Here is a 57,671-nt window from a genome sequence, read left to right on the forward strand (position 1 = left end):
ATGTGGTTCAATGGGAGTAGAAGAAATAAACATCAATACTAAGACTAAGACATTAATAAACTTTAAAAATATAAACACTAAAAGTAATTTTCGTAATTCGGCTGCATGTATTTATGATGATTCAAGGGGTAATTATTGGATTGGAACTAAAGGAGACGGATTATATCAATACAATATCAATACAGGTAAATCTTTAAGGTATGGTATTGCTGAAGGCCTACCAAATGAAGTTATATATGGTATCTTAGAAGATAATAACAAAAATATTTGGGTAAGCTCAAATAAAGGAATCAGTAAAATCAATACTATAAATAAAACCGTTAAAAACTTTGATGAATCTGATGGTTTACAAGGAAACGAATTTAATTATGGTGCAACTTTAAAAGATAAGAAGAATCATTTAATGTTTGGAGGCACCAATGGTATTAGTTATTTTAACCCAACAGATATAAAAGAAAATTCCTATTTACCTCCTATTAATATATCTAATTTAAAAGTAAACGGAAAATCTTTCTTAAAAATTACCGATTCTATTAATAAGGTTACTCTAAAACACAACCAAAACGATTTTAGCATAAATTTCACAGCATTAAGCTTTTTGCAACCAAGTAAAAATAATTACGCTTATAAGCTAGAGGGTTATGATGATTGGAATTATATAGGAAATAATAAAAAGGCAATTTATACAAACCTTAATGAAGGTCAATATATATTCAAAGTCAAGGCTTCAAATAATAATGGGCTTTGGAACGAAGAAGGAACTTCATTAAAAATAACTATTCTACCCGCCCCATGGAAAACATGGTGGGCATATTTATCATATAGCCTAATCCTTTTTCTTATTATTTATTATATTAGAAAATTATCATTAGTAAGAATTAGAGAAAAAAACGAATTAAAACAAGAGAAATTTGAAAAGGAAAGACTCGAACAAGTTAACCAATTAAAACTAAAACTCTTTACAAATATTTCTCATGATTTTCGTACACCACTAACCTTAATAACTGGTCCTGTAGCACAGTTATTAAAAATTAATAGCAAAGATACTTTTGTTAAGAGGAATTTAGAAACCATACAAAGAAATACAAATATTTTACTACAACTTATTAATGAATTACTAGACTTTAGAAAAAATGAATCTGGAAAATTAGAACTACGTGCCTCAAAAAATAATATTGTGGCTTTCACTAACAATATAAAATTATCCTTTGAAGAACTAGCTATTCAAAGGAATATTGAATATGTTTTTATTAGTAAAAAAGATAATATCTCTGTTTGGTTTGATAAAATAAAACTAAAAAAAATACTTTTCAACTTACTTTCCAACGCATTTAAATTCACAAAAGAAAATAGTAAAATAATATTAAAAATCTCAAAAGAAAAGGAAAATGAAGATTTTAAAAATGGGGCTATTAAATTAGAAATTACAAATTTTGGTAAAATAATACCAAAAAAACATTTAAGCTTTATTTTCGATAGGTTTTACCAACTAGAACAAAATGAAGTTCAATCGGGAACAGGAATTGGCTTATCAATTGTCAAAAGCTTAGTAGAACTACATAAAGGAAAAATAGAGGTTACAAGCAACAATATTGAAGGTACTTGTTTTTCAATTTTATTGCCACTAGGGGAAGAACATTTAACTGAAAAAGAATGCTTTGAAGAAGAATTTGATGATGTTGAACAAAAATACTTTAATCAACCAGCCTTTATTTTTAAAGAATTAGAATCTAATAAAGTTAAGGCAAAAAAAAATCAAGAAAAACATAATGAAAAAATACCCTCATTATTAATTGTAGAAGATAATACAGAAGTAAGGTATTTTATAAAAAGTCTTTTTGTTGAAAAATATAATGTTTTTGAAGCTGAAAATGGTTTAGAAGCTATTCATATCTCAAAAAAGAAACCAGTTGCTCTTATTATTAGTGATGTTATGATGCCTGTAATGAATGGTTTTGAGCTCTGTAAAACAATTAAAAGCACGGTAATAACTGCGCATATTCCTGTAGTGTTATTAACTGCAAAGACATTGCCCGTACATAAAAGTAAAGGCTATAGCATTGGAGCAGATGCATATATTACAAAACCTTTTGATGCAGAAGTTTTAAAAACTAGGGTGCATAATTTAATAAAGTCTAAAGAAAAACTACTTAGTAAGTTAAAAAAAGAAATTATTCTTGAACCTAAAAAACTTGAAATTAATTCTGAAGATGATGTTTTTTTAAAAAAAGCAATTAACATTGTTGAAAAAAATATTTCAAATGACGAGTTTTCTGTAAACGATTTAGCTAGTGAAATGAATATGAGTCGCTCTGTATTATACAGAAAACTTAGAAAGTTAGTAAATCAATCCATACTAGAGTTTATTAGAACAATAAAACTAAAAAGAGCAGCACAACTTATTATTCAAACAGAGTTAAATATTTCTGAAATTACTCATGAACTTGGTTTTAGTGATTTAAGAAATTTTAGAAAATCCTTTAAAAAACAATTTGGAAAATTACCTTCAGATTATAAGAACAAATATCATTCTACTTCTAAAGATAATGAAAATTCAACATAATAGAAAATAAAACTCCCTAAGAGTTTTTATTTATTTTATAGAATACAATATTAAAAATATCCTTAAAAAACACTTAAACACATCAAATGAAATGAAAAATAATAAATTAAACCAATTAACCTTACTTCTAACTATAAAACAAAAAAGCGTTTCATTACTTATAATATTACTTTTTTCTAGCATATTGTCTTTTAGTCAAAAACTTCTAGACTGGGAAAACCCAGAAGTTTTTCAAATCAATAGAGAATATCCACACGCTACATTTTATAGACATTTGAAAGAGAAAAATGCTCTTACTGGAAAAAAATATGAAAAATCTCCTTTTTATCAATCCTTAAATGGTATATGGAAATTCAATTGGGTAAAGAAGCCTTCTGAACGTCCACAATATTTCTACCAAAACAGTTATGATGTATCAAATTGGGATGATATTACTGTTCCCGCAAATTGGGAAATAGAAGGCTATGGCATACCTATTTACACTAATATTACTTACCCTTTTCCTACAAACCCTCCCTATATAGATCATGATTATAATCCTGTTGGTAGTTATAAAAAAGATTTTTTTATTTCTTCAAATTGGGATAAAAAGGACATATATGTCCATTTTGGAGGCGTTCGAAGTGCAATGTATATTTGGGTAAACGGCAAGCTAGTTGGATACAATGAAGGTAGTAAGACTCCTGCAGAATATAACATCTCAAAATACATTAACAAAGGTAAAAACTCAATCTCAGTAGAAGTTTATCGTTGGTCTGATGCTAGTTATATGGAAGATCAAGACTTTTGGAGATTAAGCGGTATTGAAAGAGATGTGTATTTATTTGCTATGCCCAAAGTAGCACTTTACGACTTTAAATGTATTTCAAATTTAGATAAAGATTACAAGAATGGACTATTTTCATGTGATTTAAAACTTAGAAATTCAACAGGAATACCAGCAAAGAATTACACCGCAAAAATTAAACTTTTTGATAATGAGAATGAGTGTTTTTCTTTGGCTAAGAAAGAGGTTATCCTCTCTGGTGATAAAACAAAAATATCTTTTTCAAACGTAATAAAAAACGTTAAAAAATGGTCGGCAGAGACACCAAACCTTTACACTCTTTTAATTACCTTATTAGACTCAAAAGGAAACATAGTAGAAACCATAAGCCATAAAATAGGATTTAGAAAAATTGAAATAAAAAATAGTCAATTTTTAATCAATGGCATTCCTGTTTACCTAAAAGGTGTTAATCTGCATGATCATGATGAAGAAACAGGTCATGTTATTAAAGAGAAACTTACTTTGAAAGATCTTACCTTAATGAAACAATTTAATATAAATGCCATCAGATGTAGCCATTACCCAAAAGACGAACATTTTTATAGAATGTGTGATAAATACGGATTTTATGTTATTGATGAAGCAAATATTGAAACTCATGGTATGGGAGCCACAAATCAAGGTTTAGACAAAGATCTAGAAAAGCAAGCCATTCATCCAGCTTATCTACCTAAATGGAAAGCCATGCATTTAGATAGAACAATAAGAATGTACGAAAAAAATAAAAACTATGCCTGTATTGTTACTTGGTCTTTAGGAAATGAAGCTGGTAATGGTATGAATTTTTTTACTACTTATAATTGGCTTAAGTCTTCAGATAAAACTAGACCAATACAATATGAAGGAGCAAAAAAATATAGTAATACAGATATCTATGCTCCAATGTATGAACGGATACCATCTATGATAAAATATGCTGAAAACAATCCTAAGCTCCCATATATTCAATGTGAATATGCTCATGCAATGGGTAATAGTGTTGGCAATCTTCAAGACTATTGGAATGTAATTGAAAAGTATGATGTGCTTCAAGGTGGTTTTATTTGGGATTGGGCAGATCAGGGCTTAAAAACTAAAAATGCAAAAGGAGAAGTTTTTTATGCTTATGGAGGTGATCTAGGAGGTCAAGGCCTTCAAAATGACAAAAATTTTTGTTTAAATGGTTTAGTAAACCCAGACAGAACACCTCACCCTGCACTTTGGGAAGTAAAAAAAGTGTACCAATACATAAAGTTTAAAGATTTTAATAAGAAAAATAAAGTACTCTCTATCTACAATGGTTATGATTTTATTAATTTAAATAAATTTGAAATTAATTGGAAATTATTAGAAAATGGAATCATTGTAAAAAAAGGGAGTTTAAAGAATTTAAACTTGCCTGCTAGAACACTAGGTAATTATCTAATTAACTTGCCTAAAATTCCTAAAAACAAAGAGTATTACCTTCATCTTGAAGCAAAACTTAAACAAGATTATGGGTTATTAAAGACTAGTCACAAAGTTGCTACAGGAGAATTTCAACTAACAAATTATCCCCTTAATAAATTTGAAAAAAACAAGACTGGAACTATTATTATTAATAGTACTTCCAATTCAACAACTATAAATGGTGAAGATTTTAAAATTAGTTTTGACTTAATAACTGGGCAGCTTTATAATATTAATTATGGTAATGGTAACATACTTCAATCACCTATTACTCCAAATTTTTGGCGTGCTAGTACAGATAATGATTATGGTTTTAATATGCCTAAAAAAATGGAAGTTTGGAAAAAGGCTACACAAAATCAAAAACTTATTTCTTTCAAAATTTTTAATAATGTAAAAGGAAAACAAAAAATAATTTCAAAAGGAAAGATTAAAAATAAATATGTAAAAATAGAAGCTGTTTTCCAACTTACAGCTGTTAATGGTAAAATTACAGTAACTTACACAATTAATCCCGAAGGTGAAATATTAGTTACAAACCTTCTTACAACAGACAATAATGAACCAAACATACCTCGTTTAGGTAACAACTTGGTATTAAATAATCAGTATAAAAATGTCTCTTGGTATGGACGAGGGCCTTTCGAAAACTACCAAGATAGAAACACTGCTTCTTTAGTTGGAATCTATCAAGCAAAAGTTGAAGACTTATATTTTCCTTATATTAGACCACAAGAAAACGGATATAAAACAGACGTTAGAGAGATTGCTTTCACTAACTCTAAAGGCAATGGAATAAAAATATTTTCAAACAGAAATTTATTGGGTTTTAGTGCTCATCATCAACTAAACAGTGACTTTGATGAAGGAAGAAAAAAAATTCAGAAACACACATACCAAATTCCAAAAAGAAAACTAGTGAATATTAACATAGACTACAAACAAATGGGAGTTGGTGGCGATAATAGTTGGGGTGCAGAACCTCTTAAAAAATATCAAATAAAACCTTTAAAAAAAATAAAGTATGGTTTTATTATTAAACCCTATAAAAAATTAACCTCTCGGAAAAGTAAACTGGCTCAATCACAAATATTGTGAGTGAATACAAATAAAGTTTTGATCTTTGCAAAAAAAAACAGAGATTGGAATTATCCCTAGACCTTTTAAAATTCATCTTACTGTCCAGTCAAATATAGTAAGTCCAGAATGACATCTACGCACCAAAAAAACACATAGTTAAATGATTATCAATAAATAATATATCGAACTCCTTTAGATTCGTATTTTAAAAAAAAGATTAAATTTATCCACTAAATAAAAGCTAAAAGAAAATAAAAGTGTACATATTTAGTACACCAAAACAGCTACAAACCAAGTAATACAGGTAAATATTGCATATTGTATTGGAAATTAACGATAAAAAACACAGGAATAAAAAACCTCACACGAACTAAAATCTAAAATTATTAGAGCTCTATTACTTCATAGTTTTTATTTTGAGCTTAGACGTTGTATTTTGTTCTTAAAATAAAAAAGAAAGAAGAAAACTGTTTTTACTCTTTCTTCTACTTTCTTTCTAATAATAGAAAAGGCCTTTCTCATTTGAGCTTCAACAGTTTTAACAGAAATGTTAAGCATTTCAGCTATTTCTGTATATTTATATCCTTGAAACTTACTCATATTAAAAATCTCTTTACATCTAGGAGGCAACTCTTCAATAGCAATTCTAATACTTTCTAATTTTTTCTCTTTAATATCAGAATCTTCAGAAATTAAATCTAATCGTTTTTTATAAGCTAAGTCGTCTAGTATTTGGTACTTACGCTTCTGTTTCCTATAATTATCTATAAAAGTAAAATAGGCGGTTTTAAATAAATATCCAGGTATAGATTGTTTTAAATCAAAAGTGTCTCTTACATTCCATAGTTTAATAAACGAATCTTGTACTAAATCTTTTGTTATTTGAGGATCATTTGTAAAACTATTTACATAGTTGGTAAGTTTATCATAATAAGTATTGAACAAGAACTTAAAAGCTTGTTCATCTCCACTTTTAAATGCTTTTTTAATAAGTTTATTATTCTCTCTATTTTTCTTCATAAAATATAACTTGCGTAAAACTAGAAAAAAAAATTAGATATTTAAGAAATTAATGTAAGGGTATTTTTAAAAATAAGCGTAATGGTTATAATAAGGTTAAAAAATGATTGAAAAAAAAATTGAAATATTAATTATAAAGTACTGTACAAATCAGATAGAAACTGATGAAATACAGCAGTTAGTTGTTTGGGTAACGGAAGGCAACAATAAGTTGTTGTTTCAAGAATATGTGGCTATTAATTTCTCTATAGAAGAAATAAAGAACACAACCTATGTTAGTAAAGATAAGGTGTGGAATACTCTAGAACAACATATAAACAAAACTAAAAAGAAAAAGAATTATTGGAAATATGCTGCAGCTGCTTCAATATTAATACTAATATCTTTATCTATATTTTTTGGAACTCAAAATAATATGAATACTGTTTCACCAAAAATTACAAATGATATTGCGGTTGGTACAGATAAAGCAATACTTACCTTAGAGGATGGAAAAACTATTCCGTTAGAAAAAGGGAAAAATTTTGAATTAAAGAATTTAAAAAGTAATGGTAAAAGTTTAGTTTATTCTAAAAGCTCAAAACAAACTAAAGAGATAGCGTATAACTATATTACAATACCTCGTGGAGGTCAATTTCAAGTTGAATTGTCTGATGGAACTAAAGTTTGGCTAAATTCAGAGTCTAAAATAAAATATCCAAAATCTTTTGTTAAAGAAAAAGATAGAACAGTAGAACTTGTTTACGGAGAAGCATATTTTGACGTTTCGTCTAGTAAAAACCATAACGGATCTAAATTTAAAGTACGCAATAACAATCAACTAATTGAAGTCTTAGGAACAGAATTTAATGTTAAAGCTTATAAAGACGAAAATACATCTTATACTACTTTAGTAGAAGGAAAAATAGAGGTTTCTAATAAAATAAATAAAAGTATTTTAAAACCTGGGCAGCAATCTATTATAAATGTTAATAACCCAACTATAGAAATTAAAACTGTTGATGTTTATAATGTAATTTCTTGGAAAAACGGAATTTTTAGTTTTGAAAAAAAAACGCTTAAAGAAATTATGACAGTATTAAGCAAATGGTATGATATCGATTTTGTTTTTGAAAACAAAGCGCTAGAAAAAGTTAAATTCAACGGTATTTTTAGAAAAAAACAAAATATAGAAGAAATTCTAGTAGCAATTAAAAACACAAAATTTGTAAAATCTTATGAAATAAAAAAAGATAAAATAATACTAAAATAGAAAAAAGGGTATGAAGTTTAGACTTGCAGGAATAAGGCTTCATAACCCCTTTTATAAATCTTAATTAATTAATAATGTTTAACTAACTAAAATGTAAATTTATGGAAATTAAATTAACTAATTCCTTTTTGTTTTCAAAAAGGTTTTACACAAATCTTATGAGAATATTTATACTCTTATTTTGCACAACACTATTTAGTTTTAGCAACGGTAATTTATTATCGCAAAACGCTAAAATAAATATAGACAAAGAAAAAATAGTAACGATTGATGAGGTTTTTAACCTCATTAAAAGTCAAACAGAATATAATTTTATCTATCAAGAAGATTTGTTTAAAAATTCCCCTAAAATACTTATTAAAGGAGGAGTCATAAAAGCAAACAAGTTATTAAACATTGTGTTGTCAAAAGGTAACTTTGCCGCTTTTTTTGATTCTAAAAACACTATTATAATTAGAGAAAAAGAAATTAAAAAATCTTTTGCACAAAGTACGTTATTAATAAAAGGAGTTGTAAAAGATGTTACTGGAGAACCTGTTCCAGGAGTTACAGTTATTTATAAAGAATACCCAAACCAAGGTACCGCAACAGATTTTAATGGTAAATATCAAATCTTAATACAAAAAGATAAAACAGCTACACTACAATTTTCAAGTATTGGTTTCTTTACCCAAGAAATTGTTGTAGAAAATAGAACTACTGTAGATGTTGTGTTAAAAGAAGCTGTAACATCTTTAGACCAAATTGTAGTTGTTGGATATGGTACTGTAAAACGTAAAGACTTAACAGGTAGTGTTACAACAATTAAACAGCGTGAATTAGTAACCTCTCCAGCTGTAGTTTCTTTTGACCAGTTATTAGGAGGTAAAGCAACAGGTGTTTTAGCTACCCAAATAGGTGGTAAACCTGGAGTTGGTGCTATTGTTAATATTAGAGGTGTAAGTTCTTTTAGAGGAGATAATCAACCATTGTATATTATAGATGGTGTTCCAATTATCATTAGAGATAATGTAGGAGAAAGTTTTGGACTTGGAAATGTTGAACGATCAAACCCTTTACTAGCATTAAATCCTAGCGATATTGAAAGTGTTGATATTCTTAAAGATGCTTCTGCAGCTGCTATTTATGGTTCTAGAGCTGCCAATGGGGTAATTATTGTTACAACAAAACGAGGTAAAAAGAATCAAGAGGCTCAAGTAAACTTTTCTTATAATGTTTCAGTAAATACACCTGTTAAAAGATATGAGTTAATGAATGCAGCACAATACCGCAAGTATATGGAAACTGTAGCTCAAAATACGCTTTATGCAGATAAGAATATACCTGGTTTCGCTTCCTTAAACACAAACTTTGCAAATCAAATTCTTAATAATAAAAGAGTTAGTTTCTGGGGAACACCAGATCCTTCAGGAGCTGGATACTTTGGGACTTCAGATACAGATTGGATAGATTTGTTTGAACAAAAAAGTCCGTTAACTCAAAACTACAACATAGGTATAACTGGGGGTTCTGAAAAAAGTTCTTATGCCGTTTCTGCCTATGCAAAAACGCAAGATGGATTATTTATTAATAATAAATTAAACAGTTATGGTTTAAGAATGAACTTAGATTTAGATGCCAAAAAGTGGCTAACTCTTGGTACCTCTCTTAGTTATAATTATAATAAAGATGAAAGTTCATTTGCAGGTAGTTACGAAAATATAATTTTTAACCCTACCATTGGAGTAGATGATAAAATTCAGGGACCTTTTGGAACTCCTGCTAACCCTTTTGGGTATTCGCAAATTACTAGACTTTCCAAATCTTATAATGCAATTGCTAATGTATTTGCAAAGATAAAAATAGCTAATGGTATTGAGTTTAAATCTGATCTTGCTGTTAATGTTTCTAATGACAATTTATTACAACGCACATTGGTTGAAGCATTTGGTCCTTCTCAAGCAACTAGACAAATTATTAACACAGAAATAACCAATACAACACTTACCAATACAGTAACATATAATAAAGTATTTAAAGAAAAGCATAACTTAAATGCAGTAGTAGGTAATGCTTGGGATGTTAGAATTTTAAAACAAAGTAGTATTGCTTTTAGGGGATATAATGATGATATTACAGCCCAAATACCTGGTCAAACTTTAGATACTCGTAATACAAATGAAGGTTTTCAACAATCCGTATTAAATTCATTTTTTGGGCGTTTTAATTATAATTATGATTCTAAGTATTATGCTACTTTTACAGGGCGTTTTGATGGTTCAGATAAATTTGGACCTAATAACAGATGGGGACTTTTCCCTTCTGCAGCTTTAGCTTGGAGAATTTCGGGTGAAGATTTCTTGAAAGATTCAGAACTAATAGACGATTTAAAATTACGTGCAAGTATAGGACGTGTAGGTAACAATGCTTTACAAAGTTTTGAATATGAGTTGTTATACGGTAGAGATCGTGATTTTTATATTGGAAGCACCTATAACGGTGTACCTGGTTTGCTACCAACAGGAATTGCCAATAAAGATGTGCGTTGGGAAATTACTGATCAAATTGATTTAGGGTTGACGTTTTCAATGTTAAAAAATAGATTAAACGGTACTATTGCATATTATAAAAAAACAACAAAAGATTTATTATCTTTTGGAAGAATACCGCTACAAACTGGTGCAAGCTTGCAACTTCAAAATATTGGATCTATTGAAAATAAAGGTTGGGAATTTGAATTAAATGGAGATGTAATAAAAACCAAAGACTTTAATTGGAATTCTTCTTTTAATATTTCATTTAATAAAAATAAATTGCTTTCTTTTAATGAAGCTACGCTATTTAGTTATGGAAATCCAGCGGCTTTTAGAGAAGGAGAGCCTATGGGTGTCATATGGGGATTAAAAACGAATGGTATAATCTCAACCCAAGCACAGGCAGATAAATTAAATGCTGCTGCTGCTGCAAAAGGACAAACTTACCTACCTCGTGGTGGTACAGCACACATTGGTCAATATCTTTACCATGATGCAGATAAAAGTGGATTTATTTCAACAGATGATAGAATAGCTTTAGGCAATAGCCAACCAGATTACTTTGGAGGATGGTCAAATTCTGTGACTTATAAAGGTTTTAATTTATATTTCGATTTTCAATTTGTGCAAGGACATGAAATGGTAGACAGATTTAGTGAACGCAAAGCTCAACACAATAATTATGATAGTAACAATATTGTAGGTGCTTTAGATAATACTTGGTCTCCAACTAATTTAGAAGGAACAGAGCAATTAGCTGTTTTTGGTTATCATGATTTTTTCTTTAATCCAGCCTATTCACATACTACATTTGATGCTTCATACGTCCGCTTTAAAACATTGCGCTTAACATATGACTTGCCTTCAATAGCTCTTGAGAAAGTTGGTGTTAGTAATTTAACGCTATCGTTAGGGGCAAATAATATTTACACTTGGACTAACTGGCCAGGATTAGATCCAGAATCTGTAGGAAATGGTCGATTTACTAATTCTATTAGTACGGCAAATAGTGGATCTTCTAGTAATGTATATCCATTAATTAGAACATACACTTTTGGAGTTAATATTAATCTTTAAAGAACTTAAATTATGTTAAAAAATAAAATTTTATACTTGTTAGCTATTCTTATAACTGTAACTAGTTGTGATTTAGCTGTTAAACTAGACGATGTTGATTCTGGGTTTTTAGTACTTCCTGAAGTGGCTATTAAAGATGTAAAATCTGCTGATGTGGCTTTGGCTGGTGTCTATTCTAGATTGAGAAAAGATGGATATGCTACTTTGGCATCATCTTTAGGTACTGCTGGTATTACAGGAAAAGACTTTGGTAAAGAAACCATTTTTTTAAATGCAATTGTTATAAATGATAGTAATGCTGAATCTATATATTCAAATGCATATGAATTAGTATATGCAGTAAATATTGCTATCAGTGTTATTAATAAAATTGACACTAAAGATTTTAGTGATGCTGATAAAAACAGGGTATTAGGGGAGTTTCGTTTTTTAAGAGCTATTGCAAACTTTACAACACTTAGAGTTTTTGGTCAGCATTGGGATTTATCATCATCTTATGGTATTGTTATTCGTAACGAAAATAATGTTGGCGGAAATGCCTATGAAAGGTCAACTGTACAAAAATCTTATGATGCAATTCTAGAAGATTTAGATTTTGCAATTGCCAATGCTCCAGCAAATGGAGGACCAAGTTATAAAGCAACAAAAGAAGCTGCACAGGCTATAAAAGCTAAAGTATTATTGTATATGCAAAAATATCCAGAAGCAGCAACTTTAGCAAATACAGTTTTAACAACTACAGCAAAATCATTTGCAGCAGATTACGCAACTATTTTTTCAAAAACAAATACATCTAGTGGAACATTTTTTGCCCCTTATAATGATAGATCAGAAGATAGATTTGGTGTTGTATTTCCACTAGTTAGAATTACTGGAACTTATTATGAAACTTATGCAGCAGCAGACCCTAGGTTTAATACTGAAAAAGGATCTAGACATGCTTCTCCATTTAGAGCTGTAAATATTCATATGAGATTAGCAGAAGTTTATTTAATTCATGCAGAAGCTGCAGCCAGAGCAGAATCAGGTACAGCAGTATCTACTACTGCATTAAATAGTTTAAATGCTGTTAGAACAAGAGCTGCAGTTGGTTTACCAGCTGCTAGCCCTACCACAAAGGCAGAACTATTAGAGGCTATTCGTAACGAGAAATTATTAGAGCTGTATAATGAAAATGGCGAAACTTTTATAGATCTAGTGAGATATCATACACAAGGAAATATTAAAATTACAGATTTTAAATCAACATTATCTAACGAAAATAAGTTTGTTTTTCCAATACCGTTTTCTGAAATTAAAACTTCTCAGAATGTAGTAAAACAAAACCCTGGATACGAACAATAATATTTGAATATATTATTCCATTAAAAAAGGGGAGGGATTGCCCTCCCCTTTTTTAATTAAAGCTTTACCAATTAATATTTATGAAAGTTAATAGTTTGTATAGTTGTTTCTTAATTAAAAGTATGTTATAGGCTAATAAACAAATCATTAAATAATTTTTGTAATTGTTGTTAGAGTGTTAAACTTCAAGAAGTTAAAATATAGGTAAAAATTTTGATGGTTTATTTTTGCTAGAAGTAGAAGTTTCAATTGCATAGCTCGTTTTTTAGAAAGTATAAAAGCTAAGTAAATGAAGCAATATGTATAAAGTTTTCATAAGTATTAGTTTCTTGATTATAAATTGAAAACAATTTATTGGTTGCATTCTAAAATATAGGAAAAAACAATAAAATCCTTATTAGAATTAGGTCGAATCATTTTGTAAAAAATCAAAACAAGTTTATAATGTTTACTCAAGAATCAAATTTATTAAGAAAAACTTAACATATTACTTGTAAGAGTTTATTCTTATAATTGCGTATTACTACTATACAAATAAGAAGTCTAACATTAAACACCTCATAAAACTTAATTATAATATGAAAAATATATACATTCTTTTAGCACTGATAACTCCCTTTTTAGCAACTTCGCAAATTAAATTCGAAAAAGGCGATTGGGCAAGTGTTAAAGCCAAAGCTCAACAAGAAAACAAAACTATTTTTATAGATTTTTACACCACTTGGTGCGGCCCTTGTAAAGTAATGGAAAAGAATATCTTTCCATTAGAAAATGTAGGCACTTTTTACAATGCAAATTTTATAAATTATAAGATAGATGCTGAAAAAGGAGAAGGCATTGCATTGGCAAAAAAGTATGGTATAAAACAATACCCAACTTATATTTTTGCAGATGCTAATGGTGAGTTTTTACATCAATTTGTGGGTTCTATGGATGCCGAAACATTTATTAGCGGAGGCAAAGATGCATTAGAACCTTCAAAACAATTGGGCAAATTGATTGCTAAAGAAAATAAGATTGCAAAAAAAGATATGCCTGCCCATTTAAAAGAATTAAGACAAAAACGTTTACCTTTTAATGATAAATACGAAGCATATATAAACACCCTATCGAAAGATGAATTAGTTACCTCAGAAACTTTTAATTTAATGAACCAATTAGGTGGTTACAGTTCAGGTAGCTTTTCATACAATTTAATTTTAAAACATAAGGATGCTTTTTCAAAGCTTCTGGGTGAAGAAACTATTAAAAACTATTTTTATAAGAACCTTATTAACAAAGCTTATGAGTTAAAAAGAAACAAAAAAGATTTTGAAGAATTACATACAGCTATTGAAGCATCTGGATACAATTTTAAAGAAAAAATTGAGGAAACTCTAGAGCTAACAGCATTACTGTTTGATAAAAAAGATTATGCTGGTTTTGTAACTCAATCTAAAGCATATTTAAAAAAATATAGTGATGACAAATCATTAAAATACAGTCCTGTTTTTAACGAAGGGTCTAAGTTTTTCCTGCATAACGAAGAATTAGAGCAGTATATTGTTGAGCTTTGTAATGAAATTGTTGAAGAAAATCATCAACAAGCTCCTATGGCATATTCATCGCTTGGTAGAGGTTATTTTGAAGCCAATCAATTGGAAAAAGCATTACAGTACTTTAAGCTTAGTATGGAAATTTCAAAAGCGAGAGGAAATGATGTATCTGGTTACGATAAGACTTTTGAAATGATTAATAATAAGATAAAGATTAAAAACTCTGGCAAATACACCATTAATGCAACTGGTTTTGAAAGATACAATGGCTTAACTGCTAAGTTGGGCTATTATGACCCTGTTAACATTGGAGATCATACCGAGACAGAAGGTGTCGTAATTAAAGATGGTAAATTTACCATTTCGGGCGATGTAGAAACAGTTTTAAAAGGTGGTTGGGCAGTTTATGATGGCGATGATTTGAAAGGTAAAGGTAGCATTGTTATAGAACCCGGAACCCATACACTAACCTTAAAAGAAGGCAGAAATTTTCTGTTAGAAAGCACATACAACTACTATGTTTTCAATGCTTGGAAAAACCACGCTACCTATGTCGATGCATTTAAGAAGTTGGTAGACTTTGGCAATAAACCAGGGTTTAGCCATGAAAATAAAGAGCAAAGCAAAAAATATTTTGAATTAAATAGTAAGGTAAATAAAATTAAGGATGATTATTTAAAGTCAGTCTTCGATAATAATGCCAACCCTATAGTTAAAGCATTAGTGGCATTTGAAGGTCTTTTGTTTTACGATAGAGGTGACGATACAAGCGGTACAGAACGTTTAGCAATACTAAAAAAGAAAATACCAGATCATCATCTGGTAAAAACCATAGAGCATTTTAGAAAAATTTCAGCTGAAAGTGAGAAGATGAGAAACTCTGTTAGCGTAGGCAAACAAGTAAAAAACTTTACCGCTAAAGACCACGATGGAAAAGAATTTAATTTAAGCGATGTGCTTAAAAAGAATAAATATGTATTGGTAGAGTTTTGGGCAAGCTGGTGCGGTCCTTGCCGTGGGGCAATACCACATTTAAAAGAAGTATATAGCAAGTACAAAAGTAAAGGCTTCGAAATAGTGTCTTTCTCTATAGACCATAAAAAAACAATGTGGGACAAGGCATACGAAGAAGAAGAAATTCCTTGGATTGATACTTCAGATTTGCTGGCACGTAAAAGTCCAGTGGCAAAAATGTACGGAATAACTGGTGTGCCTGCAAGTTACTTGGTTGATGCAAACGGAACCATACTTGACTTAGATATGCGTGGCGATAAACTAGATAAAGCATTAAAAGAATTATTTAACTAACCTTAAAAAAAGAAAAATGAACATTAAAAACATTTTATTTACCCTATTATTTGGTGTGCTGCTAGTTAACTGTACATCAGAGCCTAAGGGTTATACAATAAGCGGAACTATAGGTAGCCCTGTTGAAGGTGAAAAAGCAATATTGACAAATTACAAATTAGACACCCTCGCCATTGCCGATGTTGTAGATGGGAAATTTACCATTACCGGTACTATAACAGAGCCAACCAAAGCTGCAATACATTACGGTAGAGCTTATACCGAATTAATTTTAGAAAATCAAAACTACGAGGCATCTTATAATGAGTCTGGATTTAATGTTACAGGCTCAGGTGTTCATAACATTGTTTATGGATACAAAACAGACAAAGAGTATCAAAACTTAAATGATATTGCCAAAAAGGCTTTTGATAAGGCAATGGAAGGTGTAGATATTACCAACCCAAAGGCTCACAGAACTGCACTAGAGTCGGTTAGTGAAGAACGAAGAGCGCCATATAAATTCAAGTTAGAAAAACAAAGAGCGGTTATTAATGGTGATTACCCTGCATTAACCAAGCTTTTTGTTATGGATGGGTATTCTGACTGGGAAAATTACAATTTTGAGAAAATAGTAGCTACTATTAACGAGTATGAAAAAGAAATAGGTGAAGGGAATGCCTATTTAAATCACGTTAGAGATAGTTATTTAAGAGGTATAGAAAAAGAAAAATTGAAAAAATCGGTTGGAGTAGGAAAGCCTTTTAAAGAAGTTGTGGCTACCAGTATAGATGGTGAAACAATAAAATTAAGCGATGTAGTGGCAAAGAATAAATACACCTTATTAGAGTTTTGGGCGTCTTGGTGTGGCCCTTGCAGAGGGTCTTTCCCACATTTAAAGAAAGTGTATAAAGAATACAAACCTAAAGGTTTTGAAGTTTATGGCTTATCGTTAGATACCAAAGAAAAGGCGTATTTAAAAGCTTCAAAAGAAGAAAACTTACCTTGGATAAACACTGTAGACTATACAGCTTTTAAGGGTGAAAACTCAAAACAATATGGTGTTAGTGGAATTCCTCATACGGTTTTAATTGGTCAAGATGGTGTAGTTGTTGGTTCAGGCTCTGATATTCGTGGCGATAAATTAGATGAGCTTTTAGAAAAATTGTTTGGAGAGTAGCAACAGTTTATAAAAACAGTAAATACACAACGGGTTAAATACATATAAAAAAATGAACAGCCTTATAAAAAGAACCAATATCACAGTTTTATTAGTTGTGGTATTTGTTCAATTTAATTTTGCACAGCAACCAACAGAAGAAGAAATAGCAGCTGTTGCTGGCACTATGTCTTTAACCGAAACCAGTAAGGAAAAACCTGTAACTATGAGTGCAACGCTTGTTAAAAGTGAAGTTGTTTCAGGTGAAAAAGCCTATGCTGTGGTGAAAGTTAAGATACACGACGGTTGGCATATTTATGCCTATGTTCCAGAAGGCGGTTATTTTATTATGTCTGAGCTTGAATTATCATCAGCTAGTAATAAACTATCTTTTAAATTAATTAAAGAACCAAATGTTCACGGTTATGCTGCAGACCCAAACATTATGGTTTATAAAGGAGAACTCGTATTTGTATATGAAGTAAATACTCCTGATGCTCCAAAAGGTGAATTAGCGTTAAATGCTCTATTAAACTTTCAAGCTTGCGATTTATATAGCTGTTTACCACCAAACGAAATAAAAAAACCGTTAACCTTAATAATTAAATAAAACATTACTAATGAAAAAATTAGCCATTCTATTTTTGGTGTTTTGCTGTTTAGGCAGTATCAACGCACAACAGGCCATAAAAAAATCAAATCTAAAAATACTATATATTGGGCAAAACCCTGATAAACATGATGGTTATGATTTTGGAGGAAATAAAAAAACTTGGGAAGACGTTAAAAAAGAGCGGGCCAAAGTATTTCACGAATTTTTACAACAATATTTTAATAGTGTTACTTTAATTTATGGCGAAGACTACAAAGAGGCGATGTCTGATAAGTATGACGTCACTATTTTTGATGCACTACCACCACGGTTAGATGGAACAAAAGGCAAATATTTCCAATTATTTCCTAAAGGACCAGATTTTATTAGTGATGATTATGATGCCGCCACAGTATTTATTGCAGGACCTGGTGGTGCCATAGTTTGGAACAGGAAGAGCAAAATAGACTGGTTATGTAATTGTTTAGAATCGCACGCTTTTAATATAAAAGAGCAACACCCCATTTTTAATACTCCATATAAAGTCGATTTATCTACTGAAGGAAGAAAGCATAACCCGGGCGTTTTTAGCTATTACAGTGGTAAAGATTTATCTAAAGACGAAGTACCAATGGTGCGTATGCAAAATGTTGATCATTTAAAAGACTATCCTCCTGGAATTGTTGCAAACCCAGGTTTTGGAGATTCTCCTGATGCAGAAGAAATTTCTGGTGGCCCTTGTATTAAATCGGTAAATGCAGTAGCATTGGGAAGACACGGTAATTTCTTTCAATGGGGTTATAGAGCAGACCCAAGGCATTTAACACAAGCCGGAAAGTTAGCTTTAATAAATACCATTCATTATATGGCACAATTTAAAGGGCAAAAACCTTTTGTAAAGAGAAAAGCACCACACAGACTTGAAGCTTTAGATGCTATTTACAAGGTTTCGGATAAAGGGTATGCTAATGAAATGAACTTTTATCAGCATTTGCACAACGATTATAATGCAGCAAAAATTAGAGAATTGGCTGGAAAACCAAAAGATTTTGACAAATATCTATTAAGACGAGATTCAAAGTTTCCAGACAGGACAAAGCATCTAAAAAGCGTTCCTGAAGAGATTATTGAAAAATATGTTGATGATTGGAATGCATACTTAAGCTATTACGAAGATAACATCGGGTATTTAGGTCTTATAGAAGGAAAAGACAGCAATGGAAGAGCATATAAAAATATTGTTATTGATAAAGATGTACAGTCACTAGGTATTGCGAATAATGATATGGCATTTTTAGAAAAATGTGTAAGTATGTTAGATAGTGATACGGATGCAGAACTAGCAAAAAAACTTTTAAAAAAATACACCACTCAAGATTTTAGCACAACCAAACAATGGAAAAAGTGGTTAAAGAAAAATAAAGAAAAATTATTTTTCACAGACCGAGGTGGTTATAAATGGATGGTAGATCCTAGATAAATAAACCACTATAGATTGGAAGTCGTAGTTTTAAACAAAAGAATACAATTCTTTTTAGAGAATGGTTTGTCATTCCGAATGAGGCACGAAGAGGAATCTCTACTTCTGTAAGATTTCTCGTCACTCTCCCGATAGCCATCGGGACTGCTCTGTCGAAATGACAACACACTCTTATAAAGTTTATAGAAACTAAAGTAACTGTAATGAAATTTCAGGGTTTTAACCTTTAATTAGATAATAAAAAATGGCTATCGGGTATTAATTTCACTCATTTATAATTCTTTTATTTCATTCGAATTGGTAGCGCTTTATTAATAACACAATAGACTAAATAATCTAAAAGATGAAAAAAGTTTTAATTATTGTCATTGCCTTAATCTCATATGGGGTAAAAGGTCAAGCTCCTTCATCAGAAATAAAATTAAAAGTCTTTTTAGATTGCCGTAGTTGCGATACCGATTATTTTACTCAAAAGCTTCATTATTTGTCTTTTGTAAGAGATCAAAAAAATGCAGACGTACACGTATTAGTACGCCGTCAAACTACAGGAAGTGGAGGGCAATCTTATGAGTTAGAGCTATCTGGTCTAGGTGTTTATAAAAATCTTTTTAATAAAATTACATTTTCTACGGCACCAACAAATACATTAGTAGAAACAAGAGAACAAATGGCAGACCAATTAATAACTGCTTTAACTGTTTTTTGGGCTCAAAAACACAAAAATTCTCGTATTACTGTTACAAATGCTAAAGATTCTACTGTAGTAGAGACAACCCAACTAGAAGAAACTAAAGATTCTTGGAACAAATGGGTGTTTAATATTGGTGTAAATGGGCGTTTAAGTGGCGAAGAAACATCAGAAAGAAGTAATTTAGGTGCTAATTTTTCGGCTAAACACGTAACTGAAAAAAATAAATTTTTCTTAAGGTCAAGTATAAATAGTGATAAATCTAAATTCACTTTTGGCGAAACAGTCATTACAGCAAACAATCGTACCTCTCAAATTTTGATGAGTGATGTGTTTAGTGTAGGAAAGCTTTGGTCGTTGGGTTTATTTGCCGAAGTTGGAGCTTCAGATTATACAAATCTTTCTTTCTACGGAAGTTTAAAGCCAGCAATAGAGTATAGTTTTTTCCCCTATGAATTGTCAACAAAAAAACAATTAACCTTGTCTTATCGCATAGGTGGCATACATAACAATTATAAAGAGCGCACCATTTTTTTAAAAGACAAAGAGTTTTTATGGGAACATGAACTTAATTTAAATGGGAGTATGCAACAAAAGTGGGGCTCGTTTTCTGGAGAAGTAAGTTATCGAAGTTTTTTAGAAGACACCTCGTTACATGCTCTTAATTTTAACTTGTCTACCAATGTTAGGATATTTAAAGGTTTTTCTTTTAATATATATGGTAATTATGCCATAACAAACAATCAAGTTAATCTGGCTGGTGGCGATTTAAGTTTAGACGAACTATTATTACGCCAACAGCAAGTGGGTTCTGGTTATCGTTTTTCTATGTCTATTGGGTTAAATTATTCTTTTGGCTCTATTTACAGCGCAATTGTAAACCCTAGATTTGGGTTTTAATAATACTACCGCGTCGCTATTTTATAGAAAAACATAAAAAAGGCAGATGGTTTATTTTTTAGTTTCATCCTTAAAATGGTGAAGGCTTTAGTTATTTGAGCTTCAACGGTTTTAATGGTAATATTTAAATATTCAGAAATTTCTATATTAGACAGCCCTTCCTTTTTACTCAATTCAAAAATTTCTTTACACCTAGGCGGTAATTGTTTTATAACCTCATTTGCAGACTTTATTAAATACTCCCTTTCTTCTTTAGCATCTTCATTTACAAACAGATTTAGGTTGTCAATATATAATTTTTCAATTCTTAATACAGATTGACTTTTTCTATACTGATCTATAAACTCGTTGTAAACAGATTTGTATAAATAACTTTGTATGGAATAGTTAACATTTAATTTGTGTCTGTTTTCCCAAGTCCTTACAAATACATTTTGCACAATATCTTCTGCTGCTAAGCTATTATTTATTAAGCTATTGGCATACACACAGAGTTTATGGTAATAGGTGTCTAATAAAAACGAATAAGCCTTTTCATCTCCTTTTTTTAAAGCTTTAGATAAAAATAACTTATCAGTGTAATTCATTGAATATTAAATTATAATTACAAAAATAGAATTATAAATGAATAAAAAAAGTGTTAATACTATAGGGTTTGAAAATTTGGCTTCGTAATATTAAAAAAAGAGCAAAAAAATAAAGTTAGTTTTAAAGACAAATGAACCAAAAAAACATAGAACATTTAATTGTTAAGTTTATTACCAATTCTATTAATATAGAAGAATTGGAACAACTTTCTACTTGGGTAGAAACGCCCAAAAACGAAAAATTATTCATTGAATACATTAAATTAAATTATGCCCTAAATTATAATCTTGAATTGTTTAATAAGGAGAAAGCAAAAATCATCGTATTAAACAAAATTAATAGCCGTAAAAAAGTTAGGGTTTTAAATTCAAGGTTTAAAAAATATGCCATAGCAGCTTCTGTAGCTATTCTTTTAGGAGTATCTGTTTTTTTTAATATAACTACAGATAAAAATGAAAATATTGATAATCAGAATATTACAATTAGTGCAGGAACAGATAAAGCTATTTTAACTTTAGAAGATGGTAAAGAAATTGTGCTTGATAAAGAGGCTGAATTTACGATTGATAATATAGAAAGCAGTGATGGTAAAATAGTTTATAATGAAGCCGTAGCTAAAAATAAAGAAATAGCATATAACTATTTAACCATCCCTAGAGGAGGCGAATATAATATGGTATTAGCTGACGGTACAGAGATTTGGCTAAATTCTGATACTAAAATTAAATATCCAAAATCTTTTATAAAAGGTCAAGAGCGTACCATTGAATTGCTTTACGGCGAAGTTTATTTAGATGTGTCTTCAAGTGATAAACACCAGGGCTCTAAATTTAAGGTCCTAAACAAAGACAAATATGTAGAAGTGTTGGGTACAGAATTTAATGTTAAAGCTTATAAAGATGAAGATAAAACCTACACAACCTTGGTAGAAGGTAAAGTTTTGGTTAACAATGGTAATTCGAAAGAGTTTTTACAACCAAATGAGCAAGCCATTTACAACGATAAAAATATTTCAATAAAAAAGGTTGATGTTTTTGATGAAATATCTTGGAAAAATGGTTTTTTCAAATTTAAAGAAAAATCATTACAAGAGATAATGGTTGTACTATCTAGATGGTACGATGTTGAGTTTGTATTCGAAAATAAAGCAGTTAAATCAACCGCTTTTAACGGGTCTTTCAACAGAAAGCAAAGTATTAATGATATATTATTGATACTACAAGATACTGAAGCGGTACTATTTGAAACTAAAGGAAAAACGATACTGATTAAATAAAAAAGGGGATGAAGTTTAGACCTTCGACAATTTAAACCTTCATTCCCCAAATACCATTAACTAATTAAATTTTTAACCAATTAATAATCAAATTTATGAATTTTAATTTTATTAGCGTCCCTTTAATCAAAAGGAAAACGCTCGCCACATTCATTATGAGAACATTTATATTCTTATGTTGTACTCTAACTTTTGGATTTAGCCCTGTAAATACCTTTTCACAAGGTTTAAAAATTACGATTGAAGAAGATAGATCACTATCTGTAGAGGAGGTTTTTGAGTTGATAAAAAAGCAAACCGACTACACGTTTGCTTATAAATCTGATGCCTTTAAAAATGCACCAAGAATAAGCGTAAAAAAAGGACTTGTAAAAGCACATGATTTATTAATAAAAAGCTTGTCTTTTGGTAATTATAACTATGAAATAACTAAAAAAAATACCATTAGATTACGCCCCAAAAAAGTAGCGTATGATCAAAATACAGTTTTAATAAGTGGTACCATTACTGATGTTTATGGAATTCCAGTACCTGGAGTAACTGTTATTTACAAAGAGTACCCTAACCAAGGTACTGCAACAGATTTTGATGGAAAATATCAAATTTTGGTACAAAAAGGTAAAAAAGCCACATTACAATTTTCTAGTATAGGTTTCTTTACGCAAGAAATTGTAGTAGGAGACAGAACTACTATAAATGTTACTTTAAAAGCAGCAACTACTACTTTAGATGAAGTAGTTTTAATAGGTTATGGCTCGAAAAAACGAAAAGATGTAACAGGTAATATATCATCATTAAATGCACGAGAACTGGTAACCCAACAGGGAGTAGCCAGTGTGGACCAATTATTGGGAGGCAAATTACCTGGGGTGAGCGTATCTAGAATTTCTGGAAAACCAGGTACGGGTGCTATTGTAAATATTAGGGGCGTAAGCTCTTTAAGGGGTGATTCCCAACCGCTTTACATAATAGATGGCGTACCTTTTATACCGCAAGACAATGTTAGGGGCGATTTTTCAGGTGGACAAGGAGGTGTATTCCAAAGCAATCCGTTAACAGCCATAGACCCTAATGATATTGAGCGTGTAGATATACTTAAAGATGCTTCAGCAGCAGCTATTTATGGGTCTAGGGCCACCAACGGGGTAATAATTATCACGACCAAACAAGCAGGCCCAGGAAATCGTAAGCCACGAGTTACAGTATCTTCAAACGTGTCTATACAAAGTCCTGTTAATGAATTTGATTGGATGGACGCCCAAGAATATCGTAGCTTTATGAAAACTATAGCACAAAACACCTTAGATGCTCAAGCTACTGGGAACAATTTTTTAAACATCCCATTTGCCAATGCTGTTTTAAATAATACCCGTATCTCGAGGTTTGGACAACCACTACCTGGTGAGTTTTTTGGAACGGCAGATACCAATTGGCAGGATTTGTTGCAAAATACTAGCCCTATTAGCACAAGCCACCATATTGGTGTAAGCGGCGGTGCAGAAAACATAGGCTATTCCTTTTCGGCTTCTACTACGAAATCTGAAGGAACGGTTATAGGCAACACCTTTAAACGTGATGGTTTGAGAGCTAACCTAAACATAAAAGCTACAGATAATTTGCGTTTGGGAATTAATTTTAATTATTCCAAATCTAAAGATAAAGTTGGTGGAGTAAACAGTTTTCAGGCTATGATGTTTAATCCTACCATTGCTATAGACCAATCTGTTTATCAGACTACTCCGGCGGAAACCACAGCAAACCCCTATCAAGGTCGAGATTTTATTTCGAACAAACGGATAGGCGATAATTTATTCGGTCAAATTTTTGCCGAATATAAATTATTTAACAATTTAACATTTCGATCACAATTAGGCTTTTCTAATTTAAAAACTGAATCCAAAGACAATGCCTCGGTAGCATTAAGGTTTGAAGGCGGTAACGGAAGACGATCTATTCGTAATACATTGGTAGACAATCGTACATGGACAAATACCTTAACTTTTAACAAGGTTTTTAATGAAAAACATACTGTTAATGCTATTTTGGGAACAGAATTCGATAAGCGCAGAATAGAAGCATTGGGTATTGTTTTTGAAGGTTTCTCTAATGATAATTCTAATAACTTACCAGGGAATGCCTTGGCAAGATCTGGTAATTTTGAAAGCATTCAGGAAAATCTGCTTAATTCTTATTTCTTTAGGGCCAGCTATGATTACGCCAACAAATACTACCTAACTTTTACCTCTAGGATTGATGGCTCTGATAAATTTGGACCTGATAACCGCTTTGGCTTCTTTCCTTCGGCGGCGGCTAGTTGGCGTATTTCCAACGAAAACTTCCTAAAGGATTCTGAAATAGTCAATGAGCTTAAATTAAACCTAAGCTATGGTAGAACAGGTAACAACTCACTATCAACTTTGTATTATGTGCCTTCGTATCAAGCCAGTTCAGACCTATTTGGGTTCAGTACTGTTTACAATGGTCAAGTAGGTCTGGTAGCTGTTGATATTGCCAATAGCAAGATTAAATGGGAAACAACAGACCAACTAGACGTTACTTTAGAGTACGGGTTTTTCAATAACCGTTTAAAGGGTTCGGTAGCTTATTATGAAAAACAAACAAAAGACCTTATTGCTTTCCCTAGTATTGCTTTGCAAACAGGTTCAACTAGACAGGGGCAAAATGTAGGCTCGATAGAAAACAAAGGTTGGGAAATTGTTATTGGCGGCGATATTTTAAGAACCAATAGTTTTAATTGGAATTCTGTTTTAAACGTAAGCACCAATAAAAATAAACTAGTATCATTAAATAACGCCAGTGTTTTTGAAACCTTTACACCAGATCAGATTCAAGAGGGGGCATCTTTAGGAGCTATTTACGGTTATGAAGTTGAAGGCATTTTTTCAGACCAAGCAGAAATAGACGCACTTAACGCTAATGCAGCACAAGTGTCAGGGCAACCATTTCGACGATATTCTAGTTTAGCTTTTATAGGAAAATATAAATACAAAGATGTTGATGGTAATGGTTACATAACTCCAGAAGACCGTGTAGTTTTGGGCGATATACAACCCGATTATTACGGTGGTTGGGCAAATACTTTTACCTATAAAAACCTATCGCTTTTTGTTGAACTTCAGTTTACACAGGGGCGTGAATTCGATTTTGGTTTTCAAAATAATATCATAACAACTCTTAATGGACTGGACAGAAATAATATTTCTGGAATTCAATCAGATTTTTGGACACCAGACAATCCTAACGCACCTTATCAAAGTGCAACTTTTCGTGGAAATTATGTTGCAGAAAGAGGACCCAATTCCAGATCGGTTCATAATGCTTCGTTTACAAGGTTAAAATCTATGAGATTAACTTATAGCATGCCTCAAAAGACCGTTGCCAAATTGGGGCTTCAACAGTTATCTTTAAACTTTGGGGTAAATAACATTGCCACATGGACCAAATGGCCTGGGTTAGACCCAGAAAGTATTACATCGTCAAATGCAACAATATCGTTATTTAACACAACTACACAAGACAACGTGTATCCGTTGTCCAGAACGATAGATTTTGGTATTAACGTTCAATTTTAAAAAACAAAAAAGATGAAAAAACATATTATATATATATTATTGGGATTAAATTTTTTTGGATGCCAGTTAACCAATGATTTAGATGAAGTGGACCCTGGTTTCCTTACCTTGTTAGATGGTGCGGTAACCGATGCCAAAACTGCAGAAAATGTACTTATTGGGGTATATTCTACATTGCGTACAGAGGGTTATGAAGTACAGCCATTTGCAACTTCCGTTTTGGGCATTACCGGTAATGCGGGGTTTTTTGGCTTTGATGAGCTATTGGCAAATCAGGTGACTATCGACAACTCCAGAGCCACCGCAATGTATGCTGGGTTTTACCGAACCTTGCGTAATACTAACGATTTGATAGCAGCATTAAATAATGTGCCTGAAGGTGCTATTGCTTCGGAAATAAAAAACAACATATTGGGCGAAACCCACTTTATTCGTGCCTACACACATTTTAATGCATTAAGGATGTATGGACAGTATTATGATATTGGTTCAGAGTTGGGTATTCCTTTAAAAATGGAACCCATTATAAACGAACAAGCCTTCCCAAGAAATACGGTACAAGAAGTATATGATGCCATTATTGCTGATTTAGATTTCGCTATTGCTAACGCCCCAGATTTAACAACTACCATTCGTGCTAACAAGCAAGCGGCTCAAGCTGTAAAAGCAAGGGTATTGCTGTACAAAGGCGATTATGCTGCAGCGGCTACCTTGGCAAATACCGTTATAGCCTCTAGCGGCAGAAGTTTTGATGCATCATATCAAGGTATTTTTAACACTTCTATGACCAGTTCAACAGAAGTGTTCTTTACACCACATATAGCTGCAAGAGAAGGACATTTTTCTGCAGGTAGGTTACCCGTTATATTTGGAACGCCTTTTTTTAATCTTTCCACAGGAGACCCAAGACGGTTTACTGCTAAAGGAACTGCTTTTAACCCTCCCACACGTCAGTTTGTTTACAGACCTAGGATATTTATAAGGCTTGCCGAACTACACCTTATCCACGCAGAAGCCAAAGCAAGAACGAGTACAGGAGTAGATGCCGATGCTCTTGCAAGTTTAAACACTGTAAGAACAAGACCTGCTGTGGGACTTCCTGCAGTAGCTCCCACAACAAAAGCCGAATTATTAGAAGCAATTAGGGTTGAAAAACTCAAAGAACTGTTCCATGAAGGTGGCGAACCTTGGTTTGATTATGGCAGATATATTAAAGAGGGTAATATGACCATAGCTGACGTAACTGCAGTTAAGAAAGTTATTACCAACATTAACCAGTTGATTTTACCAATACCATGGGGTGAACTTAGAAACTCAAATGGCAAGGTAAAACAAAACCCTGGATACCCAGATACGATATAAGTTAAATAGTAAAAAGAGGCTATTTAAAAAGTGAATTTGATGTTATATTAAGTCTGTCGAAACTAACAATAATTGTCAGTTAGTTAAAAATACTTCGACAAGCTCAATTTAACAAAACGAATTTCAATGACTTTTTAGATAGTCTCTTTTTTTTGATTTTTAGATGTTTAACTCAAAAAACACCCCTAAAGTCCCCTCTAGGAGGACAATCCTATCGAAAGAGATTCCTCCCTTGAGATTAACGAAATTAAAGCATGTCTTTAATTGAAGTTAGAGAGAGTAGCTCTTAATGAAGGAAGGTGTTTTAAATTAAAATATAATTAACACACTTGTAATCACATATTTGTGGTGATTTTTCACGATTTAAGTTATATCGAACTCACGTTAAAATACAATAAGTGCTAAATTATCGCCAAATAGCAAATATTACAGTTTCAGTAATATTTTAATATCTGCCATATAAGAGAGTTTAAAGGAACGAACGTATTAGTAAAAGAATAGGTCTTTTTTTGTGTATAGACAAATGTGAGTCTGAACGCAATCAAATACCATTAAAAAAATGATACATCTATTACTAAACTATATTTAGCATTTTAACAATTCATTGGCACTCTTTAACAATTTATTAATAAGAGTTGAAAAAAACAGCATCGTAATAAGCAGTATATAATAAAATAAACATGAAAAAATTAGTAACAATATTAGTAGTTGCTTTGCTATCAAATTTGAGCTTTGCACAAATGAACTTTTCAAAAGGCGATTGGGCAAGTATAAAGGCAAAAGCCAAAAAAGAGAATAAACTAATTTTTATCGATTTTTACACCACATGGTGTGGCCCTTGTAAGGTGATGGATAAAAATATATTTCCTTTAAAAGATGTAGGTGATTTTTATAATGAAAAATTTATAAATTTTAAAGTAGATGCCGAAAAAGGAGAAGGTACTCCATTAGCGCAACAATATGGTGTAAGACAATTTCCAACCTATGTGTTTACAGATGCTAATGGCGAGTTTTTGCATTTGTCAGCAGGCTCTATGTCCGCCGATAATTTTATAAACATTGCCAAAGATGCCCTAAATCCTGATAAACGTTCAAGCAACTTGTTGGCAAAAGCAAATAAAGAAGGGATTACCAAAGAAAAATTCCCTGCACACTTACGTGAGTTAAGAAATAAAAGATTGCCATATAACACTTTGTTTGAAGGCTATTTAAAGTCATTAACTGATAGCGAATTATATACTGAAAAAACCTATAATTTAATAAACGAATTAGGAGGAAGAGACGCAGAAGGCTACGCGTTTAACTTAGTATTAAGTAACAAAGAAGCATTTGCCAAGGCAGTAGGTAAAAAAACAATCAACGATTATTTTTATGGAAAAATGCTTTCTAAAGCATACTCCTTTTCTAATGGAAAAAAATCGTATGATACTTTTTTAGAAGAAGTAAATGCATTGGGTTTCAATTTTGCAGAAAAAATTGATGAAACCATAAAACTAACAGGGCTTTTGTATCACCATAAAGATTATGAAGGCTTTGTTGAAAATGCGAAGACCTATCTTAAAAAGTATGAAAAAGATGATAAATCTGTGAAGCAATTTACCGTATTTAATGAAGCCTCAAAATACTTCACAAGAAATGAAACCTTAAGAAATTATACCGAAAAAATTGCTGAAGAGCTCGTTAATGAAACAAGTAATCACTTTTTTTATTCTATGATAGCTTATGGATATGGTAATGTTAACAATATAGATAAAGCAATTGCCTATTTAAATAAAGCTTTGGCATTAGCAGAAAGTAAAGGTGATAATACCAGTCGATATAAGGAAGGGATAGCATTTTTAACTAAAAAACAAGAAACCTTAGCTTCTGGGGTTTATACACTTCATGCAGATAGTTTACAAAACCACAATGGTTTAACTTTTAAGTTGCACTATTCAAGTGATACTCAGGTTGGAGAATCAGAAGAAAGTGAAGCCGTTATTATAAAAAATGGTAAAGCTACTGTTACTGGAAAAATGACACATGCTAAAACTTGTGTTTGGGCTGTTTATAATGGTGATGTACCCGTACAAAAAGGCAGTATTGTTTTAGAACCAGGAACCCAAAATTTAGTAAAAACTGAAGAAGGAAGATTTGAAATACAAAAGAGTGCTTACAACCATTATGTGTATAATTCTTGGCCAAAAGCACCTCAAAATAAAGAGGGTTTAAAGGCAATCGATGATTTTAGGAATAGTTTAACTCAAGAAGAATTAGCTCAAGAATCTAATAGAAGAAAATTAACGGAGTTAAGCAGAAAGTTTAGTAATGATAGAAAACAATATTTCGAAAACTTGTTTAATAATGTAGGAGACCCTTTATTAAAAGCATTAATATGTTTAGATAGATTAATGTTTTACAACAAAGGAGAAAACGATACATCTGGCTCAGATAAAATAAAACTTTTAGAGGAAAAATTAGGAGCAGACCATATGCTAATTAAAACCATGAAGTTTCACGTAGAGCGTCACAAAAAAAGAATGGCTATGAGAAACTCTGTGAGTATTGGCAGTACCATTAAAAACTTTGGTGGTAAAGACCATAATGATACAACAATCACATTAACAGAGGTTGCCAAAGGAAAGAAATATATTTTAGTTGAGTTTTGGGCAAGTTGGTGTGGGCCTTGTCGAGGATCAATGCCGCATATGAAAACGATTCACGAAAAATACAAAAACAAAGGGTTTGAAATTATTTCATTTTCGTTAGATACTAAAAAGCACTTATGGGATAAAGCTTTTGAAGAAGAGAAAATCCCTTGGATAGACATTTCAGACTTAAAAGCTTATAAGAGCCCCGTAGTCCAAATGTATGGTGTTAGCGCTATTCCAGATAATTTTTTAATTGATAAAAACGGAACCATCATTGCAAGAAATGTGTATGATGATGTGCTAGATGAAAAGTTAAAAAAGCTTTTTGAATAATTTTTTGATGCTAACTGAATTCTTAAAGTATCTGTTGTGCATTTTGATAAAATTCTGTCGATTCGAGTGAATTTTATGATTGAAATGAGTAAAACTTATATCGAGCATCTCGTCAAGCTCGATATGACAAGAATTTTATCAGATTGTTCAACGATTAAAAAAATATAAAAAATGAAACAAACAATAACCCTATTAGTACTAGTTATAATTTCAAATTTAAGCTATGCACAAAATACAGCTTATACCATAAATGGTGTTTTTGAAACAGGAGAAAATCTACCAGAAGAAGTTACTTTAAATAATTCAGAACACAAGGTGTTGCAAACAGCAAAAGTTATAGATGGTAAATTCACTTTTACCGGTACTGCTGAAACACCACATTTTGCAACTATTAAACACGGATTTAACTCCTATAAACTGGTTTTAGAAAATGCCACTTACAATGTAAAAATTAACAATAATGTTGCTGAAACTTCAGGTAGTACGTTAACCGATGTGGTTTTTGGATACAAAAAATTAGAAGACTATAAAAAAGCAAACAGTACTTTTCAGAAAATCAACCGAGAGGAGAGTGAGAATATGAGAAGTAAGGATTTAAGTGTGGTTAAAAAAGCATTTGATAAGATTCAAAAACAAGGGATGTTAATAGCTAAAGCAAAAGGTGATTATGAGGCCACTATTATAGAAGGAGATTATCCTACCCTAGCAAAATTGATGATATTAGGAGAAAGTAGTGACTATAAAAGGTTTCCTTATTCAAAGAGGTTACCATTATTTAAAAGCTATCAAGCAGAATTAGGAACCAGTCCGTTTCTAGAGCAGTTAATATCTAGAGGAGAACGAGGATTGGCTATGGAAGAAGCTAGAAAATCTTTAGCCAACGGGCAACCTTTTAAAGAAATACAAGCTCATACGGCAGAAGGTGAAACCATTAAATTATCTGATATTGTTGCCAAAAACGAATATACATTAATTGAATTTTGGGCAAGTTGGTGCGGACCTTGTAGAGGTGCTTTTCCGTTTTTAGAAAAAATGTATAAGAATTACCACGATATAGGCTTCGAAATTTATGGCATTTCTATTGATGAGAAAAGAGAAAGCTGGTTAAAAGCCCTAAAAGAAGAAAACCCACCTTGGATTAACGTTGCCGATTTAAATGGTTACAAAGGCGCATCATCAAAAGCTTATGTTGTTAATTACCTGCCAACTACATTTTTGGTAAAAAAAGACGGTACTATTGTAGCTTCTGGTATGGAGGTACGAGGCTTTAATTTAGAAGATATTTTAGAAGAACTTTTCAATAAAAAATAAAACAAAAAAATGTTTCATATAAAAAACTATGTGTCTTTGGTAATCGTGCTGTTATTACTGATGAATTGTCAATCAGAAAAAAAACAGCAATTCCCAAAATCCGACAATCAATGCAACTATGTTGAAATTGATAGTTTAAAAGAAGCCACCAATCGTGTGGCAGAAATTCAGTCGCAACTTTTAAAAATTTACGATAAAGCTATTAATAGCACCGTAAGAATTAATATTGGAGGAAATAATCCTGCCAGTGGTGTGTTGATTTCAGAAGATGGTTACGTGCTAACAGCGGCTCACGTTATTAATACGGTAAGAGATAAAGATACAGAAATACAATTGCACGATGGCTCTACCTATATGGTAGAATGTTTAGGAAAAGATATAAATACCGATTATGGATTGATGAAAATTAAAACCGAAGGTAAATTTCCGTTTTCACCATTAGGAAGTTCTTCAAACTTAGGAAAAGATGAAGCTTGCTTAATGCTAGGACACACCGCATCTTTTGAAAAAGAACGACCAGCAGTAGGTAGAATAGGGTTTTATAAAGGCATTACACCGTTTAATTATTTAATGACCACCTGTATTATGATGCCCGGAGATTCTGGTGGCCCTATGTTCGATTTAGAAGGTAATGTTATTGGCGTGTGCAGTTATATTTTAGAAGACGAGGGTATCAATTATTATCCAGCAGTAGATGAAATAAAAAAGAATTGGGAGAAACTTTTAAATAAAGAAGTTTTTAACCACGGAAGACCACCGGGAGACCTCTCGCAATACGATAAAATTAAAGAAGCACCTATAAAAGATAACCCTTATGTGTTAAAAGGAGGTAAAAAAACATTGGCTACTGTATTGTCTCAAAACATCGAAAAAGTAAAACAAGCAGTCGTTAACATAAAAAGTAATCTTAACGGAGAATTAGCAAGTACAGGAGGTACTGTGGTTAATAACGGGAGTTATATTGTTGCAAAATCATCAATGGTTGGTAATGATAACATAACGGTTACATCAGGAAAGAAAGAACAAGAAGCAGAAGTTGTTAAAAGAAATGTGGCTAACGATCTTGTTTTATTAAAGATTAATAAACGGTTACAATCTATAGATTTAAACAAAGGCACACCAGTAAAAGTGGGCGATTTTTTAGGAACCATAGCTACAGATAACACTGTAAAATGGTCTGGTGTTTTGGGCTTGCCAACACGTAAAATGCACAGTAAAAGCATTGGTGCTTTGGGTATTGAATTAGCTAATGAAGAAACAGTGGTTAAAATAAGCAATTTAGACCCTAATGGTGCCGCAAAAAAATCTGGAATACTTTCTGGTGATGTGGTTAATCAGGTTGATGATAAAACCATTGAAACAAAAGAAGATTTATATTCGTTTTTAGAGGCTACAAAACCTGGTCAGCAAATAGCACTGACTATCTCAAGAAATAACGAAAAGAAAAACATAAATGTAGTTCTAGGAAGATTAAACAGAGATGAAAGACCTATAAAAGGGCATCCGGCATTTGTGGTAAAAACAAACAAAAGAGTGGGTGGATTTAATGCGGTGTTTATGCACGACATGCCTATTTCCCCTTCGGAATGCGGTACACCAATTGTCAATTTAAAAGGCGACGTAATTGGTATTAATATCGCCAGAAAAAACAGAACAACAACGTTAGCAATTCCGCTTTCAGTAGTTAATGAGGTGCTTTTTTGATTGGTTAAAAATAACCCATTAAAGTTTTATCGTATAAGTCTCTGTCTTTTTTAAGATAAAGGCTTTTTTATGAAATATTTAACAAGTATGGCATTGGGGTTTTTTCTTATCTTACCGTCATACTTAAAATAATACTTATAATAATTAAAATGAAGAAAATTTTGTTATATGCATTGTGCATAGCTTTTAGTTTAAGTGCAGTAGCACAAACTATTAATTTAGACCAACCATTACCTGTAGATAACACTATCCGTAAAGGCGTATTAGAAAACGGATTAACCTACTATATTCATAGTACAGATGTTACCAAAGATGTAGCAAGTTACTATATTATTCAAAATGTGGGGTCTGTTTTAGAGAATGATGAGCAACAAGGGTTGGCTCACTTTTTAGAGCACATGGCATTTAACGGTACTAAAGATTTTCCTGGAAAAGGAATTCTAAATACAATGCAGGAGCACGGATTGGTTTTTGGTAGAGACATAAATGCTTATACTTCTTTTGATGAAACGGTTTATAACATCAATAACATACCTACAACTCCAGAATTAATAGATACAGGTTTAAAAGTTTTACATAACTGGTCAAACTATTTATTACTTACAGAAGAAGAAATAGATGCAGAACGGGGTGTAATTAAAGAAGAATGGCGTACCAGACAAAATGGTAACATGCGTGTGTTACAAAAAACCATTGGTACTATGTTTAATAATTCAATATACTCTAAGCGTTTACCTATTGGATTAATGGATATTGTAGAAAATTTTGAATACAAAGCATTACGTGATTTTTATCACGATTGGTACAGAACAGACTTACAAGCCATTGCAATAATCGGAGACATTAATGTTGATGAAATAGAACAAAAAATAAAAGCCTTATTCTCAAGTATTCCTGCAGTTAAAAACCCTATTGAGCGTAAAGAATTTCCTATTGCTGATAATGATGAACTTATTTATGATATAGGAATGGATAAAGAAGTTACGAGTTCTAATATTTCTTTTGGTATTCGTCATAACAAATCATTAAAAGATGAAACTATTGCAGATTTAAAGGAAAGCTTATTAAATGGTATGGTTACATCAATTATATCTACGCGTTTAAATGATATCAATCAAAAACCAGACGCACCGTTTTTATATGCAGCTGTAAATTATGGAGATTTATCAAGATTACACAATCAGTTGGGTGCTCGCATAGTGCCAAAGCCAAATAAGCAGCACGATGCTTTTAAACTGGTGATTTCAGAATTAAATAGAGCTGTAAAATTCGGCTTTACAAAAGCAGAAATTGGTAGAGTTGTAGCTCAATATACAACGTCTTATGAAAATCAAATTGCTGGATTAGGAGATAGAAGTCATGGACAAATTGTTAGAGGAATTCAAAATAATTATCTACAAAACTCTAATATTACTGATTTAGCAAAAGAATTTGAAATTGCTAAAGCTATTTTTAGTCAATTAACACAAAAAGACTTATTGGCTCAAATTCAAAAATTATATACTAAAAAGAACAGGTCTGTCATCGTAACAGGTGTAGAAGGCAATAAAAACCTAACTAAAGAAGATGCTATTGCTATTATTGATGCTGTTGAGAACGATGCAACATTAGAAGGTTATGCCGAAGAAGACACTGCTAAATCGTTAATGTCTGGTGTTGACTTAAAAGCTGGTAAAATCGTTTCAGAAGAAGAAAACGAAGCAATAGGCTCAACAACCTTTACGTTAAGTAATGGTATTAAAGTACATTATAAATTTGTTGATAAAAACAAAAATGATGTTAACTTATATGCTACTAGTTATGGAGGGCAATCTTTAATTGATAATGCCGATTTACCAACAGCAGGAGTTATTGGTAATGTTATTCAAATGTCTGGTCTAGGTGAATTTTCTAGCACAGATTTACAAAAAGCATTGGCAGGTAAAAAAGCAAGCTCTAGAGTTAGTATTGGCGGTATTACAGAAAGTGTATCGGGATCGTCTTCTACTAAAGATGTAGAAACTATGTTACAATTAGTAAATTTAAGATTTACCAAACCGCGTTTAGATGAAACAGCATACAACGTATTTATGCAAAATGTAGATGCTTATCTTATTAGAAAGAGTGAGCAAATACAGTCTAAAATGCAAGATAGCACCACAGTTATTTTATACGGAAAAAATCATCCTACACGACGTTTATTTGATAAACAATTTGTATCGGAAGTATCTTTCGATAAAATGAAAACCATTTACGCAGACCGATTTGGAAATGCAGCAGACTTCACCTTTTTTATAGTTGGTGATGTTAAAAAAGAAGCCTTAAAGCCTCTTTTAGAACAATATATTGCAAGCTTACCAACTAATGGCACCATAGAAAACTGGAAAGACAACTCTGTAAAATGGGTTAGCAACAACATAGATAAAGATGTGTATTTAGCTATGGAAGACCCAAAAACGGCAGTTAATGTGGTTTATAAAAATGATATGAAGCATTCTTTAAAAAACGCGCTTTTAGTAAGAACATTGGCAGATGTATTGCAATTACGTTATACAGAGTCGTTACGTGAAGAAGAAGGTGGTACTTATGGAGCTGGAACTAGCGGATCATTATCTATACGCCCCGTGCAAGAAGCTTCTATAACGGTAAGGTTTGATTGTAATCCAGATTTAGCAGAAAAGCTAATCAGTATTGTACACAAGGAAATTGAAACCATTAAAAACGGAGATATTAAGCAAGCCGATTTAGATAAAACATTAACTAATTATTTAAAAGAGCGCGAAGAAAGAAAGAACTATAACAGTTACCAAATGAGTTTGTTGAGAAACTACGTATTAGAAGGCTATAATATGAACGACTCTAAAAACTATGAAGATATTGTAAAATCTATCACAGTAAAAGATTTGCAAAAGTTTACTAAAAGATTACTAAAAAATGCAAAATCTTACGAGATTGTTTTTAAACCTAAAAAATAAAAAACTAAAATAAATAAGCCAAAAGCATCAAGAAAATTCTTGATGCTTTTTTATTTAAACTTGTTTTAATTATTGTTGTTTAATACAACAAATAAGATATATAACATTATTTTAACATTTACTAATAAGGGTTTTTAAAAAAATAAACGTCTAGTATTAAAACCATTTCTTTCTTAAGCTCTGTTTTCATGAATTAATTACTTGGTTTGAAAGAATTAAAAAGAGTTGTTGCTACAACAACTCTTTTTTTAAAAAAACTGGCTACCTTAGCCTAAAATATAAAACAATGAAAAAAATATTTTTACTAGTATTATTAGCAATAAGCTTTAGCGGATTTTCACAAATATACGATCCTGTTAAATGGACTACATCCGTTAAAAAAACATCAAATTCTGAATACGAATTAATTGCTACTGCAACTATAGAGAATCAATGGCATTTATATTCTCAATCCGTTCCAGAAGGTGGTCCAATTGCAACAACTTTTACCTATAAAGCAAACAAAAATTACCTTAAAAAAGGAAATACTAAAGAAGAAAAAGGGCATACTGTAAACGATAAAATATTTGGTATGCGCATTAAATATTTTGATAAAAAAGCGAGTTTTAAACAACGAATAAAAATAAAATCGAAAGATAAATTTACAGTACATACAGTGGTAGAATTTATGGTGTGTAATGACACTAATTGTTTGCCTCCAAAAGAAGTTGATTTAGAATTTAAAATTAACTAGTAAAAAACGATAACCAAACCAACTACCAATCTAATGAAAAAAAATTTATTTTTATTTTTACTGCTTTGTTTTAGTATTTCAAGTTTTTCTCAAATGATTCCAGAAGTAAACTGGAAAACTTCTGTTGAGAAAATTTCAGAATCAGAATATAATTTAGTTGCAACTGCTAGTATTCCTAGTGGTTATCATCTTTATTCTCAAGATGTGCCAGAAGGCGGCCCAATTGCCACCACTTTTATGTTTGATGAAAACGAAAATTTTGTAATTAAAGGAAACACAACTGAAGACGAAGGACATACATCAAAAGACAAAACCTTTAATTTAGTTATTAAATACTTTAGTGATAAAGCAGTTTTTAAGCAACGTGTTGAAATAAAAAATAAAGATTTATCAAGTATAAGCGGTATTGTAGAATATATGATCTGTAATGACACACAGTGTTCTCCGCCACAAGAAGTAGATTTAGAGTTTCAGATTAAAAAAACAACAACTAAATCAGCATCAAAAGCAGTTGTTACAGATGCAGATAATAAAAAAGAATCCAAAAGTTATTGGGGAATTTTCTTCATTGCATTTTTCTCTGGATTTGCAGCATTGTTAACCCCTTGTGTATTTCCTATGATTCCTATGACAGTAAGTTTCTTTACTAAACAAAGTAAAAGTAAAGCAGCAGGAATTAAAAATGCTATTATTTATGGTTTATCAATAATTGTAATTTACGTTGTTTTAGGAATTATTGTAAGTGCCGTTTTTGGTGCAGATGCATTAAACGCATTATCTACAAACGTATGGTTTAACATCATCTTTTTCTTATTATTAATAATTTTTGCGGTATCTTTTTTAGGAGCTTTTGAAATTGTTTTACCAAGTTCTTGGGGAACAAAAGTAGATGCACAAGCAGACAGAGGAGGAATGATTGGTATCTTTTTTATGGCATTAGCTTTAGCTATTGTTTCATTTTCTTGTACAGGTCCTATTGTTGGTACTTTATTAGTAGAAGCTGCTGCAGGCGGTAGCCAATTAGGACCCATTATAGGAATGTTAGGTTTTTCTCTTGCAATAGCTTTACCATTTGCTTTATTTGCAGCTTTTCCTGGGTGGTTAAATTCATTGCCAAAATCTGGAGGATGGTTAAACACCGTAAAAGTTGTTTTAGGATTTTTAGAATTAGCATTGGCATTTAAATTTTTATCAAATGCAGATTTAGTAATGCAGTTACACTTATTAGAACGCGAAGTTTTTATTGCTATTTGGATTGCCATTTTTGGAACGCTAGCATTTTATTTATTTGGAAAAATACAATTACCTCACGATTCTCCATTAACACATATTTCTGTAGGAAGATTAAGTTTAGGATTGGTCGTTTTATCATTTACAATTTATATGATTCCTGGGCTTTGGGGTGCACCTTTAAATTTAATTAGTGCATTTCCTCCACCGCAACATTATAGCGAATCTCCTTACGGAGTTGGGTATACACAATTAGGTTCTGGTGGTTCTGCTTCTGCAGATCATAGTGGTATTCCTGAAGGAGCACACTTAATGCCTCCTCATAATATTTTAGCATTTAATGATTACGACAAAGGGTTGGCATATGCAAAAAAAGTAGGCAAACCTGTTATGATTGACTTTACAGGACACGCTTGTGTGAATTGTAGAAAAATGGAACAAAACGTTTGGGTAAAACCAAAAGTATTAGATATTCTTAAAAATAATGTTGTGCTTATTTCACTATATGTAGATGATAAACGTAAATTAAAAGATAATGAAATTACGGACTCTAAATTAAAACCTGGTAAAAAATTAAAATACATAGGTCAAAAATGGAGCGAACTACAAACCATTAGATATAAAACAAATGCACAACCATTTTATGTTTTAATGAATCATAAAGAAGAAAATTTAATTGCTCCTGTTGCTTATACTCCAGATGTTGATGAATATTATGCTTGGCTAAAAAAAGGAATATCAAACTTTAAAAAGTAAAAAATTGTTATTTCGAACATTGCTGAAATCAAAATATATTTTGATTCAAAGTAGCTTGCGAAGCAAATAGTGTAGTTGAGAAATCTTAATCTATAAGATTTCTCCATTTCAGTCGAAATGACATTCGTTTCAAATAATAAAAATCGTAACTAGCTAGTAAACAATAGCTTTTAAATCGAATTCACGTTGATTAAAAAAACAAAAAAAACTAACTTTTAAGATATATTCTTAAAACCCACAGAACTGTAACTTCAGCTTTCTGTGGGTTTTAAATTAAGCGTCTTCTTTTTATTTTAAGCGTTTAATTCTTACTTTAAAAACTTTTTTGTAAGTATTCCTTTATCAAATTCTAACTTTAAAATATAAACGCCACTAGACAGGTTATCTATTGCTATAATATTTTCTGAACCTTCTTTTGCCTTAACTCCAGAAATACTGTAAATGGTATAATTCTTTAACCTAAGGTTATTTGAAGTCTTTATTGTTAATTCATTTATAGTTGTAATAATCTTAATGTTTTTCGCTAATTCAAAATTAGAAGTACTTAAAGTTGCATCTTCAGTAACACTATTAAATCCAGTCCATTCTGCATTTGTACCCGTAACATAACTTGCCATAGAACCACTCGGTATTGTTAAATTAATACCACTTCTATTTACAGAAAAAGTATCCCAGGTTACATCTGTATTAATGTCTGGTGCTGTTGCTTTTAAAGATGTAATACTTGTTAAAGGATTTCCTAAAAAGCAAGCGTTGCCTAAAACTCCAATACTGCTTGGTATGGTAAGTGATGTTAATTGATTGTTTTCAAAAACTTGGTGATGAATTAAACTTACGCCATTTTCTATATTTAAATTTGTAATTGCATTATCTTTGAAAGCTCTTTGGTAAATAGCAACTACATTACTTGGTAAAGTAAGCGACGTTAGTTGATTGTTTAGAAAAGCCTCTTTCCTTATTGTAGTTACATTATTAGGAATTGTTAATGATGAAATCATATTATTCTTAAAAACATAAGCTTTTATTTCTGTTAAAGCAGCTGAAAGTGTTACCGATGTTAATTGATTGTTTTCAAAAGCATTTTCATCAATATCAGTAACAGAATTAGGAATTATTATGTTTGCAATACTATTATTTTTAAAGGCATTTTTACCAATCGTAGTAACTCCGTCTGCAATTGTTACAGTAGTTAAGCTATTATTATAAAATGCTGAATCATCAATTGCTTTTAAAGCATAACCAATAGAAACATTGGTAACAGTATTGGGTAGTACTACAGAAGTGCCTCCATCAGTATTATAGTCTATAGCTTTTACGGTGTTGGGTGATGTAGAAGTAATCTCATAAGTAATGTAATTATTGATAAAAAATTCTGAAACTGGGTTAAACCCTGTCCACAAAGCTCCTGAGTTTGTGGTATAAACATCTTCAGTACCTACAGGAACCAACAAATGAATATTACCTCTATTTCCTCCAAAAGTATCGTTATTACTTCCTCCTCCAGTAATTATTGTTGGTGGTGTAGTAGCATAAGAAAAAATTTCTTTTAAGTTATTTATGGTTGCAAATGCTGTAGCGCCTACAGAAGTAAGCGTTTCAGGTAAAGTTAAACTAGTAAAAGAATTAGCTCTAAAGGCATAATTACCAATAGTAGTTACACCATTTGGAATAACCAATGTTCCTGCTATTTGATTATTTACAAAGGCTCCCTCTCCTATAGTTACTACACTATTAGGTATTGTAATGCTTGTTAAATTACAGCCTGAAAAAGCATTTTTTTTGATTGAAGTAACTGTATTTGGAATTGATACACTCGTTATATTATCTCCAATAAAAGCATTAATACCAATTTCAATAACAGTAAAATTTGATGTACAATCACTAACAGTTTGTGGTATTACAGGAGCTGTACCTCCACTTGTATTATAATCTATAACAGTTACGGTATTATTGGTAAGCGATGTAATTTTAAATTTTAAATATCCGTCCCAAAATGTGTCATTAACTTCTAAAGGGGCTCCATTATTATTAAAGCCAGACCAACCTCCTGACGATGAAGTATAAGCAGCTAATAATCCAGAAGGTACTTTTAGATTAATTTTATGACGGTTTTCAAAAGTACCAACAACGTTACTTGAGTTTATGGTTGGTGGTGTTGTGTTTAAAGAAGTTACACAAGTTAAACTTGGGTTTCCTCTGAATGCAGATGCCTGAATCTCTGTTACATTGCTAGGTATGGTTACTGCTCTTAATTTGTTATTCTGAAAAGCAGCAATACCAATCTCAGTAACAGTTGAAGGAATACTAACACTTTCTATAAGCTTATTTAGAAATGCATAGTTTTCTATACTAGTTACACTATATGTTGCTGCAGCTATAGTATTTGCTTTAGAAGAAGATTTACCTGAAGCATTAGGAGTAACTGAAGATGGTATAGTTACTGCTGTACCCCCAGCTGTGTTATAGCCTGATACTCCAACTGTATTATTTGATACAGAAGTTACTGTATAAGTAATGTTGTTCTTAGTAAAAGTTTGTGCATTTATTATTACTGTTAAAAATAATGCAATTGTAAAAAGTAGTGTTTTTTTCATATGATTTTGATTTTAAAATTAGATTTTTGTTTAACTCAAAAATATTTAATACTAAACATTTAAACCTTTAAAAACACTATGTTTGTGACGTACACCCTGCAAAATAGTGACGAATTTTTTGTTTCAAAAAAAGACAAAAAAAATTTTATTGCGAAAACTAAATTAAAATTGAATATTATCTAACTCCTTTAAATAAGTTTCTCCTACAGGAATAACTCTATTTTTAATTTTTACTGATTTTTTAGATTTACCAGAAACTTTATCTATTCTAATTATATATGATCTATGAACTCTTAAAAACTCTAAACTATCTGGTGTTAGTGCTATAAAATTTCCTATTTTACAACGAATAGTATAGGTTTTATCTAAACATATAATATCTAAATAATTACCTGAAGATTTTACATAAAGTATTTCATTGGTAGAAACCTTTAGGTCTTCTCCGTTCATTCGAATTTCTAAATATTTTTCATCTCGTTTTAATCGTTTAATAAGCAAACGAATAAATTCTCTAATAACATCTTTATTATATGTTAATACACGTATTTTAAAAAAAACATAAAAAAATCCACTTAAAACTAAAATGCTTAACGTGCGAAACCACCAAGACCTCCAAAAAGGAGGGTTTATTATAAAAGAGTATGAAATTAATTTATCGCTTATAACGCTAGCTCCTTTTGCTTTTGCTTCGAATGTATATTTTCCGAGAGATAAAGAAGGAAAACTAATATTTCTATTTTTAGTCTTTGTCCAAATAGTATCTATTTCTTTTAATCTATATAAATAATTAATTCTATTTGTATTTCTATGTGAAATTGCTTGAATTTTAAAATCAATAGTATTCTGATTGTATTTTAAATTTACATTTTTTTTATTAACAGATTTATTGTTTACCAATACCTCTTTTAGTGTAAGTGATAAAATTTTAGAAGTTTCTTTTTCTGTTATAAAATCCTTTTTTAAGAAACATAAACCTTTTTTTGTAGCTACCCAAACTGTATCATTAATAATCTCGATATCATTAATATCATTACTTAACAGCCCGTCAGATTTTGTAATGTTTTTAACATTAAATGTTTTATTAGATTTAAAAGTTATTCTATTTAGTCCGGTGTTGGTACAAGCCCAAATTGTGGAATCATTTTCAATATGTATTTCACCCACAATATCATTCGTTAGCCCATCTTGTTGGGTAATATTGTATATACTATCACTATACACTACAATACCATCTCCTTGAGTTGCCATATAAGCAATGTTTGTTTTTTTATTAACATCAATATCATCTATTCTTAATTTAAGAATCTCTACTGGCTGGTGTTTTTTAATAATTTTATTTCTCTGGATAAATAAACCCGATGAAGTGCCTATAAATATAGTGCCTTTATATTTGCAGATATCTTGTGCTTTGTTTTCTAGTTTATAAAAAACACTACTATCGTTCTTTAATTTATAAAAACCTGATGTAGCAGATGCCAACACAGAATTCCCTGTATATTCTGGTAGTTTATTTGCTGTAAGTTGGTATGATTTTTTATTATTTGTATAGTCTTTTAAGTAGCCATCACTGTAGCCATATAAAACTTTTTTGTCTTTATTAAATTCTACAAAAGCAACATTAGACTTTTTTCCTTTATATAAAATTTCTATTTTATTTTTAGAAAAACGTGCAATATCTCCATTACTAAATCCTGCATATAAAGTATTACTATCGTCTTTTACCAAAGTAGAAATGCTTTCTTCTGTAAAAATTTTTATGTTAGGGTTTTTTATATAAAAAACACCATCATATAAAGTAGATAGCCAATAACTTCCTTCTTTATCTATAAAAAAGTTTGTAACAAATTTATTAGGCAAAAATTTATCAATAATTTTACCAGAAACATCTCTAATTTCTGCACCATTATTATAATATCCTACAAAAAACAAATGCTCATTAATGCGTTTAATACCTATTGGATTCTGTTTATTTTCATAATAAGTAATTTTACCATTTTTAGATAGAATGCCTAGTTTTTGATCAATAAATACAGAATAATCTTCGTTTAAAAATATAAAATCTATTCTAGAACCTAATCTATTTTTAGGATTAAAAAACAAGAAATCTTTTGTTGGTTTATACTTATTTGTACACATTGTAAATAGCGAACCATTTTTAGTATTAACACCAAAACTATAAACTTTTTCTTCTAGTTCTTTTCTGTTATTTGCATCCAAATCAAATTGTCTTGTAAGCTTGCCATCTTTTGTAATCTTTATTAAACCGCAAAGACCTGATCCGCCAACATATAAGGTTTCATTGTTATCAATTACAATACTTTTTATAATACTTGTAGTTTTTAGTTCTTTTTTTAATACATCATTGTATTTATATTCTTTAAAACCATCAAATAAATCATTAAAATAAAAAATACGTTGACTTTGATAACCATATGCCCAAATTTGACCATTGGCTTGTGGATAAAAATCGAGTATTGTATTGTCTGGCAAGCCCTCTTTGGTTGTAAAGTTTTTAAACTCATAACCATTAAAACGAGACAAACCTTTATCTGTAGCAAACCAAATATAACCTTCTTTGTCTTGATAAATATCATACACTTCAGAACTTGGTAAGCCTTCATCTACGCCAAAATGCTTGTATATATGCTTTTGAGCGTAGATTTTATATGAAAAAACAAGAAATAAAAAGTAACAAAAAAAAAGTTTATAATGATTCAATATCTAATATTTAATAGAAAGTACTAATTTAAATTTCATCACAATATATGTCAAAAAAAGTTTTAACTATTCATCACTATTTTAAATGTGTTCGTCACAAATACTTTTTTATATAACAAATATGGTTTTTAAGTAAAAAACAGACAGCTATTTTGAGGATGATTTTTATAAAGGTATTGTTGTTTAAATATACTTAAACAAAAGCATTTTAGAAGGGTTTTTGGTATGAATAAATGAAGAATCCTGAATAAAAATTATTTTCGAAAAAATGATGAACAACAGATTTTAAATTAATAAAAAGTTTTACCTATTTTTGTTTTAACCCAAACTTATATTATGAAACAGCTAATTATTTTATTATTATTGATTATTGCATTTTTTATTGGATTTGGAAAATATCAACAATATAAAAGATACAACACTCCTAATGTAGATTATAAAACGGATAAAAAACTAGATAAAGATTATCATAATCAAGAATTGGTAATGAACTATTACAACGCTATTGAAGATTTAAATAGTTATGTAATGATGCAATGGTCTGCAAACAGTATTGATGTTAGAACACCTAAAGATGACGATAACCAAACTAAAATTGCAGTAAAGAAATATGCAGAAAAACTAGGCAACCTAAAATATTATGAATCTAAATTAGAGAATTCTGCATATTTAAAAACCAAAGGCTTATCTAATAAAGAAATTCAATTTTTAGAAGAAACAGGTAAAGACTTAAATTTATATCAAAAAGAATTAGCCTTTAAAAAGATTAAAAGTATGTTTAACGCGAATAAAAAAATAGTTTACGGACATAAAAGTGCTTTAATCTACGAAGTGCAAAAGAATTTAGTTAAAAATGGTTTCGAAATAAAAACAGATGGTATTTATAAATTAGAAACTTTAAATGCCATTAAAGGTTTTGAAGAAAAAAATAATCTTTTTGCAGATGGTATTTTAGATATTTTAACTTTAGATGCTTTGTTAAAATAAAAAACTTCTTTTTATTTTTTTAATAAGAACATTATATTCTTTTCTTTTTTTATGTTGTAAGAATTCTCAATCTAGTTAAAACCAATAACTGTTATCTAAATTTTTAACCAATAAAAAAACGCTCAAAAAATAAAGTTTTTTTTTGAAACCAATTATCCTCGATGCAGAGCCATAAAGGTATTTCGCTGGTTTCACACTCAATCAAGTTGAGTACAAGTTTTGACCTAAAAAAGGTCAAAAACCAAAATTCTGTATTTAGATTCCCGTTTTCTTGGGAATAACAATTTTAACGGAAACCCCGAGGCAGAACCTCGAGGAATTCTTTTCGATTAAATTTGAGCGTTTTAAAGCAAATTGTATTATTTCCTTTTATAATTATTGCTTTATAAATTTAGCAGTACCTACTTTATTATCTACTACATATTTAACTAAATAAATACCTGCTGATAAGTTAGAAACATCTAATGCTTTTTTAGTTTGATTAACCTTAAAAGACCTTACTTTTTTACCTAAAACATTAAAAATTTGTGCACTATTAATTGTTCCTTTCGCAGAAATATTTAACTCATTATTTGCTGGGTTTGGATACATAGAGAATCCTAAAAGTTTGTTATTATCTACGTTTGCGGTTCCTGAAATATAAAGATATATGTTATCAATATAAAATACATTTGTTTTACCTGCAACAGTTATTAAAAACTGCTTTATTTTAGCTCTTGGAAAATCTGCTGCACTTCCTAATTCAAGGTCTGCAGATTGCCATTTTTTCACTTCGTTTTGGCTATTAATTACTATTGACATATCCTTAGCATTAGTCTCACCAGCTTCTGCACTATGATTTGATAATTTAGGATTAAATACCTGACCAGCTGAAAAATCTGTACCTAGCCAGTAATCAATGTGTAAGTGAGTCATACTAGTTGCATCAACATAAGAAGGCAAATCTGTCCCTAAAAAATTAGATGCAGTCACTTTTAAAACTTTATTTCCTGCAATAGTAACTTCTTCAAAATTTGAATCGTCCCAAGATACATTAGCAAGTCCTATTTCAGATGCAAAAGTCTCACCATAAAGTGCTATTGCATTACTTGCACTAAAAGTAGGAGGTGTAGCTGGTGCATCAGTTGGAACTGGGTCTGCAGGTTGAGCTCCAGCTTTTTTTCCTTTAATATTATCAATATAAAAAGTTCTTTCATCTTTTGTAACTCCTCCAAAACCAGTTTCACCAGCTTTCCAATAAGCATGAAGAACAAAATTTTGATAAGAACCATTTGCTGCAGCTGCTTTACCATCTAAAGCAGTGTTAAAAGTAAAAGAAAGAGTTTGCCAAGTACCATCACCATTGTGAGTTACTTCCGCAGCAGCTTCAGGCGCACCACTTATACCTCCATTAACTTTTACTAAAAAAGAAATTGCTGTGGCTGATTTAACATCTATAGTCATTGTTTTAGTACTTGATAAATCAACATTTTCAGATAAATCAAAATTAGAACCCTGCCAAACTTCACCGCCAGAATTAGCAACTATTTCTAAAACTTGAGAAGTGTTAGAACCAGTCCCAGCCTTAACGGTTGGAGTCGCCATTCCTCCAAATTGAGAAGTAGCACTACCACTTTCTCCGCTTTCAAAACCTAAAAGTAGGTCTTGCGAAAACCCAATTGAGGTAATCAAAAAGGCAAATAATAAAGTAATTTTTTTCATAATTATATGTTTAAAAGGTTATACATCAATATTAACCTAATTATATACAATATCGATAAAAGCCACCTCAACAAAAAACATACAAAAAGACTAACAATCAATCAATTACTTAAAAAAACCCTTTAAAACACTACTACAACTAGGATTTTAAAAATGTTAAAATCAAGATTTATTCTATATTAAAATAATTATGTATGGGTTATGTATGGTTATTTTTGAAGGATTTTAAACACATTCACTCACACTTACTATTAATAAAAATAAAAACTCTGCAAATAATAACTATTCACAGAGTTTACAAACTGTATTTTTATGAATACAGGAATATTTTTTTTCTTAAAATTCTAGAATTTCAAGTTTTCATTTTTATCCCAAAGACCCCAATAAGCACCTACATCTCCTTCATCGCCAACCTTCCAAGATTCATCAAAAGAAGAAAAGTAAAATACCTCAACATTATCTTTTGCTGACCATACTTGTGTATTGATAAAATATTTTATCGCGTTTTCTGCAGTAGAGTCTGCTCCCCCTTCACTACTTCCTTGGCTTGGCCATCCTGTTTCTGTAATAATAACTTTTTTTCCTTTTGCAGCATCTGAAGCCTGTCTATACATTTGTTGCATATGACCTAAAGAATAATCTATTGGGCAACCTTCCCAAAAAGGATAACAGTTAGACAAAATAACATCACTTACTTCTACCAATTCTGGATGTGTAGTAAATTCGTAATAAGCATCTACATAACCAACAGTAACATTTGGCACTGCTTGTTTTACTCTTCTTATAAAACCTAATAACTCATCTAAAGGTAAATCGTTTCTGTATAAAACTTCATTACCAACAGCAGCTATATCTACACAGCCTTCTTTTGCAAGTTGAATTAAAGATTGTATTTCTTGTTCGTTTTTTTCTGAATCATCTCCTAACCAAGCACCTACCATTGTTTTTAAACCGTGCTTTTTGGCTATTCTTGGAATATGTTCATTACCTTCTATACAGGAAAAAGAACGAATCCATTTTGTATAGGGCTTTAAAATTTTTATTCTCCTTTCTACTTGTTCTTCTGTAATAGTATCTCCTGGTTCTTGACCATCTTCATACATACTAAAACAAATTCCGTGCATTCCATTATTCAGTGTTTCACTCCAAAGTTTTTTTAATTGGTCTAATGAATATTTACTAAAATCTACTCCAGATTCTCCTGCCTGTTCTTTTAGATTTAACGAATAATGATGACCTTCTCTATATGACATTTTATCAATTTATTAAATTATAACTCTCCTCTACGTTCTACTAATATATTTTTTATTTCTTTGGCTCTTTTTTCTGATAGACTATATTTCCACATAACAATCATTGCCAAAGCAGCAGTTGATGCAGGAACCACAATATCTGCAATTCTTAAAGAAGTCATTGTTTCTATAGATTGATTGGTAATATTTTGATCGAAACCAACAATTTTAAGAATTACACCACTTAAAATAATAGCAATTGCTTGTCCTAGTTTAACCATCCACCAATAGATTGCTCCAAAAGTTCCTTCTTTACGTGGCATTCCGTTTTCTAATTCGTCTAAATCGCAAACATCAGCAGTCATACTCATCATCAAAGTAAATAAACCTCCCATACCAAAAGCAAAAAATGGAATTGGTAAAAAGATTAACCAAGGAATACCATTACTTGCATCAATGCTAAACCAAGACATACCTACACTATCTAAATACGGATTTAAAAACTCAAAAATAGAAGCAACACCATTTGTCATAGATTGTCCTAAAGAAGTTTGATTAAAGCTATTGTTTAACTCAATATCAAAACCCCACCATTTTAAAATATAACCAATAATTGATAAAAAAGTAGAAATTAAAAAAGCATTTCTTTTTCCCCATTTTGTTGCCATTTTAGAGATTATAGGTATTACAATAAATGCCGTAATAATTGCATTTAAAGTATTAAACCAAGCTGGCCAAGTACCTGCTTGTTCCCAACTACCACTATTCATATAAAATACAATGATAAACACCGAAAATGCTGCAACTAATTGAAAACCATTAAACACTAAAAATGTTGCTCCACAAAGCTTCATAAATGGCTTATTTTTAGCAACTTGTTTAATACCTTGCCAAAGTTCTTTCATATTAGAAGCTAAAGATTTCATATTGATTTCTTTTCTGTTTTCCATATGTGATGAATCTATACCTCTACAGAAAAACGCTGGTAAAATTCCAAAAAGAATACAAACTCCTCCAACAATTACAGCCATTGTTCTTACACCTTGTGCTGGATTATCGAAAGTATTTACATCAGGAATAATTACATATAACCAAGGTACAATCATCCAAGCAATTTGCCCCATACTATTTGCCAGGCTCATTAATCTGGTTCTTTCGTTATAATCTGATGTCATTTCATAACCTAAACCTACTAATGGAGTTGCAAACATAGTATTACCTACTAAGAACAAAATCTGCAAAATCATTACATACCAAAAGTTAAAAGTCTGCGATGCATTTTCGTCTAATTGCCACATCAAAATAAATAGAATTCCACTTATAATGGCTCCACTAAAAATATAAGGTCTTCTACGTCCCCATTTAGATTTCGTATTGTCTGAAATAAATCCCATAACAGGATCTGTAATCGCGTCAAAAATTCTAGGCAAACCACCTAACAGTCCTGCCCACACAGGATCCATACCAAAAGCGGTTAGAATAAATACTTGAAGATAAACACCTAAAACACCTGGTAAAAGGTTTAGAACAAAATGTCCTGCTCCAAAAGAAGCTTTTTGCCCCAAAGGCACTTTATTTCTTACTGTTGGCTTTATGTCTGACATAATTAGTTAGTTTTTATAAAATTATAGTTTGCAATGCTTGCGCATCAATATTGATGAATGTTTCTTTAGTACCTAATTGTAATTTAAAATTCTTTTTAGTTTTTCCTTCGTTAAAAACGATTACTGCAATAGAACCATCAGGGTTTTTAGCTGCGGTTACTTGCAATTCTTTATCTGTATTTTCTAAACCAATAACTTTTGCTGCTGGTCTTATATATTTGCTAAAATGCGCCATTGTGTAAAAAAGTGGTGTAAAATATACTTCGTCTTTTTCTGGATCTACAATTACAGGAGCAACACACCAATTCTTAAACCAATTTGGACCACCTTGTTTGTCTAAAACCATATTCCAATCTACCCAGCCATCTACCCAATTATTTAGGCAACCAATAATATCTCTTGCATATCTGTTTACAGGTGCATATTTGGGATGCAAATGTTTATCTTTTTCAGCTGCCCAGTCCCAACCCCAATCTGTAGCTTCTTTTTTCCAATACCAAGCATCATCTTGCCAAACAGGAACTTGAGAATCTATACATCCTTCAGTTTCTATTAAATATTTGTTGGGTGCTTTGTTATGTGCATATTGCAAAGCTTCTGGAAAAACTTCGTAAGTACTTTCGTACCAATGAATTGCAGTACCATAAAAATACTTAGAGGAAGATTCGCTTCTATACATTTCATCTACCCATTCTTTTAAACCTGCTCTATTTTGGTCATATCCTAAAATAATTTTATCTCCATAACCATCTTTTTCTAATTTTGGACCTAAATGAAATTCCACAAAATCTGTCATTTCTTTAGGTGAAAAGTGCATACTTTCCCAGTTATTACCATTTCCATGAGGTTCATTTTCTACCGTGAAACCCCAAATATCTATGCCTTCATTTTTATAGGCATCTAAATATTTAGAAAAGAAAAGTGCCCAAGTATCATAATATTTTGGTAATAATTTACCTCCTACCCATTTTTTATTGTCTTTCATCCAAGGAGCAGCTGTCCAAGGTGATGCAAAGATTTTAAAACCATCTTCAGAAACTTTTATAGCATCTTTTATCATCGGAATTAAATCGTCTTTATCATCTTTTATAGTAAAATGTTTTAACTCCATATCATTTTCTACAGGAGAATATGAATATTGAGATAAAGAGAAATCGCAAGAATTCATATGCGTTCTTGTTAACGAGTAATTGGCGCCGTCTTTTGCAAAATAAGCTTGTAAAATTGTATCTCTGTTTTTTTTACTTAACTTATTTAAAAGGTATGCAGAAGATTCTGTAAATGCACCTCCAAAACCAGTTATTGTTTGAAAAGTTAAATCTGGATTTATTTTTATAATGGATGCATTCTCAGCATCAACAAAATTTGAAATTTTAGTTAATTTATTTCCTGCAAGCGATGTTTCGTAAACAGCTACAGAAAGATTCGTGTCTTTTTTATTGCAACTTATCATCAATAATAGTAATAAAAGTGAAAAAAGTTTGATTGTTTTCATAGGTTATTTTTTTATCTTCTATAATCTGTATTGGGAACCAAAACTGTTTTCATCATTTCTTCTAAATTTCCATTAAAAGTTTTTGTAATTGGTTTTCCATCTCTAGTTAAACCTTTAAAAACTCCTTTATCTACCATATCCCAAAGTGGATATTTTGCCTCTCCTTTAAGGTTGATTAAACCAAAATGATTTTCTGAACCTTTAGAGTTTTTAGCGTCTTTCCATTGTTCGTCAAAAGCTTCAAAATAAAAACAAGAAATGCCTTCTTTCTTAGTCCATTCTCTTAAATATTTAAAGTATAAGCCTTGTTTGTATTGGTCTGTAGCTCTAGATCCATTTACGCCATAATGTCCATCAGAAATTGTTGCCCAACCAGTTTCGCCAATATGAATTGTTTTAGTTGAATCTATACTTTTAACATAGTCTGAAACATTTTTAAATTGCTTTTTAGCAAATTCTAAAGCTCTTAACATAGCGTTATCGATTTTTTCTTTATCGGATAAATTCTGCTCCGAATCCGGAATTTTCCAAAACTCAGGATTGTAATGTGAATTATGATATGCATAGGTGTGCATAGAAACATAGTCTACCGCTTTTATAAGTTCTTCTAAATCTTTAACTCTATAACTTGGATCTCCACCTCCCCAAGAAGCAAAATCGTCAGAACAAGTAATCCATAAATCTTTAGAGAGCTTTCCGTTTTTCTTTAAATCTTGTAGGTGATTTACCCATTTTAAAATAACATTTGGTCTTACAAAATAGCTTGTAGCCCATCTAATCATTGCTTCGTTACCAACTGCTATGATTTTAACAATGTCTGGATATTTGTTGGCCAACGCTACTGCTCTAGCAATTTCGCCTTTGTTTTGATTGCTTTCTACATTATGATTTGGTTCTAAACCTGTCCAAGCATTTAAACAATCTATCCAAGCTCCAAGCATTACATACATTTCGAAACTTGGGTCTTCTTTTTTTAACTCAGAAATTGCTTTTAATACGTTTGATGCGTGGGGTAGTTTTGGTTGCACATTATAAGTTCTAATAATACGAACTCCCATTGCATGCATAATTTTTAAATCTTCTTTTAATTGCGGAATTGTAGGTTGAATTTCTCTGGATGTTGCTCTGTAACCTCCATAAGAAATTGCTAAATAATCTGGATTTCCTAAAATTTTTTCTGCGGTCATTTCAACTTTCTGTGCTGGTTTAACTTTTTGTTTTGAATTACATCCAAAACTTATTATTAGAACAAATGACATTATTAACATCTTAAATTTTGTTTTCATAATTTTTGTTTTGGTTTTAAATTTTATAATCCTAATTTATTTTTTTATTGATACGATTATCTTTTTTATTTCTGCTGTTCTTTTAAATAATTTATTGCTGTTTTCTAAACCTAATTCTAAACTATTTAAGGTTGCTGTTTTATCATCAGAATAAAATACTTTTATACTATTTTTATCTGATAACTTATACACAACAGGAACTTGACAATAAGTAAATGCTAAAGTTTCAGAATCTAGAATAAGTGTTTTCTTATTACTTTTTACATCTATATAATTAAAATCTTTTGGTTCTTTTAAAAACTCTTCTCTTCTTAATAATCTTGGATTAAAAGTAACTTGACCGTTTTTAATAAAAACTCCTAATTCACCTATTCTAGATAAAATATCTTCTTTTACTTGCCCAGTCATTCCTGGCTGCTGTGCACCTTTTGTAGCAGGTGTATGCGAATAAGGATCTGTTGGAAAAGCCCCATACAATTCTGGCGATTTATGCACTCCAATTCCTTCATTTATCTCGTAATAATGTTCTAATAATTTGCCTATAATTTCTTCGTTTTCATTAGAATTTATAGCCAACAAACAATTTTCTTGAACTGCTAACAATAATTTAGAAACCATATGCCAATAGATTGAGCCCAAACCTTCATAACCAAAGAAAGTGCCTGATCTGCCTGTAAAAGATTTATGATCGAACATATCTTCATAAATCTCTAGCAATAAATTTTCTTCTTGTTTAATTAAAGGTTGATAATTCTCAGATAAACCCTCTAAACCTTCTTTTAGAATTGCTGCATTGTTAAAGTTTCCATTAAAATGATAGTTGCCAGCAACATCTTTTGTGATAATTTGATGATTACCATCTACCAATAATTGTTGTAATAATTTCGATTTTTTTACTGAACTTTCAGGAATATTATTTTTATTGATAAATCTTCCTAAATCTTTATCAGGATATAAAATATAACTGTATTGGTCTTCTCTAAACAATGCACTCGCTTTTAAACCATCTAAAGCAGCTAAGGCTTCTTTGGGTGTTAAAGAACCAGAACTTAACACGGCAACTTGCCCTTCTAACATTTCTGACAAATAAGAAATTGATACTTCTTTGTCGTTTTCTACGGTCATTAAATTGTAAGAATGATATAAATTATCTGAACGTTTGTTAGCTTTTATGGTGTGTTCTGTATATTTTTTTGTGATGCTAAAAAACTCTAAAAGATGGTCTTTAGAAATAATAGACTTCTTGTTTTTAAATCCGTTTTTGTAGATAGTTTCTCTAAAATCGCTACCAGCCTGTCCTACTCCATCTAAAACTGATTTTCTATCTTTATTAGAAATTTTTCCTGATAGAATCGTTTCATTATCTTTTAAAGTATTTACAACTGTAGTAAAAAACGCTACTAATTCTTCAGAAACTTCAATGTTATCAGTATCAGATTTTGTTACTATATTTTCAAAGAAATTTAAGAAACGCTGTAAGTAACAAAGTGTTACCATAGAAACGCCATTACCAACCAAAGCGTTGTTGGCGTCATTCCATTCTGGTCTTTGAGTATTCATCCAAATACCACCTTCTGGAATAAAATTAGATACTTTTGCCAACACAGTTGCTAACAATTTTTCTAACATATTTACTCTGTAAATACTATTATTTGCATCTCTTAAAAGCGCGCCATCAACACCAATTTCTTCTCTTAAATCGTTAATTTGATGATCTAAAGCATCATCAAAATTAATGGTATCTTTTGGGTTTTGTAATGTTTCTTGATAACTTTTAATCTTATAAGGAACATTTGCGTAAACAAAAACATTGTCTGTAAATCCACTTGCTAATTTCCCTGGATAGTAATTTTCTATAAATTCTAAGAATTTTAATAGATAAATAATTTGATGATCGCCCCAATAACCAATATAAGACCAAGGATCATCTGGTTCTATGGTTTCCCAATCAAAACCGCCTTTTGTAACTCTATAAGGATTGTAACCATCAAAAGTTGTGGCATTTAAAAACTTGTGAATCATCCCTTCTATAAACTCTGGATATGAATGCGCTAAAGCTTCCCAGTTTTGAAAAATATCTCTCCAATTTCCTTCATAGTCTAAAATTTTAGAACCATCTATTTCACTTCTTGTATTGATAGAAAAACGGTTCCAAGGTCTACTTGGGTCTCCGTGTCTACGGCTAAATTTTAGCGGAAAATACTCAAAGCATAATCTTCTAAAATCTTTGTCATTATTAGATTTTGCTTTGTTTTTAATATCTTCAGCAGTAAATTCTTCTGGAAGATTATTTAAAATATCTTGCTGATTTTTAAACACTTCTGTATTTGCATTTGCAATGTATTTTACAAAATCATCTTTTTCAATTTTATAATTGTTATCAAAAATACCCCCTCTCATAATATTGAAAAGTGTATTTGCAAAATGCCTGGTATTTCTTAGTTGAATTTCGCCTAATTGTAAACCATCTGAAGCACCCGTTAATTCAATTAAATTATCTGTTCCTTGGTTAATACTATTTTGAATCTTATCAATTAAATTGGATTCATTTTGTATTAATTCTGATAAACTATGATAAGAATTTAAGTCTTGATTTACGTTGGCAATTAGCATCCAAGATTTTTTTTCATCAGCATTTAAAGACAAGTTTTGAACCGTAAAATAGGCTCCTTTTTCTGCCTTTATATCAATTTCTTGATGAATTTCATCACCATTTCTAAACGCATCTAATTGCAAAGAAGAAATTAAATAGGTAGGATTTTGAACTCCTAAAGACCAAACTAAATTCGATTTTAAAGCTTCACTTGGTTCTGCTTTATCAACAATAATTGCACTTAAAGCGTAAATACCAATACCTGTTTTTGTTTCTAACTCGCTCTTTTTATAAGCATCTACTAAATTACTTCTCGTTTCTTGAATTGCAGAAGTTACACCATAAGGAATTATGTTTTGTATTCCATCTAAAATAGTAACTTCAACTTTAGATTTTGAGTTGTTAATCAAGTTAGATTTTCTAACAAAACCGTATTCATTAGAAGTGTTCCAATGATATAAAAATGTGAGTTCTAAATCTTCATTTATTTCTTCGAATACAACTTTATTTCCATAATTATTTTTATATAAATTTCTTTTGATGCTGTAAACTCCTTGATATTTATCAGAAAAAGGTTCCCAAAGAAAAGTTTTATTGTCTTTATGAACTTGTAAAATGGTTTTACTACCTGTTATATCTGCAGATTCTGTAATTTTATCGTCTGTATAATAAGGAAATAAAGAGTTTTCAGAATTCTTTCTACCAGCAGTTAAACCGCCATTACTTGAGATAAACATCCAATGATTTGAGTTACTTACAAGACTCATAAAAAACGGTCTCATTTTGTTACTGTTGGATATTTTATAATATACTTCGTTATCAAAATTGATTAACTCTCCTTTAATATCTAAAGATTGATTTTGAGCTATATTTTTACCTAAATAAATAGTATTCTTGGTCATAAAAAATGTACTTAAAAAAACATCTAAAAGACGTAAAAACAATGTTTTTAAGTTTAAAATTGGGGTTAATTATTACTGAAGACAGCAAATCGTCTTCTAATATTTTTTATTAAGTTTTCTAGAAAAGTTGGTGATAGTATTAGTACCACCAACTTAAATTTGTTTATTGATGCTTATTTATAAACTTTTACATAATCTATTTCCATAGTTTGCGGAAATACAGTTTCTGCAGTTGGGTTTCCTGCAAAAGAACCGCCTACAGCTAAGTTTATAATAATGTAAAACTCTTTGTCATTAAACACCCACTTTTTACCTTTTGGTAAATTTGCTGGTGTAATTTGATTGTATAAAACATCATCTACATAATAGTTGATAAAATTAGGTCCCCATTCTATACCAAATGTGTGAAAGCCTGTATCAAATCTATCATTTTTTAAAGAATAACTTTTTGTAACAGCTTGCCCAGCAGAATATCCTGGTCCGTGAATACTTCCGTGGATAGTTGTAGGTTCTTGCCCTTTATATTCCATAATGTCAATTTCTCCATTTTTTGGCCAAATAACAGTTCCTTTAGCATCATCTCCTAACAACCAAAATGCTGGCCAAATACCTTTGCCCCAAGGCAATTTTATGCTTGCCTCAAAACGACCATATTTAGTTTGATATAAACCTTTGGTTAGAATTCTTGCAGATGTGTATGCAGATCCTTTGAAAGATTCTTTATTAGCTGTTATAATTAACTTACCATCTTTAATAACAACATTTTCTGATCTTTTTGTGTAATACTGTAACTCATTATTACCCCAACCATTAGTTCCTGTACCTTCGTTATAATCCCATTTCTTAGCATCTGGTGCTCCTTCTTTATCAAAAGTATCTGCCCAAACTAAATTAGATAAAGTTGTAACGGTTTGTTTCTCACTATTTTCGCAACTGGAAAAAATAAAAGCAGACACAACTAAAACTAGTATTGAATGTACTTTGTGTTTTTTTATAAAATTCATTTTCTTACTTTTTAAGGTTAATTTCTATTTATAGAAATAAATATTATCTAAAATAAAATCTGGACCACCAACTAAAATAATTGCTCCTAAATTATTTTTTTGAGATGTTAAATCTCCATTTAAAGGAATGTCGAAAGAAGTCCATTGACCAACTTTTAAGTTCGAAGCATCAAACCTTAGATCTTTATCATCTCCCTTAGGGAAACCATTGCTAACATTTGTTTCAATCTCTTTATTAGGTCCTACATCTCTAATTTGAAAACCAACAGAATTTCCTGCATTGGCGGTGTAAACATCTACATGAAAATGGGTAAATGTAGAGGCATCTATAGAAGAAT

Annotated in this window: 32 protein-coding genes (2 of these 32 running past the window's edge); 20 read left to right on the forward strand and 12 right to left on the reverse strand. The window is 30.8% G+C overall.

Annotated elements, in window-relative coordinates; all coding sequences use genetic code 11:
• Both ACY2RX_RS07605 and lacZ read left to right on the forward strand, forming a co-directional pair.
• A protein-coding gene (locus tag ACY2RX_RS07605) for a hybrid sensor histidine kinase/response regulator transcription factor (protein WP_490103366.1) crosses the window boundary here: on the forward strand, positions 1-2,563 show its 3' portion. 1,442 nt of this gene lie to the left of the window's left edge; 2,563 of the gene's 4,005 nt are visible here — the last part of the coding sequence; its start codon lies off the left edge, out of view; it ends in the stop codon at positions 2,561-2,563.
• Between the two features lie 91 nt (positions 2,564-2,654).
• Positions 2,655-5,918: a beta-galactosidase, LacZ type gene (lacZ, locus tag ACY2RX_RS07610; RefSeq protein WP_490103367.1), complete on the forward strand. Its 3,264-nt coding sequence runs from the start codon at positions 2,655-2,657 to the stop codon at positions 5,916-5,918.
• 393 nt (positions 5,919-6,311) lie between these two features.
• Here the strand turns inward: lacZ and ACY2RX_RS07615 are convergent, their stop codons facing one another.
• Positions 6,312-6,920 carry an RNA polymerase sigma factor gene (locus ACY2RX_RS07615; protein ID WP_490103368.1) on the reverse strand — a complete coding sequence of 203 codons (609 nt, stop codon included), beginning with the start codon at positions 6,918-6,920 and terminating at the stop codon, positions 6,312-6,314.
• Positions 6,921-7,023: 103 nt separating this feature from the next.
• On the opposite strand from ACY2RX_RS07615, the gene ACY2RX_RS07620 reads away from it, so the two are divergent.
• From ACY2RX_RS07620 to ACY2RX_RS07655, 8 genes are all read left to right on the forward strand, one after another.
• Complete coding sequence (locus tag ACY2RX_RS07620; protein WP_490103369.1) at positions 7,024-8,172, forward strand: FecR family protein; 1,149 nt, start codon at positions 7,024-7,026, stop codon at positions 8,170-8,172.
• Positions 8,173-8,330: 158 nt separating this feature from the next.
• Complete coding sequence (locus ACY2RX_RS07625; protein ID WP_490103370.1) at positions 8,331-11,762, forward strand: SusC/RagA family TonB-linked outer membrane protein; 3,432 nt, start codon at positions 8,331-8,333, stop codon at positions 11,760-11,762.
• A gap of 12 nt (positions 11,763-11,774) precedes the next feature.
• Positions 11,775-13,106, forward strand: a complete 1,332-nt coding sequence (locus ACY2RX_RS07630; protein ID WP_490103371.1) for a RagB/SusD family nutrient uptake outer membrane protein — start codon at positions 11,775-11,777, stop codon at positions 13,104-13,106.
• Between the two features lie 578 nt (positions 13,107-13,684).
• Complete coding sequence (locus ACY2RX_RS07635) at positions 13,685-15,949, forward strand: thioredoxin fold domain-containing protein (RefSeq protein ID WP_490103372.1); 2,265 nt, start codon at positions 13,685-13,687, stop codon at positions 15,947-15,949.
• 16 nt (positions 15,950-15,965) lie between these two features.
• Positions 15,966-17,108 carry a redoxin domain-containing protein gene (locus tag ACY2RX_RS07640; RefSeq protein WP_490103373.1) on the forward strand — a complete coding sequence of 381 codons (1,143 nt, stop codon included), beginning with the start codon at positions 15,966-15,968 and terminating at the stop codon, positions 17,106-17,108.
• Positions 17,109-17,160: 52 nt separating this feature from the next.
• Complete coding sequence (locus ACY2RX_RS07645) at positions 17,161-17,697, forward strand: protein-disulfide reductase DsbD domain-containing protein (RefSeq protein WP_490103374.1); 537 nt, start codon at positions 17,161-17,163, stop codon at positions 17,695-17,697.
• Between the two features lie 10 nt (positions 17,698-17,707).
• Positions 17,708-19,159 carry a hypothetical protein gene (locus tag ACY2RX_RS07650; RefSeq protein WP_490103375.1) on the forward strand — a complete coding sequence of 484 codons (1,452 nt, stop codon included), beginning with the start codon at positions 17,708-17,710 and terminating at the stop codon, positions 19,157-19,159.
• 343 nt (positions 19,160-19,502) lie between these two features.
• Positions 19,503-20,747: a hypothetical protein gene (locus ACY2RX_RS07655; protein ID WP_490103376.1), complete on the forward strand. Its 1,245-nt coding sequence runs from the start codon at positions 19,503-19,505 to the stop codon at positions 20,745-20,747.
• 5 nt (positions 20,748-20,752) lie between these two features.
• Here ACY2RX_RS07655 and ACY2RX_RS07660 read toward each other — a convergent pair whose 3' ends face one another.
• Complete coding sequence (locus ACY2RX_RS07660) at positions 20,753-21,334, reverse strand: RNA polymerase sigma factor (protein WP_490103377.1); 582 nt, start codon at positions 21,332-21,334, stop codon at positions 20,753-20,755.
• Positions 21,335-21,465: 131 nt separating this feature from the next.
• Here ACY2RX_RS07660 and ACY2RX_RS07665 point away from each other — a divergent pair, with 131 nt between their 5' ends.
• From ACY2RX_RS07665 to ACY2RX_RS07705, 9 genes are all read left to right on the forward strand, one after another.
• Positions 21,466-22,611: a FecR family protein gene (locus ACY2RX_RS07665; RefSeq protein WP_490103378.1), complete on the forward strand. Its 1,146-nt coding sequence runs from the start codon at positions 21,466-21,468 to the stop codon at positions 22,609-22,611.
• A 155-nt stretch (positions 22,612-22,766) separates the two neighbouring features.
• The gene (locus tag ACY2RX_RS07670) at positions 22,767-26,204 is read left to right on the forward strand and encodes a SusC/RagA family TonB-linked outer membrane protein (protein ID WP_490103379.1); all 3,438 of its coding nucleotides are present in this window, start codon (positions 22,767-22,769) and stop codon (positions 26,202-26,204) included.
• Between the two features lie 12 nt (positions 26,205-26,216).
• The gene (locus ACY2RX_RS07675; RefSeq protein ID WP_490103380.1) at positions 26,217-27,566 is read left to right on the forward strand and encodes a RagB/SusD family nutrient uptake outer membrane protein; all 1,350 of its coding nucleotides are present in this window, start codon (positions 26,217-26,219) and stop codon (positions 27,564-27,566) included.
• Between the two features lie 680 nt (positions 27,567-28,246).
• Positions 28,247-30,529: a TlpA family protein disulfide reductase gene (locus tag ACY2RX_RS07680; RefSeq protein ID WP_490103381.1), complete on the forward strand. Its 2,283-nt coding sequence runs from the start codon at positions 28,247-28,249 to the stop codon at positions 30,527-30,529.
• Between the two features lie 171 nt (positions 30,530-30,700).
• Entirely contained in the window at positions 30,701-31,840 is a 1,140-nt protein-coding gene (locus ACY2RX_RS07685; RefSeq protein ID WP_490103382.1) for a redoxin domain-containing protein, read from the forward strand.
• A gap of 9 nt (positions 31,841-31,849) precedes the next feature.
• Positions 31,850-33,544, forward strand: coding sequence for a S1C family serine protease (locus ACY2RX_RS07690; RefSeq protein ID WP_490103383.1), 1,695 nt, complete (start codon positions 31,850-31,852; stop codon positions 33,542-33,544).
• Positions 33,545-33,693: 149 nt separating this feature from the next.
• A complete protein-coding gene (locus ACY2RX_RS07695; protein WP_490103384.1) occupies positions 33,694-36,498 on the forward strand; it encodes a M16 family metallopeptidase in 2,805 nt (934 codons plus the stop codon).
• A gap of 286 nt (positions 36,499-36,784) precedes the next feature.
• Positions 36,785-37,231, forward strand: a complete 447-nt coding sequence (locus ACY2RX_RS07700; protein ID WP_490103385.1) for a protein-disulfide reductase DsbD domain-containing protein — start codon at positions 36,785-36,787, stop codon at positions 37,229-37,231.
• A 33-nt stretch (positions 37,232-37,264) separates the two neighbouring features.
• On the forward strand, positions 37,265-39,217 hold the full coding sequence (locus ACY2RX_RS07705; protein WP_490103386.1) for a protein-disulfide reductase DsbD family protein: 1,953 nt from the start codon (positions 37,265-37,267) through the stop codon (positions 39,215-39,217).
• A 308-nt stretch (positions 39,218-39,525) separates the two neighbouring features.
• Here the strand turns inward: ACY2RX_RS07705 and ACY2RX_RS07710 are convergent, their stop codons facing one another.
• Both ACY2RX_RS07710 and ACY2RX_RS07715 read right to left on the reverse strand, forming a co-directional pair.
• Positions 39,526-41,811 carry a leucine-rich repeat protein gene (locus ACY2RX_RS07710; protein ID WP_490103387.1) on the reverse strand — a complete coding sequence of 762 codons (2,286 nt, stop codon included), beginning with the start codon at positions 41,809-41,811 and terminating at the stop codon, positions 39,526-39,528.
• A 162-nt stretch (positions 41,812-41,973) separates the two neighbouring features.
• The gene (locus tag ACY2RX_RS07715) at positions 41,974-44,529 is read right to left on the reverse strand and encodes a ligand-binding sensor domain-containing protein (protein WP_490103388.1); all 2,556 of its coding nucleotides are present in this window, start codon (positions 44,527-44,529) and stop codon (positions 41,974-41,976) included.
• A gap of 336 nt (positions 44,530-44,865) precedes the next feature.
• Here ACY2RX_RS07715 and ACY2RX_RS07720 point away from each other — a divergent pair, with 336 nt between their 5' ends.
• Positions 44,866-45,516 (forward strand): peptidoglycan-binding domain-containing protein, encoded by a 651-nt coding sequence (locus tag ACY2RX_RS07720; RefSeq protein WP_490103389.1) that lies wholly within the window; start codon positions 44,866-44,868, stop codon positions 45,514-45,516.
• Positions 45,517-45,891: 375 nt separating this feature from the next.
• Here the strand turns inward: ACY2RX_RS07720 and ACY2RX_RS07725 are convergent, their stop codons facing one another.
• The 8 genes from ACY2RX_RS07725 to ACY2RX_RS07760 all read right to left on the reverse strand — a co-directional run.
• Positions 45,892-47,217: a T9SS type A sorting domain-containing protein gene (locus ACY2RX_RS07725; RefSeq protein WP_490103390.1), complete on the reverse strand. Its 1,326-nt coding sequence runs from the start codon at positions 47,215-47,217 to the stop codon at positions 45,892-45,894.
• Between the two features lie 344 nt (positions 47,218-47,561).
• The gene (locus ACY2RX_RS07730) at positions 47,562-48,470 is read right to left on the reverse strand and encodes a glycoside hydrolase family 17 protein (protein WP_490103391.1); all 909 of its coding nucleotides are present in this window, start codon (positions 48,468-48,470) and stop codon (positions 47,562-47,564) included.
• 17 nt (positions 48,471-48,487) lie between these two features.
• On the reverse strand, positions 48,488-50,053 hold the full coding sequence (locus ACY2RX_RS07735) for an MFS transporter (protein WP_490103392.1): 1,566 nt from the start codon (positions 50,051-50,053) through the stop codon (positions 48,488-48,490).
• 13 nt (positions 50,054-50,066) lie between these two features.
• Positions 50,067-51,548, reverse strand: coding sequence for a glycoside hydrolase family 30 protein (locus ACY2RX_RS07740; RefSeq protein ID WP_490103393.1), 1,482 nt, complete (start codon positions 51,546-51,548; stop codon positions 50,067-50,069).
• 11 nt (positions 51,549-51,559) lie between these two features.
• Positions 51,560-52,834, reverse strand: a complete 1,275-nt coding sequence (locus ACY2RX_RS07745) for a glycosyl hydrolase family 17 protein (RefSeq protein ID WP_490103394.1) — start codon at positions 52,832-52,834, stop codon at positions 51,560-51,562.
• A gap of 36 nt (positions 52,835-52,870) precedes the next feature.
• The gene (locus ACY2RX_RS07750) at positions 52,871-56,329 is read right to left on the reverse strand and encodes a hypothetical protein (RefSeq protein WP_490103395.1); all 3,459 of its coding nucleotides are present in this window, start codon (positions 56,327-56,329) and stop codon (positions 52,871-52,873) included.
• Between the two features lie 173 nt (positions 56,330-56,502).
• Entirely contained in the window at positions 56,503-57,333 is an 831-nt protein-coding gene (locus ACY2RX_RS07755) for a glycoside hydrolase family 16 protein (protein WP_490103396.1), read from the reverse strand.
• A 24-nt stretch (positions 57,334-57,357) separates the two neighbouring features.
• Positions 57,358-57,671, reverse strand: partial view of an immunoglobulin-like domain-containing protein gene (locus ACY2RX_RS07760; protein ID WP_490103397.1) — the 3' portion only. 1,084 nt of this gene lie beyond the right edge of the window; the window shows 314 of its 1,398 coding nt (coding positions 1,085-1,398); its start codon lies beyond the right edge, outside the window — the gene reads right to left on this strand; the stop codon is at positions 57,358-57,360.

The organism is Polaribacter sp. 2405UD43-2 (genome assembly GCF_058147125.1).

Coding starts and splice junctions, on each gene's coding strand:
- ACY2RX_RS07665 (WP_490103378.1), top strand. CDS start 21,466: ATGAACCAAAAAAACATAGAACATTTAATTGTTAAGTTTATTACCAAT.
- ACY2RX_RS07705 (WP_490103386.1), top strand. CDS start 37,265: ATGAAAAAAAATTTATTTTTATTTTTACTGCTTTGTTTTAGTATTTCA.
- ACY2RX_RS07750 (WP_490103395.1), bottom strand. CDS start 56,329: ATGACCAAGAATACTATTTATTTAGGTAAAAATATAGCTCAAAATCAA.
- ACY2RX_RS07645 (WP_490103374.1), top strand. CDS start 17,161: ATGAACAGCCTTATAAAAAGAACCAATATCACAGTTTTATTAGTTGTG.
- ACY2RX_RS07730 (WP_490103391.1), bottom strand. CDS start 48,470: ATGTCATATAGAGAAGGTCATCATTATTCGTTAAATCTAAAAGAACAG.
- ACY2RX_RS07745 (WP_490103394.1), bottom strand. CDS start 52,834: ATGAAAACAAAATTTAAGATGTTAATAATGTCATTTGTTCTAATAATA.
- ACY2RX_RS07710 (WP_490103387.1), bottom strand. CDS start 41,811: ATGAAAAAAACACTACTTTTTACAATTGCATTATTTTTAACAGTAATA.
- ACY2RX_RS07735 (WP_490103392.1), bottom strand. CDS start 50,053: ATGTCAGACATAAAGCCAACAGTAAGAAATAAAGTGCCTTTGGGGCAA.
- ACY2RX_RS07620 (WP_490103369.1), top strand. CDS start 7,024: ATGATTGAAAAAAAAATTGAAATATTAATTATAAAGTACTGTACAAAT.
- ACY2RX_RS07650 (WP_490103375.1), top strand. CDS start 17,708: ATGAAAAAATTAGCCATTCTATTTTTGGTGTTTTGCTGTTTAGGCAGT.
- ACY2RX_RS07720 (WP_490103389.1), top strand. CDS start 44,866: ATGAAACAGCTAATTATTTTATTATTATTGATTATTGCATTTTTTATT.
- ACY2RX_RS07690 (WP_490103383.1), top strand. CDS start 31,850: ATGTTTCATATAAAAAACTATGTGTCTTTGGTAATCGTGCTGTTATTA.
- ACY2RX_RS07740 (WP_490103393.1), bottom strand. CDS start 51,548: ATGAAAACAATCAAACTTTTTTCACTTTTATTACTATTATTGATGATA.
- ACY2RX_RS07670 (WP_490103379.1), top strand. CDS start 22,767: ATGAGAACATTTATATTCTTATGTTGTACTCTAACTTTTGGATTTAGC.
- ACY2RX_RS07675 (WP_490103380.1), top strand. CDS start 26,217: ATGAAAAAACATATTATATATATATTATTGGGATTAAATTTTTTTGGA.
- ACY2RX_RS07700 (WP_490103385.1), top strand. CDS start 36,785: ATGAAAAAAATATTTTTACTAGTATTATTAGCAATAAGCTTTAGCGGA.
- ACY2RX_RS07630 (WP_490103371.1), top strand. CDS start 11,775: ATGTTAAAAAATAAAATTTTATACTTGTTAGCTATTCTTATAACTGTA.
- ACY2RX_RS07635 (WP_490103372.1), top strand. CDS start 13,685: ATGAAAAATATATACATTCTTTTAGCACTGATAACTCCCTTTTTAGCA.
- lacZ (WP_490103367.1), top strand. CDS start 2,655: ATGAAAAATAATAAATTAAACCAATTAACCTTACTTCTAACTATAAAA.
- ACY2RX_RS07625 (WP_490103370.1), top strand. CDS start 8,331: ATGAGAATATTTATACTCTTATTTTGCACAACACTATTTAGTTTTAGC.
- ACY2RX_RS07615 (WP_490103368.1), bottom strand. CDS start 6,920: ATGAAGAAAAATAGAGAGAATAATAAACTTATTAAAAAAGCATTTAAA.
- ACY2RX_RS07755 (WP_490103396.1), bottom strand. CDS start 57,333: ATGAATTTTATAAAAAAACACAAAGTACATTCAATACTAGTTTTAGTT.
- ACY2RX_RS07685 (WP_490103382.1), top strand. CDS start 30,701: ATGAAACAAACAATAACCCTATTAGTACTAGTTATAATTTCAAATTTA.
- ACY2RX_RS07640 (WP_490103373.1), top strand. CDS start 15,966: ATGAACATTAAAAACATTTTATTTACCCTATTATTTGGTGTGCTGCTA.
- ACY2RX_RS07725 (WP_490103390.1), bottom strand. CDS start 47,217: ATGAAAAAAATTACTTTATTATTTGCCTTTTTGATTACCTCAATTGGG.
- ACY2RX_RS07655 (WP_490103376.1), top strand. CDS start 19,503: ATGAAAAAAGTTTTAATTATTGTCATTGCCTTAATCTCATATGGGGTA.
- ACY2RX_RS07680 (WP_490103381.1), top strand. CDS start 28,247: ATGAAAAAATTAGTAACAATATTAGTAGTTGCTTTGCTATCAAATTTG.
- ACY2RX_RS07660 (WP_490103377.1), bottom strand. CDS start 21,334: ATGAATTACACTGATAAGTTATTTTTATCTAAAGCTTTAAAAAAAGGA.
- ACY2RX_RS07695 (WP_490103384.1), top strand. CDS start 33,694: ATGAAGAAAATTTTGTTATATGCATTGTGCATAGCTTTTAGTTTAAGT.